At 67.2% G+C, this 57,671-nt stretch carries 46 protein-coding genes (2 of these 46 cut by a window edge); 9 read left to right on the top strand and 37 right to left on the bottom strand.

The window, feature by feature from the left end; all coding sequences use genetic code 11:
- From C9412_RS11275 to C9412_RS11260, 3 genes are all read right to left on the bottom strand, one after another.
- On the bottom strand, positions 1-1,353 hold the 5' portion of the coding sequence (locus C9412_RS11275; RefSeq protein ID WP_107231700.1) for a TonB-dependent copper receptor. Its footprint begins 717 nt before the window's first position; the window shows 1,353 of its 2,070 coding nt (coding positions 1-1,353); the start codon lies at positions 1,351-1,353; the stop codon falls past the left edge of the window.
- 71 nt (positions 1,354-1,424) lie between these two features.
- A complete protein-coding gene (locus C9412_RS11270) occupies positions 1,425-1,832 on the bottom strand; it encodes a DUF2946 domain-containing protein (RefSeq protein WP_107231699.1) in 408 nt (135 codons plus the stop codon).
- Positions 1,833-2,506: 674 nt separating this feature from the next.
- Positions 2,507-3,490, bottom strand: coding sequence for a LysR family transcriptional regulator (locus tag C9412_RS11260; protein WP_107231697.1), 984 nt, complete (start codon positions 3,488-3,490; stop codon positions 2,507-2,509).
- A gap of 209 nt (positions 3,491-3,699) precedes the next feature.
- Between C9412_RS11260 and cysK the strand changes: the two genes are divergently transcribed.
- Together cysK and C9412_RS11250 are read left to right on the top strand one after the other, a co-directional pair.
- Complete coding sequence (cysK, locus tag C9412_RS11255) at positions 3,700-4,659, top strand: cysteine synthase A (RefSeq protein ID WP_107231696.1); 960 nt, start codon at positions 3,700-3,702, stop codon at positions 4,657-4,659.
- A gap of 263 nt (positions 4,660-4,922) precedes the next feature.
- Positions 4,923-5,522, top strand: a complete 600-nt coding sequence (locus tag C9412_RS11250; protein WP_107231695.1) for an O-acetyl-ADP-ribose deacetylase — start codon at positions 4,923-4,925, stop codon at positions 5,520-5,522.
- Between the two features lie 90 nt (positions 5,523-5,612).
- On the opposite strand, the gene C9412_RS11245 is transcribed toward C9412_RS11250, so the two are convergent.
- The 8 genes from C9412_RS11245 to gap form a co-directional block, all read right to left on the bottom strand.
- Positions 5,613-6,716 carry an ABC transporter substrate-binding protein gene (locus C9412_RS11245; RefSeq protein WP_107231694.1) on the bottom strand — a complete coding sequence of 368 codons (1,104 nt, stop codon included), beginning with the start codon at positions 6,714-6,716 and terminating at the stop codon, positions 5,613-5,615.
- A 129-nt stretch (positions 6,717-6,845) separates the two neighbouring features.
- Positions 6,846-7,850 (bottom strand): class I fructose-bisphosphate aldolase, encoded by a 1,005-nt coding sequence (locus tag C9412_RS11240; RefSeq protein WP_107231693.1) that lies wholly within the window; start codon positions 7,848-7,850, stop codon positions 6,846-6,848.
- A 196-nt stretch (positions 7,851-8,046) separates the two neighbouring features.
- A complete protein-coding gene (gene pyk / locus C9412_RS11235) occupies positions 8,047-9,513 on the bottom strand; it encodes a pyruvate kinase (protein ID WP_107231692.1) in 1,467 nt (488 codons plus the stop codon).
- A 215-nt stretch (positions 9,514-9,728) separates the two neighbouring features.
- Entirely contained in the window at positions 9,729-10,382 is a 654-nt protein-coding gene (locus tag C9412_RS11230; protein ID WP_107231691.1) for an HAD hydrolase-like protein, read from the bottom strand.
- Positions 10,379-11,554 carry a phosphoglycerate kinase gene (locus tag C9412_RS11225; protein ID WP_107231690.1) on the bottom strand — a complete coding sequence of 392 codons (1,176 nt, stop codon included), beginning with the start codon at positions 11,552-11,554 and terminating at the stop codon, positions 10,379-10,381. Before C9412_RS11225 ends, C9412_RS11230 begins: the two co-directional genes overlap by 4 nt.
- A 632-nt stretch (positions 11,555-12,186) precedes the next feature.
- Positions 12,187-13,563 carry a DUF3999 domain-containing protein gene (locus C9412_RS11220; protein WP_107231689.1) on the bottom strand — a complete coding sequence of 459 codons (1,377 nt, stop codon included), beginning with the start codon at positions 13,561-13,563 and terminating at the stop codon, positions 12,187-12,189.
- Entirely contained in the window at positions 13,560-16,235 is a 2,676-nt protein-coding gene (locus tag C9412_RS11215; RefSeq protein WP_107231688.1) for a DUF2339 domain-containing protein, read from the bottom strand. Before C9412_RS11215 ends, C9412_RS11220 begins: the two co-directional genes overlap by 4 nt.
- Before the next feature lie 126 nt (positions 16,236-16,361).
- Positions 16,362-17,366, bottom strand: coding sequence for a type I glyceraldehyde-3-phosphate dehydrogenase (gap, locus tag C9412_RS11210; RefSeq protein ID WP_032127866.1), 1,005 nt, complete (start codon positions 17,364-17,366; stop codon positions 16,362-16,364).
- Between the two features lie 192 nt (positions 17,367-17,558).
- Between gap and C9412_RS11205 the strand changes: the two genes are divergently transcribed.
- On the top strand, positions 17,559-18,188 hold the full coding sequence (locus C9412_RS11205) for an OmpW family outer membrane protein (protein ID WP_107231687.1): 630 nt from the start codon (positions 17,559-17,561) through the stop codon (positions 18,186-18,188).
- Positions 18,189-18,368: 180 nt separating this feature from the next.
- On the opposite strand, the gene C9412_RS11200 is transcribed toward C9412_RS11205, so the two are convergent.
- Positions 18,369-19,496: a GGDEF domain-containing protein gene (locus C9412_RS11200; protein WP_107231686.1), complete on the bottom strand. Its 1,128-nt coding sequence runs from the start codon at positions 19,494-19,496 to the stop codon at positions 18,369-18,371.
- A gap of 116 nt (positions 19,497-19,612) precedes the next feature.
- Here C9412_RS11200 and C9412_RS11195 point away from each other — a divergent pair, with 116 nt between their 5' ends.
- On the top strand, positions 19,613-20,431 hold the full coding sequence (locus C9412_RS11195; protein ID WP_107231685.1) for a S1/P1 nuclease: 819 nt from the start codon (positions 19,613-19,615) through the stop codon (positions 20,429-20,431).
- 11 nt (positions 20,432-20,442) lie between these two features.
- Positions 20,443-21,243 carry an MBL fold metallo-hydrolase gene (locus C9412_RS11190; protein ID WP_107231684.1) on the top strand — a complete coding sequence of 267 codons (801 nt, stop codon included), beginning with the start codon at positions 20,443-20,445 and terminating at the stop codon, positions 21,241-21,243.
- A 35-nt stretch (positions 21,244-21,278) separates the two neighbouring features.
- On the opposite strand, the gene C9412_RS11185 is transcribed toward C9412_RS11190, so the two are convergent.
- Genes C9412_RS11185 through C9412_RS11175 form a run of 3 tightly spaced genes read right to left on the bottom strand, consistent with a single transcriptional unit; the run spans position 21,279 to position 23,438 of the window.
- Positions 21,279-21,842 (bottom strand): hypothetical protein, encoded by a 564-nt coding sequence (locus C9412_RS11185; RefSeq protein WP_107231683.1) that lies wholly within the window; start codon positions 21,840-21,842, stop codon positions 21,279-21,281.
- Positions 21,839-23,080: a TonB family protein gene (locus tag C9412_RS11180; RefSeq protein WP_107231682.1), complete on the bottom strand. Its 1,242-nt coding sequence runs from the start codon at positions 23,078-23,080 to the stop codon at positions 21,839-21,841. Before C9412_RS11180 ends, C9412_RS11185 begins: the two co-directional genes overlap by 4 nt.
- Positions 23,073-23,438: a BlaI/MecI/CopY family transcriptional regulator gene (locus C9412_RS11175; RefSeq protein WP_107231681.1), complete on the bottom strand. Its 366-nt coding sequence runs from the start codon at positions 23,436-23,438 to the stop codon at positions 23,073-23,075. Before C9412_RS11175 ends, C9412_RS11180 begins: the two co-directional genes overlap by 8 nt.
- Positions 23,439-23,556: 118 nt before the next feature.
- Here C9412_RS11175 and C9412_RS11170 point away from each other — a divergent pair, with 118 nt between their 5' ends.
- Together C9412_RS11170 and C9412_RS11165 are read left to right on the top strand one after the other, a co-directional pair.
- Positions 23,557-24,114: a flavin reductase family protein gene (locus C9412_RS11170; RefSeq protein WP_107231680.1), complete on the top strand. Its 558-nt coding sequence runs from the start codon at positions 23,557-23,559 to the stop codon at positions 24,112-24,114.
- A 34-nt stretch (positions 24,115-24,148) separates the two neighbouring features.
- Positions 24,149-26,101 carry an acetyl-CoA hydrolase/transferase C-terminal domain-containing protein gene (locus C9412_RS11165; protein WP_107231679.1) on the top strand — a complete coding sequence of 651 codons (1,953 nt, stop codon included), beginning with the start codon at positions 24,149-24,151 and terminating at the stop codon, positions 26,099-26,101.
- An 86-nt stretch (positions 26,102-26,187) separates the two neighbouring features.
- On the opposite strand, the gene C9412_RS11160 is transcribed toward C9412_RS11165, so the two are convergent.
- The 15 genes from C9412_RS11160 to C9412_RS11090 all read right to left on the bottom strand — a co-directional run bounded on the left by C9412_RS11160 (position 26,188) and on the right by C9412_RS11090 (position 42,825).
- Positions 26,188-26,493, bottom strand: coding sequence for a HigA family addiction module antitoxin (locus tag C9412_RS11160; protein ID WP_107231678.1), 306 nt, complete (start codon positions 26,491-26,493; stop codon positions 26,188-26,190).
- An 11-nt stretch (positions 26,494-26,504) separates the two neighbouring features.
- Positions 26,505-26,687, bottom strand: a complete 183-nt coding sequence (locus tag C9412_RS11155) for a type II toxin-antitoxin system RelE/ParE family toxin (RefSeq protein WP_258190181.1) — start codon at positions 26,685-26,687, stop codon at positions 26,505-26,507.
- Positions 26,688-26,913: 226 nt separating this feature from the next.
- Positions 26,914-28,911 carry a transketolase gene (gene tkt / locus C9412_RS11150; protein ID WP_107231677.1) on the bottom strand — a complete coding sequence of 666 codons (1,998 nt, stop codon included), beginning with the start codon at positions 28,909-28,911 and terminating at the stop codon, positions 26,914-26,916.
- A 161-nt stretch (positions 28,912-29,072) separates the two neighbouring features.
- On the bottom strand, positions 29,073-30,392 hold the full coding sequence (locus C9412_RS11145) for a dicarboxylate/amino acid:cation symporter (RefSeq protein WP_107231676.1): 1,320 nt from the start codon (positions 30,390-30,392) through the stop codon (positions 29,073-29,075).
- 57 nt (positions 30,393-30,449) lie between these two features.
- The gene (locus C9412_RS11140) at positions 30,450-32,165 is read right to left on the bottom strand and encodes a BatD family protein (protein WP_107231675.1); all 1,716 of its coding nucleotides are present in this window, start codon (positions 32,163-32,165) and stop codon (positions 30,450-30,452) included.
- Positions 32,162-33,970 (bottom strand): tetratricopeptide repeat protein, encoded by a 1,809-nt coding sequence (locus C9412_RS11135; RefSeq protein WP_107231674.1) that lies wholly within the window; start codon positions 33,968-33,970, stop codon positions 32,162-32,164. Before C9412_RS11135 ends, C9412_RS11140 begins: the two co-directional genes overlap by 4 nt.
- Positions 33,967-34,971 (bottom strand): VWA domain-containing protein, encoded by a 1,005-nt coding sequence (locus tag C9412_RS11130; protein ID WP_107231673.1) that lies wholly within the window; start codon positions 34,969-34,971, stop codon positions 33,967-33,969. Before C9412_RS11130 ends, C9412_RS11135 begins: the two co-directional genes overlap by 4 nt.
- On the bottom strand, positions 34,968-35,417 hold the full coding sequence (locus tag C9412_RS11125) for a DUF4381 family protein (RefSeq protein ID WP_107231672.1): 450 nt from the start codon (positions 35,415-35,417) through the stop codon (positions 34,968-34,970). Before C9412_RS11125 ends, C9412_RS11130 begins: the two co-directional genes overlap by 4 nt.
- A complete protein-coding gene (locus C9412_RS11120) occupies positions 35,414-36,343 on the bottom strand; it encodes a DUF58 domain-containing protein (RefSeq protein ID WP_107231671.1) in 930 nt (309 codons plus the stop codon). Before C9412_RS11120 ends, C9412_RS11125 begins: the two co-directional genes overlap by 4 nt.
- Before the next feature lie 8 nt (positions 36,344-36,351).
- Positions 36,352-37,377 carry a MoxR family ATPase gene (locus C9412_RS11115; RefSeq protein WP_107231670.1) on the bottom strand — a complete coding sequence of 342 codons (1,026 nt, stop codon included), beginning with the start codon at positions 37,375-37,377 and terminating at the stop codon, positions 36,352-36,354.
- A 327-nt stretch (positions 37,378-37,704) separates the two neighbouring features.
- Positions 37,705-39,675: a type IV pilus secretin PilQ family protein gene (locus C9412_RS11110; RefSeq protein WP_057496787.1), complete on the bottom strand. Its 1,971-nt coding sequence runs from the start codon at positions 39,673-39,675 to the stop codon at positions 37,705-37,707.
- Positions 39,676-39,696: 21 nt separating this feature from the next.
- On the bottom strand, positions 39,697-40,230 hold the full coding sequence (locus C9412_RS11105) for a pilus assembly protein PilP (protein WP_107231669.1): 534 nt from the start codon (positions 40,228-40,230) through the stop codon (positions 39,697-39,699).
- Positions 40,230-40,886, bottom strand: a complete 657-nt coding sequence (gene pilO / locus C9412_RS11100; RefSeq protein WP_107231668.1) for a type 4a pilus biogenesis protein PilO — start codon at positions 40,884-40,886, stop codon at positions 40,230-40,232. Before pilO ends, C9412_RS11105 begins: the two co-directional genes overlap by 1 nt.
- Positions 40,883-41,767: a PilN domain-containing protein gene (locus C9412_RS11095; RefSeq protein ID WP_107231667.1), complete on the bottom strand. Its 885-nt coding sequence runs from the start codon at positions 41,765-41,767 to the stop codon at positions 40,883-40,885. The genes pilO and C9412_RS11095 overlap by 4 nt, the downstream gene beginning before the upstream one ends.
- A complete protein-coding gene (locus tag C9412_RS11090) occupies positions 41,767-42,825 on the bottom strand; it encodes a pilus assembly protein PilM (protein WP_057496791.1) in 1,059 nt (352 codons plus the stop codon). The genes C9412_RS11095 and C9412_RS11090 overlap by 1 nt, the downstream gene beginning before the upstream one ends.
- 219 nt (positions 42,826-43,044) lie before the next feature.
- On the opposite strand from C9412_RS11090, the gene C9412_RS11085 reads away from it, so the two are divergent.
- Complete coding sequence (locus tag C9412_RS11085; RefSeq protein ID WP_107231666.1) at positions 43,045-45,468, top strand: penicillin-binding protein 1A; 2,424 nt, start codon at positions 43,045-43,047, stop codon at positions 45,466-45,468.
- Between the two features lie 245 nt (positions 45,469-45,713).
- Positions 45,714-46,358 (top strand): hypothetical protein, encoded by a 645-nt coding sequence (locus tag C9412_RS11080; RefSeq protein WP_107231665.1) that lies wholly within the window; start codon positions 45,714-45,716, stop codon positions 46,356-46,358.
- Positions 46,359-46,394: 36 nt separating this feature from the next.
- On the opposite strand, the gene C9412_RS11075 is transcribed toward C9412_RS11080, so the two are convergent.
- The 7 genes from C9412_RS11075 to C9412_RS11045 all read right to left on the bottom strand — a co-directional run.
- The gene (locus C9412_RS11075; protein ID WP_107231664.1) at positions 46,395-47,138 is read right to left on the bottom strand and encodes a hypothetical protein; all 744 of its coding nucleotides are present in this window, start codon (positions 47,136-47,138) and stop codon (positions 46,395-46,397) included.
- A 69-nt stretch (positions 47,139-47,207) separates the two neighbouring features.
- Positions 47,208-51,719: an ESPR-type extended signal peptide-containing protein gene (locus tag C9412_RS11070; protein ID WP_107231663.1), complete on the bottom strand. Its 4,512-nt coding sequence runs from the start codon at positions 51,717-51,719 to the stop codon at positions 47,208-47,210.
- Between the two features lie 68 nt (positions 51,720-51,787).
- The gene (locus C9412_RS11065) at positions 51,788-52,486 is read right to left on the bottom strand and encodes a pilus assembly protein (RefSeq protein WP_107231662.1); all 699 of its coding nucleotides are present in this window, start codon (positions 52,484-52,486) and stop codon (positions 51,788-51,790) included.
- Positions 52,487-52,503: 17 nt separating this feature from the next.
- Positions 52,504-53,493, bottom strand: a complete 990-nt coding sequence (locus C9412_RS21000) for a CfaE/CblD family pilus tip adhesin (protein ID WP_308811180.1) — start codon at positions 53,491-53,493, stop codon at positions 52,504-52,506.
- A gap of 137 nt (positions 53,494-53,630) precedes the next feature.
- On the bottom strand, positions 53,631-56,351 hold the full coding sequence (locus C9412_RS11055) for a TcfC E-set like domain-containing protein (protein WP_107231660.1): 2,721 nt from the start codon (positions 56,349-56,351) through the stop codon (positions 53,631-53,633).
- 53 nt (positions 56,352-56,404) lie between these two features.
- Positions 56,405-56,908 carry a CS1 type fimbrial major subunit gene (locus C9412_RS11050; RefSeq protein WP_107231659.1) on the bottom strand — a complete coding sequence of 168 codons (504 nt, stop codon included), beginning with the start codon at positions 56,906-56,908 and terminating at the stop codon, positions 56,405-56,407.
- A 276-nt stretch (positions 56,909-57,184) separates the two neighbouring features.
- Positions 57,185-57,671, bottom strand: partial view of an FRG domain-containing protein gene (locus C9412_RS11045; protein WP_107231658.1) — the 3' end only. It continues 995 nt past the right edge of the window; 487 of the gene's 1,482 nt are visible here — the last part of the coding sequence; its start codon lies off the right edge, out of view; its stop codon occupies positions 57,185-57,187.

The following is a 57,671-nucleotide window of genomic DNA, read 5'->3' as shown; positions in this document are numbered from 1 at the left end:
GCCGGCGTACCAGGTCAGGCCGTCGGCCAGGTCCTGCTCGTAGCGCAGGAAGCCGCTGCCCAGCCATTCCTTGCGACGCTGGCCCGTGGTCGGATTGGGCATGCTGCCCATCATGCCGCGGATCGACTGCCGCTCATCGCGCACGCTGGCGCGATCGATGCGCAGACCGCTGATCCAGCGCTGGTCGCTGCCAGCGCCCAGCGTCAGTTCGGTGAACACGCCATAGCGACGGAAGTTGGCATCGGTCTGCCAGTCGGCCTGCCTGTAGGTGTCACGGCCCATGCCCATGCGGCCACGATGACGGCTGTCCTCGCCGTCCACACCGGCCACCAGCTGCACGTCCTGCCAGCGCCACTCGGAACTGACGCGGCCACCCTGGGTACGGCGGTCCACGTTCGATGCCATCGGCATCGGCATCATGCTGTGCGGATTCGGCGTGCGCAGCGTGTAGTTGTCCATCACATGGTCGGCTTCGTTGTAGTACACATTGGCCTGCACCGTGTCCCAGGCACCGGGCAGGTTGCGCTTCTCGAAACGCGCCGCGTAGCTGGTGCGCTCGAACGCGGCACCGTCCATGCCGCGCCCGGCATAACGCGCGATCGCATCGCCGGCACCGGCGGAGACTTCCAGCAGCGTGTCCGCATCCGGCGTCCAGCCGACGGCCACGTCGCCATTCCACTTGCGCCACTTCGACGGCACCACCTCACCGTGGCCATCCTTGTAGTCATCGGCCTCGGAACGGTTGCCGCTGGCGCGCACATAACCGGTCGGGTTGCCCACGGTCAGGTCCAGCACCTGGTCATTGCGGTTGCGCGAACCGACCAGGGCACTGGCGTCGGCGCGCAGGCCCGGTTCCTCGAAGCGCGGCGTATCGCGTTCGAAGCGCACGGTGCCGGCCGAGGCACCGGCGCCCCAGCGCACGCTCTGCGGCCCCTTGATGATGATCAGCCGGTCGAAGCTTTCCGGTGCGATGTAGGACAGCGGATTGTCCATGCGCGAGGGGCAGGCACCGATCAGGTTGCCGTCATTGCTGAGGATGTTCAGGCGCGAACCGAACATGCCGCGCAGCATCGGGTCGCCATTGGTGCCGCCATTGCGGATGGCGGAGAAGCCGGGAACGGTTTTCAGGTAGTCGGCGCCGTCACTGGCCGGTACCGGCTGCCGGGGCAGGCGCGGATCGGTCTCCCAGTGCAGCGGCGACGACGGCGCGGCGGCGGTGACCACTACGGTATCGAGGGTGCGCGCCTGCTCGGCGGGTGTGGCGTGGGCCAGCGACGCGGTCGCGGCCACGGCCAGGCCAAGGGCAACCGGCAGGCGCGCGCAGGCGCCCGCGGGGCGGGAAGTCATTTTCATCGGAACAGCTCCAGGGTACGCACGCGCGCACGGCGTCCGTGCGGACGTCGTGCGGCAGATTCATGGGGACATCAGCGGACGATGGAGCGGCGCGGTGGTCCACGCGCGGCATGTGCCGGCCAGCGCAGCGCCGGCAGCACCTGCTGCGTCCACGCAAAGGTCAGCCGCGGACGCCACAGCAGCGGCAACAGCAGCACCAGCACCGCCAGCCAGGGCAGCAGGCGCATGGCCAGCACGCAGTATTCGCAGGCTTCGCCGTGCATGGCGTGGGGATCGGCCGGCCGACTGGGCGCTGTCGTCGCAGCGTTGTGCTGCTCATGCCCGGCCATGGCCATGTCGTGCATGTCATGCCCCATGGCGGCGTGGTCCATCGGCGGCGCCTGCAGCGCGCGGCTGACCAGCGGCGCAAGCACCATCAGCAGCGTCGCCAGGACGGCGAGCTGGAGCAGAAAGCGTTGCGGGCGGGACAGGCAGGGCACCGCGCTAGTGTAGAGCCGGCTGCCGGGATGCCCGTGCGACGAACCGTCGCAGGAGGGGGTGTTGGCAGGGCTGCGCCCTGCACCTGCAGAGACCACGGCAAGAGCCGAAGCAACAACAAAAGCAAAAGCGGCTTCCTGTGGGTTGGCGGGGTGGGTCCGGTTGCGGGAGACGCCGTAAACCCATCCATGGGGGCTTGGCCGCGGCATCCATGCCGCGGACACTCCCGCAACCGGACCCACCCCGCCTTCGACAGTTTTCTGCGAGCTGTCGGAATGGCATGGGGTCAGATCCGTTTTCCGCAGGAAAACGGATCTGACCCCAGATGTATTTCGATATCTGACAGATGTGTCGACCAAGGTCGACACCTACCCACAGCCGCCGGAATCTGTCAGAGGTGGGGCGGTGTCGGAGTGCGGGGTGTCAGCCGCATGGATGCGGCTGCCAAGCCTACAGGGGTGAGGGCGCTTTGCTTGCGAAGCACTGCTTCGCAAGCGCCCGAACGCACAGCCGCCGGCGGCTGGGCCGGGCCCCGGAGGGGTACTTGCGGCGTCCCCGCACTCCGACACCGCCCCGCCATCCCACGGAATGCCAGCTTCTGCTGTTGCTGTTGAGGTTGCCGGCCAGCGGCCGGCACTACAGCAGGTGCAGGGCTGCAAGCCCTGCTCGACCAACTTCACACCGTGATGGTCTGGGTCAGCGATTCCCAGGTCGGCGGCACTGGCCACGCGGCGGCCTGGTTGCCATCCAGCACCCTTCGCAGATCGCGCGGGTCAATCTGCGGGGCCAGCACATGCACCAGCTCCAGCGCGTAATCGCGCAGCACCCGGTCGCGCGGCAGCACCGCCCAGGCGATGCACTCGCTGATCGGATCCGGCGCCGGCCATGCCTTCAGGTCTTCATCATTGGCACTGACCGCCATCTCGGCCAGCAGGCCCACGCCCAGCCCGGTGCGTACGTAGGTCTTGATCAGATCGGCATCCAGTGCGGTCAGCGCCAGATCGGGCACCAGGCCATGTGCGGCGAAGGCACGCTGCAGCGACGAGTTCGGGCGCGTGGAGGATTCATAGCTGATCAGCGGTTGCCGGGCCAACGCGGCCAGGTCCGGCACGCGCCCGGCGCGGTCCAGCGGGTGGCCCTTGGGCACCACCACCAACCGCCGCCAGCGGAACAGCGGCACCGCGATGCCATCGGTCGGTTCACTGCCGGCCGTACTGATGATGGCGATATCGGCATCACCCTGCTTCAACCGGTCCAGCGCGTCGGCTTCGGCCGCCTGCTGCAGATGCACGCTGACCTGCGGGTAGGCCTGCTTGATCGCCGCCACCGCCGGCGGCAGCACGAAACGCGCCTGGGTGTGGGTGGTGGTCAGGATCAGCTGGCCCTGGCTTTCACGGCGTTGGTTGGCGGCATAGGTGCGGATGTTGTTGGCTTCGGCCAGCACCGCACGGGCACGCGAAATGACCTCGGTGCCGGCCGGAGTGACCGATTCCAGACTGCGCCCCTTGCGCACGAACAACAGGAAACCGAGCTCGTCCTCCAGCTGCTTGAGCTGCTTGGACAGGCCGGGCTGGGTGGCGTGCACGCGCGAGGCGGCCAGCGTGATGTTCAGCTCGGCGTCGGCGATGGCAACCAGGTAGCGCAGCTGGGTCAGCGTCATGGGCAGGCGGGCGGCATGGGGCGGAGGTCCACTCTAGGGTCAATTGCCGTCACCAGCTTATAACCAAAGGTTGTTTAAGAAAGGTATCTGGTCATTTCCGGGCGTCATATGCCGGCGCTACGGTCAGCCGGCAGCCGCTGGCCTGAACAGCCAGCCCTCCCCCCTTTGCCCGCCGATGCCCGGCGCGGCCCCGTTTCCGGAGTGCATCCATGGCCCTGTACGACTCCATCCTCGATACCGTCGGCAACACCCCCATCGTCAGACTGCAGCGCCTAGCGCCGCCACAGGTCAGCGTCTACGCCAAGGTCGAGTCGTTCAACCCCGGCGGCTCGGTGAAGGACCGGCTGGCGCTGGCGATCATCCTCGACGCCGAAGCGCGTGGCCTGCTCAAGCCCGGCGACACCATCGTCGAGGCCACCTCGGGCAACACCGGCGTGGCGCTGGCGATGGTCGCCGCCGCACGTGGTTACAAGTTCGTGGCCACCATGGTCGAGACGTTCTCGGTGGAACGCCGCAAGCTGATGCGCGCCTACGGTGCCAAGGTGATCCTGACCCCAGCCGCCGAGCGTGGCAGCGGCATGGTACGCAAGGCGCGTGAACTGGCCGAGCAGCATGGCTGGTTCCTGGCCAGCCAGTTCGCCAACCCGGCCAATCCGGCCTATCACCGCAACACCACCGCCGCGGAAATCCTGCGCGACTTCGCCGGCAAGCGGCTGGACTACTTCGTCAGCGGCTGGGGCACCGGCGGCACGCTCACCGGCGTCGGTGAAGTGCTGAAGGTCGCGCGCCCGCAGACCCGCATCATCGCCACCGAACCTGCCGGCGCCGCACTGCTGAAGGGCGATGACTGGAAGCCGCACAAGATCCAGGGCTGGACACCGGACTTCGTGCCCGACGTGCTCAACCGCGATGTGGTGGACGAACTGGTGTCGGTCGACGACGACCGTGCCATTGCCACCGCACGCCGCCTGGCGGCCGAGGAAGGCATTTTCGTCGGCATCTCCGCCGGTGCCACCGTGGCCAGTGCGCTGGACGTGGCCGCGCGTGCTGAACCGGGCGCAGTGATCCTGGCCATGCTGCCGGACACCGGCGAGCGCTACTTCTCCACCCCGCTGTTCGCCGATGTGAATGAAGGCTCCGACGACGAGTGGCTGGCCGGTCTGCCGTGACACCCGGGGTCAGAGCCTTTTCCATCCGGAAAAGGATCTGACCCCATGCTGCATGCCCGGGGTCGGATCCCTTTCCGCAGGGAAAGGGCTCCGACCCCGTTCTGCTTCAGCCTGCGTGAAGGCGCCGCCCTCCATCGTGCGCGAAGGCCGTCGGATCGCAGCGCGTGAGACGGTCATGACGCAGTATCGATGCCCTGTCCCCTACCGTGGGAACAGCCGGCGCAGATGCTGCGCGGATCACCTCACAGGCAGGAGACGGACGCATGAAGATCGAAGTTTGGCAGGGCGACATCACGACCCTGGCGGTGGATGCGATCGTCAACGCGGCCAATGAAACACTGCTCGGTGGCGGCGGCGTCGACGGCGCGATCCATCGCGCGGCCGGCGCCGCATTGCTGACCGAATGTGCGCAGTTGCCGGAGCTGCGCCCGGGCGTACGCTGCCCGACCGGCGAAGTACGCGCCACCGGTGCCTATGCGTTGCCGGCGCGACATGTACTGCACACGGTGGGCCCGGTCTGGCACGACGGCCAGCGCGACGAACCGGCACTGCTGGCCAACTGCTACTGGAAATCGCTGCAGCTGGCCGAGTCGTTGGGCGTGCAGTCGATCGCGTTCCCGGCTATCAGTTGCGGTGTGTACGGCTATCCGCTGTACCAGGCCGCGCAGGTCGCGGTGACCGAAACGCTGGCGTGGCAGCGCAGCCATGCGCAGCCGATGCGCATCGTGCTGGTCGCGTTCAATACGGCCACGGCCAAGGCCTATCAGCAGGCATTGGCTGCGGCGGGTCAGAGCCCGGAAAGCGAGCCGCGCGGCGCGATGTTGCCGCCGCTGGGCGATGCAGGCCTGGCCGCCGCGCATTGAGCGACGGGTTGGGAGAACGAAGAAGGCCGGGCATTGCCCGGCCTTTTCCGTTGTGCGGTCAGTGTCATCCACGCATGGTGTGGATCTGCCTCAGGGGCTGGCGGCTTCCACGGCGGCGTCCTCGGCCACGGCGGCCGCACCCGTGCTGGCGCCCTCCACCTGCACGCGCACTTCCACCAGGCCGGCAGCGTCGTTCAGGCTGGACACGTCCACTGTGTAGTGACCGGCCGGCAGCGTTTCCTGCAGGCGCGCATTGGTGCCATTGCCACCATCGTCGTCACTCAGCTCGACGTCGCCACCAACCACGCGCAGCACGGTGTCGACCTGGCTGGAGATCGCATCCAGACGCACGTCGGCCGGGCGATCCAGGGTCAGCAGGAAGCGGCGGCGGCCCTCATTGTCGAGCATGGTGTAGACGCTGCCCGAGCTCGGCAGCGCGCTGCCATCGCGCTCGACCAGATTGCCCGGCAGCTCGATGCGCGTGGCGGTCAGGGTGAACATGCCATTGACGCCGCTGCCGAGGCCACGCGCGGTCAGGGTGTACTTGCCCGGCTTCAGCGACAGACTCAGGCGCGAGTTGGTGCTGTCACCGCCATCGTCGTTCTCGGCATCCACGCCCTGGCCGGACAGCTTCAGCACCGGATCGAACACGTCCGACACCAGGCGGATCTCGTACAGGCCTTCCTTCTCCACCTGCAGCGTGTAGTCCTGCGAATCGCTGGCGAGCATGTCGACCACCTCGCCACTGCCCAGCAGCGGCTTGCCGTCATACGGCTTCAGCTTCTCGGCGCGCAGGCGATACGGGCCAAAGGCGGTCGCGCCATCGGCGTTGACCGCCACCTGGTAGGTGCCGCCACCGTTGGCGCGGAAAGCCAGCGAAACGTCACCTTCGCGCTCGTAGCCGGTGTTGCTGGTGGACACCAGGCTGCCGTTGCTGAACACGGCGATCGAGCCGCTCAGTGCACCGGTCAGCTTCAGGCCGACCAGGTCCTTGTCGGCCAGCGTGATCTGGTAGAGCTGGTGATGGCTGCCGTCGTTGAAGTTGATGCCGCTGCGCGAGGTGATCTCGCCGGACACCGGCTTGTCGAATTCCAGCGATGCGGCCTTGCCCGCATCCGCGCTGCCACCGATGCGGTTGCAACCGCCGGCGACCAGGGCCGTGGCAACGGCCAGTGTGAGTGCTGCCAAACGCATGTTGTTTCTCCTTGGCCTTCCATGTAGTTCCCGCATGCCGGCCGGGCACGCGGGGGCGGAAACGATACCCGCAAAAGCAAACGCCGGCGTGATGCCGGCGTTGCCCTGTTCATCCTGCGATGGAACGGATCAACCGTTCCACTTGCCCAGCGCGGCCAGGCCGTTGTCCTTGGCGCGCTCGAACACGGTCTTCTGCGCCGCAGCGTAGTTGCCCTTCATGTCCTTGGCCCACAGCTTCAGCGCGGCCTGCTGCATGGCACGGCCGTAGGAGAAGCTCAGCGGCCACGGCAGGTTGCCCAGCTGGTTCATCGCGTTCAGGTGTGCGGTGGACTGCTCGTCGGTCTGGCCGCCGGACAGGAACACCACGCCCGGCAGGATCGCCGGCACGGTGCTCTTGAGGCACATGACGGTCGATTCGGCCACTTCCTCGACGTCGGCCTGCTCATCGCAGCCCTTGCCGGAGATGACCATCGAGGCCTTCAGGATGGTGCCTTCCAGCAGCACGTTCTGCTGGTACAGCGCATCGAACAGCGAACGCAGGGTCGCTTCGGTCACTTCGTAGCAGGTCTCGATGTCGTGGTCGCCGTCCATGATCACTTCCGGCTCGACCATCGGCACCAGGCCGCATTCCTGGCACAACGCCGCATAGCGGGCCAGCGCGTGGGCGTTGGACTCGATGCAGGTGCCCGACGGAATGCTCTCGCCGATGTTGATCACCGCACGCCACTTGGCAAAGCGCGCGCCCAGCTTGTAGTACTCCTGCAGGCGCTCGCGCAGGCCGTCCAGGCCTTCGGTCACCAGCTCACCCGGGCAGCCGGCCAGCGGGTGCGCACCCTTGTCCACCTTGATGCCCGGAATCATGCCGTGGTCGGCCATGTACTTGGCGAACGGCACGCCGTCCTTGGTCGACTGGCGGATGGTTTCGTCGTACAGGATGGCGCCGGAAATGTGCTCGTTGAGCTTCGGCGTGGTCAGCAACAGTTCGCGGTAGGCGCGACGGTTCTCCTCGGTGTTCTCGATGCCGACGCCAGCAAAACGCTTGGCGATGGTAGCGGTGGATTCGTCGATCGCGATGATGCCCTTGCCCGGGGCAACCATGGCCTGGGCGGTTTCAGCCAGCTGTTCGATGCTCATGTACTTCCTGTGGCGGGTGCGGGAAAAACGTAAGTATAGCCCCGCCACCCGTTGCCTCGCCGTCGAGGCCAGGTTGGAAACGATTCCAATGTCCGCACCGGACACGCCATGTCCTGCCGTTGGGGGTCAGAGCCCCTTCGGGGATCTGACCCCGGGTCGGATCCGCACAGCGGCTCCGACCCGATACCGCCAGGGCTTACAGGTCGCCCAGGCCGCTGGCGCGGCCGTCCTCGCCCACTTCCAGCAGGCGCAGGGTGTTGGTCGCGCCCAGCGTCTCCATGTGCTCGCCGCTGGTGAATACGACGCGGTCACCGGCCTGCAGCAGTTCCGATTCCACCAGCAGGCGGATGCTGCCACGTGCGGCTTCGCGCGGGGTCAGCCCGCGGCTGTCGAAGTTGATCGGATAGACATCGCGCATCAGCGCCATCTGCCGGCGTGCGCCGTCATGGCGGGTCACCGCGAACACCGGCGCCTTGGCGCGGAAACGCGACAGGTAACGGGCGGTGCCACCGGATTCGGTCATGGCCACGATCGCGCGCACGCCCACGTGCTGCGACAGGAACATGGTGGCCATGGCGATGGCCTGGTCGGCACGCTCCAGGTTGCGCGGCGAGGCGTTGAAATCGGTCTCGGTCTGGAACTGGCGCTCGGCGCCCAGGCAGATGCGTGCCATCGCTTCCACGGCCTTGACCGGGTAGGCGCCAGCGGCGGTTTCGGCCGACAGCATCACCGCGTCGGTACCGTCGATGACCGAATTGGCCACGTCCAGCACTTCGGCGCGGGTCGGGATCGGGCTTTCCACCATCGACTGCAGCATCTGCGTGGCGGTGATCACCACCTTGTTCTGCGCCAGCGAGGCCTTGATGATCTTCTTCTGCAGGCCCGGCAGTTCGGCGTCGCCGATTTCCACGCCGAGGTCACCGCGGGCCACCATCACCACGTCGCTGGCCTCGACGATTTCTTCCAGGTTCTCGATCGCCTCGGTGCGCTCGATCTTCGAGACCAGCGCGGCGTCGCAACCGTGCGAGCGGGCGATCTCGCGCGCATCGTTCATGTCCTGCGCGTTGCGGCAGAACGACACGGCGATGAAGTCGACGCCGATCTTGGCGACGATGCCGATCAGTTCCTTGTCACGCTCGGTCAGCGCGCCCAGCGACAGGCCGCCGCCCTGCTTGTTCAGGCCCTTGCGGTCGGACAGCACGCCATCGTTGAGCACGGTGTTGACGATGCGGTCGCCCTGCACTTCCACCACCTGCAGCTGCATCAGGCCATCGTCGAGCAGCAGCACATCACCGGGGCCGACGTCCTGCGGCAGGCCGAGGTAGCTGACGCCGACCTGGCTGGCGTTGCCCGGGCCGGCGTTCTCGCTGGCGATCAGGTCGAAGCGGTCGCCGGCCTTCAGCTGCACCTTGCCTTCGGCGAAACGCTCAATGCGGATTTTCGGGCCCGGCAGGTCGGCCAGGATGCCGACTTCCACGCCCACGCGGGCTGCGGCGGCACGCACTTCCGCGGCACGCTTGGCCTGGCCGGACGGGTCACCGTGGCTGAAGTTCAGGCGCACCACGTTGACGCCGGCGCGGAACAGATCCTCCAGCACGCCCGGCGGATCAGTGGCCGGACCGAGGGTGGCAAGGATCTTGGTGCGACGCTGACGCTCGAACATGATGAAGGGGCCTCTCCCGTTAAAGGACGGAAATTAGCACATCCTTCACGCCCCATGTATACGGTTACAGCCTTGCGCCACCTGACTTCACGGGTCATGCAACGGACATGCTCCGGACATACGCTGGCGCAGGGAGCGGTTGCGTAGAGCCCAGCCCATGCTCGGCTGGGCCGTGGGCCGCAATCAGCCGAGCGTGGGCTCGGCTCTACAGGAAGTTAGGCCAGCAGCGTCGTCAGCTGCGCCGGCTCGCGTGCCAGCTGGCCGGCACCGGCTTCGGTGAGTTCGGCCTCGCCACCAAAGCCCCACAGCACACCGACACTGCGCAGGCCGTGGTGACGTGCGCCTTCGATGTCCATGCGACGGTCGCCGATCATCCAGCACTGTGCCGGCTGCACCCGCAGGCGGCGCAGCGCCTCGCCGACCAGTTCCGGCTTGTGGCTGCGTGAGCCGTCCAGGGTGGAACCGACGATCTCCTCGAACAGCCCGCCAAACGGCAGGTGGGCGAGGATACGGCGCGCATGCGGCTCGTTCTTGGCCGTGACCACCGCCAGGCGGTGGCCGCGACCATGCAGCGTGCGCAGGGTGTCTTCGATCTGCGGATACACGGTGTGCTCGCGCCAACCTTCGGCGTCGAAACGCTCGCGGTAATAGCCCACCGCCTGCTCCACACGCGCCGGTTCACCGAACAGCGGCGCGAAGGTGGTGCGCAGCGACGGACCGATCCAGCCCAGCAGCGTGTCCTGCGCCGGCACCGGATGGTCCATCTTCTGCAACGCATAGGCGATGCAGGCGGTGATGCCTACCTGCGAATCGATCAGCGTGCCGTCCAGGTCGAAGAACAGGACATCCCTGCGCGGGTCGGCACTCATGCGCCGCGCGCGTCCAGTGCCGCCACTGCCGGCAGGGTCTTGCCTTCCAGGAACTCCAGGAACGCGCCACCACCGGTGGAGATGTAGCTGACGTCCTTGGCGATGTCGAACTTGTCGACCGCCGCCAGGGTGTCGCCACCGCCGGCGATGGAAAATGCCGGCGAGCTGGCGATGGCGCGGGCCAACGCTTCGGTGCCCTTGCTGAAGGCTTCGAACTCGAACACGCCGACCGGGCCGTTCCAGACCACGGTGCCGGCCTTTTCGATCAGCTGCGCGTACTGCGCGGCGGTCTGCGGACCGATGTCCAGGATCAGGTCGTCTTCGGCAACGGCGTCAACCGCCTTCACTTCGGCAGCGGCATCGGGCAGGAACTGCTTGGCGGTGACCACGTCCACCGGCAGCGGGATGTCCGCGCCGCGCGCCTTGGCATCGGCCACGATCTTCCTGGCGGTATCCAGCAGGTCCGGTTCGTACAGCGACTTGCCGACGTTGTAGCCGGCGGCGGCGATGAAGGTGTTGGCGATGCCGCCGCCGACGATCAGCTGGTCGACCTTGCCAACCAGATTGGCCAGCAGTTCCAGCTTGGTGCTGACCTTGCTGCCGGCCACGATGGCCAGCAACGGCTTGGCCGGCGCGTCCAGTGCCTGTGCCAGCGCATCCAGCTCGGCCATCAGCAGCGGGCCGCCGGCGGCCACCGGGGCGAAGCGGATGACGCCGTGGGTGGAGGCCTGGGCGCGGTGCGCGGTACCAAAGGCATCCATCACGAACACATCGCACAGTGCGGCGTACTGCTTCGACAGGGCTTCATCATCCTTGCCCTCGCCCACGTTCATGCGGCAGTTTTCCAGCAGCACCAGCTGGCCCGGCTGGACGTCCACGCCGTCAACCCAGTCACGCACCAGCGGGACCTCGCGGCCGAGCAGTTCGGACAGGCGGGCGGCGACCGGGGCCAGCGAATCGGCTTCGCTCCACACGCCTTCCTTCGGGCGCCCCAGGTGCGAGGTGACCATCACCGCCGCGCCCTGCTCCAGTGCGCGCTTGAGCGTCGGCAGCGAAGCGGTGATGCGCTGTTCGGAAGTGATGCGGCCATTCTCGATCGGCACGTTCAGATCCTGGCGGATCAGCACGCGCTTGCCGGAGAGGTCGAGGTCGGTCATGCGGACGATGGACATGGGCAACTCTTTGGCTCAGGGACGGGATGCCGGGATGCGGCAGACGGCCATTGTATCGGGTGCGGGTGGTGGGAGGGCCGATGCCTGCGGCAGGCAGAGGCGCAGGGCAACAGCAACAGCCGAAGCAAAATCACTGGCGCTTCGTGGTGCTGTGGGTGGGCCGGGGCGGTGTGGGGCCGCGGGGGACGCCGTGAATCCATCCATGGAGGCTCGGGCGCGCCATCCATGGCGCTTACGCCCCCGCGACCCCACACCACCCCGGCCTCGACAGGTTCCTGCAGTGGAGCGGATGGCAAAGGCAAGAGCAGTTGGTGGTATCGGATGAAGAAGGAAGGGGTCAGATCCGTTTTCCTACGGAAAACGGATCTGACCCCGATGGCCGTCGAGCGAAGCGACCCGCTTCCGCTCTTGCTCTTCTTTCTTCTGTCCCGTGGGGGGAAGCAACCGGAAATTGTCAGAGGCCGGGCGGGGCGGGTTCGCGGGGGTGTCCGCCGCATGGATGCGGCGGCCAAGCCTACAAGGACGTACTTGCGGCGTCCCCCGCGAACCCACCCCGCCCGGCCAAGCGCAGCTTTTGCTTCTGCTTTACACGACCAACCCCACCCATGAGGGGCTGCGCCGTTCGCCGGAACCTACGCCGAAGGCGTCGGCTTCTGCTTCAGCAGGCTGAGTGCCAGGCCACCCACCACCAGCACGCCCAGGCCCAGCAGCGCCCATAGCAGCCACGCCTTCCAGTCATGCTGCGACTTCAGCGCGGCATCGCCGGCCAGCGGCTCCGGGCTGCCCTCCAGCCGTGCCAGTGTCGGTTGCCACGACGGATCATTGCGCTGCCGCAGCTCCTCGATCAGTACCCCGATCGGGGCTTCGGCGCGGCGCGCGGTCGAACTGCCCACCGCCAACGCGTAGGGCGCGGCACCCTGGCTCAGGAACACCAGCACTTCCGGCTGGTAACCCAGGCGCAGGGTCGGCGCGGTCGCGGACTCCGCCGGGTTTGCCACCAGTTTCCAGTAGCGGTCGCGGTACACGCCGCCCAGCGGCTGCGCGGCCGACTGCTGGCGCTGGCCCTGCGTTCCCTGCTGCACCTGGTAGGCAATCCACGGTGCGCTGCGACGCTGCCATTCCGCGCCCGGGTCATCGCGGCTGAACAACGTCCACTGCACCAGGCTGTTGTCGGTGCTGGCCACGTCGGCACGTGCCACCGGGAAGCGCCCGTCCATCTCGAAGGTGTACTCGCCCTTGCCGGCCGCGGCCGGCTCCAGCGACAGCCATTCCCACGGAATCGTGGCCGGTGCCGGTGGCAGTTCAACCAGTACGCTGCGCAGGACCGGCAGGCGTGCGTCGCCCTGTGCCAGCACGCGCAGGTAGCGCGCTTCACCGTCCACCTGCAGGCGGCGCTGCAGCAGGCGCTTGCCGGCGCGCTGCAGATCCACCAGCGGAATGTCGCGGCCCAACGGACGCCAGTGCTGCAGGTCGTCGCTGGCGTCAAGCTGCACCTGCGCCTGCAGAGGCTGGCCACTGTCGGCCCAGTCCAGCACCAGCGCTGCCATCGGCTGCTTGTCCAGCACGCTGGCGTCGATCAGCCAGCCGCCCTGCGCGTTGGCGGCCACGCCGGCACCCACGCGCGCCTCGACGCGGCGCACGCGGCCGTCGGTATCACGTTCGGTCAGCAACTGCAGATCGTTGCGCTGCGCTTCGGCCAACGGCGGCAGCGCGAACCAGGGCAGTTCACGCTGCACCGGTGGCTGCGCCAGCGGCTGGTCCGGCGCCAGCAGCGCCGAAGGCAGTGACTGGCCAGCCGCGTTGAACACCTGCAGATCGCCGAGGTCGGCGGCACCGGAACGGCGGTAGATCGCCGGTTCCAGCACGATACGGTAGGCACCGGATTGTGCGCTGGACAGGGTCAGCGGCCATTGTTCGGCGTACTGCGTTCGATACTCGGCGGCCTGCGCAGCGACAGCGGCCAGCAGGCCGAACATTGCCGGCAGCAGTGCCCTGCTCCACGTTTTCATTGTTTTTCCTCCACGGTCGGCGCCGCGCTGGGCGGTGCCGGTGCCAGATAGCCCACGACCGTGCACAGCAGGCCGTAGGCGATGAACGATGCGATGCCCAGCAGGTTGCCCAGGTGCTGACGATCGACGAGCACCAGCTTGGCCAGCACCACGCCCATCAGCACCGCGCCGACCATCCACAGCACACGCTGGCCGCGGCGCGAGCCCCACACCCAGGCGATCACGCCCAGCACGCTCCACAGCACGGTCAGGCTGGTCTGCGCCAGGCTGAAGCGCAGCATCGACGCGCTCCACGACAGGCCACCCCACTGATGCACGCCATGCAGCACCAGGCTGGTCAGCGCGACGAAGGCCGACAGTGCCAGCAGCGGCGTGCGGAGGTTCAGCAGGGCCTGCGGTGCCTGCCCGCTGTACAGCCAACGCGCCAGCAGCAGCAGGCTCAGCCACTGGCCGATCTCGGCCGGGTTCAGCACCGGCAGCCACAGCAGCGGAGCGGCATCGCCCGGCAACAGCTGGCCGAACAACCAGCCGATCGACAGCAGCCCGAACAGCACGCACTGCAGCGGCGTACGCGCGCGGTCGAACGCTTCACCCAGCGGCCAACGCAGTACGCTCCAGCGCCACAGCGACAGCGCAGCCATCAGCAGCCACGGCAGGGTGATCAGCAGCGTCGTCCAGCCGTGCGCCAGGCCAGCCTCGCCACCGCCCCACAACGCCAGCAGCGAAAGCAGCGACGGCCACAGCAGCCACCACAGGAACTGCGCAATGCGCGCCACGGCGTCGCCGCCCTGGCGCAGGCACAGCAGCGTGCGCACGCCCAGCAGTGCGAACACGGCCCAGGCCAGCGCGCCGTAACCTGCGAACGGCTGCTGGTGCGCATCGCTCTGCATCAGGGCCAGCGGGAAGCCCAGCGCCAGCATCGCCAGCGCTGTCACGCCCAGCGCACGCGCCGGCTGGCGGCGCTGCACCTCGGCGGCCAGCCACGCGGTGATGGCCACCAGCACCAGCAGCGCATCGGCTTCGGTACGGTGCGGGAAGAAGCGGAAGATCTCGTGGACAAGCCCTCCCAGCCACCACAGCAGCCCCCACAGGTAGTAGACCAGTGCGACCTCATGGCGTGGCCTGCGCTGGTAGCTCCACGCCGAGGCGAACCCGGCCACGGCCAGCAACAGTGCTCCGATGGCCGTTGGGTTGAGCAGGAAGCGCGCGTCTTCAAGCCAGTGGTCGGCGCCTGCAACAAAGGCGAACGCCGCGCCGATCTGCAGCAGCGCACCGGCCACCTGCGGCAGCCAGCGCTTCTGACGCAGCCCCAGCCAGGCCAGGCCGGCACCTTCCAGCGCAAACACCGCGCCAGTGGCCCGCGCCGACAACGCCAGCGGCACCGCCAACGTGGCAAAGCCCACCGCCAGCACCGCATGCGACTGCGCCAGCACGGTATACGACGCGCGTGCGATCAATGCCCGTGCCAGCACCGCGTAGATCGCCGCCAGGCCCAGCGCGCACAGCGCCAGCGTCATCGGCTGCTCATGCAGCATTCCCGCCTGCAGCGAGAACGCCACCAGCGGCGTGCCGAACACCAGGCTGCCATCGACCAGATCGCGCCGCCCGGCCGGCTGCCGGCGCGCGTACAACAGCGGGATCAGCAGGTAGAACGCGAAGAACAGCAGCAGGAACGGTTCGGTGCTGGCGAACTTGTCCGGCGCGTACTGCAGCACGCCCCAGAACGTGCCGATGCCGAAGGTGAAGGCGAAGCCCAGCAGGTTCAGCGCGCGCCACGGGCGGAACCAGGCGATGGCGAAGATGCCGGCGTTGAGCACGGCGTAATAGCTGAACAATCCCACGTGGTTGCCACTGCCGGTAGACAACCACAACGGCGCCATGAAACCGGCCAGGATGCCCAGCACCGCCAGCGTGCGCGAGTTCTGCACCACCGCCAGCACGCACAGCCCGGCCACCAGTGCGATTGAACTGGCAAAGGCGAACCCCGGCGCGAGCAGTTCGAACCGCTTGAACGCGGCAAAGATGGTCAACAGCAGTACGCCGATGGCCCCGCCCTGCAGGGCCAGCGCGAACAGGCGCCGGCGCTCGCGCTGATGCCAGCCGAATGCCAGCAGTCCCAGCGCACCCACGGTGATGCCGGCCAGGCGCAACTCGATCGGCAGCACCAGCCAGCCCTGGTCGCTGACGTACTTCAGCAGCGCGGCGACGCCGGCCAGCAGCACCAGCATGCCGATCTTGACCGGCACGTTGCCTTCGGTGAACCAGCGCTTGACCGCGCCGATGCCACGCTCGATGAAATTCGGCAGCGCCGGCTCGGCCGGCAACGGCGGTGCGACGGGGGCCGATGGCACCGGCGGCGGCGCAACCGGGCGCGGCGCGGGCACGTCGGCGGCAGGCGCTGCGGGCAGCGGCGGCTGCGCTGGCGGTGGCGCTGCGGTCGGTGCCGGCCGCAGGAAAGGCGGATCAGCGCTGGCCACAGGCGTCACCACCGGCCGTGCAGGCGCAGCCTCGGCGGCGGCAACCGGGGCCGGTCGGGAAGCCGGTGCGGCGGCCAGCGCGCCTTCCAGCGCGGCAACACGCCGGCGCAGGCCGGCGATCATCACCAGCGCCACCACCAGCAACAGGGGAATGGCCAGCAGAACCAGGACAACCAGGGCGATCAGTGCTTCCATTGCATGCCTTCCAATGCGATCCCGCGCCCCAGCGGCGGCGGTCGACCGGCCCATGCTACGACAGGCCCGGCCCCATGAACGACGAACCCCGGCCAGGCCGGGGTTCGTTTGCGATCCTGGCCGGCCTTACTTGGCGGCGACGACCTTGGCCATTTCCAGGCACTTGTTCGAGTAGCCCCACTCGTTGTCGTACCAGGTCACCAGCTTGACGAAGGTGCCGTCCAGCGCGATACCGGCTTCGGCGTCGAACACCGAGGTGCAGGTCTCACCGCGGAAATCGGTGGCCACCACCTTGTCTTCGGTATAGCCCAGGATGCCCTTCAGCGGGCCTTCGCTCTGTGCCTTCACTTCGGCGCAGATCTCGGCGTAGGTGGCTTCCTTTTCCAGCTCGACGGTCAGGTCGACCACCGACACGTCCGAGGTCGGGACGCGGAAGCTCATGCCGGTCAGCTTCTTGTTCAGTTCCGGGATGACCACGCCGACGGCCTTGGCCGCACCGGTGGAGGAGGGAATGATGTTTTCCAGGATGCCACGGCCGCCGCGCCAGTCCTTGTTGGACGGGCCATCGACGGTCTTCTGGGTGGCGGTGGCCGCGTGCACGGTGGTCATCAGGCCGCGCTTGATGCCCCACTTGTCATTGATGACCTTGGCCAGCGGGGCCAGGCAGTTGGTGGTGCACGAAGCATTGGAGACGATGGCCTGGCCGGCGTAGGTCTTGTCGTTCACGCCGTAGACGAACATCGGGGTGTCGTCCTTCGACGGCGCCGACATGATGACCTTCTTCGCGCCGGCATCGATGTGCTTCTGCGCGGTTTCCTTGGTCAGGAACAGGCCGGTGGATTCGATCACCACGTCCACGTCCACCTCGTTCCACTTCAGGTTGGCCGGGTCGCGCTCCTGGGTCAGGCGGATCTTCTTGCCGTTGACCAGCAGGTCGTTGCCCTGCACCGCCACGTCGGCCTTGAAACGGCCGTGCACGGAGTCGTACTTGAGCATGTACGCCAGGTAATCCGGCTCGAGCAGATCGTTGATGGCCACGATTTCGATGTCGTCGCCGAAGTTCAGCACCGCCGAGCGCAGGACGTTACGCCCGATGCGACCGAAACCGTTGATACCAACCTTGATTGCCATTTCTCAAGCTCCTGCGGCCGCGACGGGTGCGGCGGGATGGATAGGGCCCACAAGTCTAGCAAACCGGGGCTGGCCACCGTGGGCCAGCCCCCCGGCGCGGCGGGTCGGCGGACAGGAATTGATCCGGATCAAAGCGTTAGCGCGGCGTGAGGCCGAGACTGTCGCCATCCACCCCGCAACGAGATCACCCCCATGCGCAAGACCTCTTCCCTGATCGTGGCCAGCCTGTCCGCCGCCCTGTCGCTCGCCGCCGCCCCGGCCATGGCCCAGTCCAAGGGCGACTGGACCATCTCGGCCGGCGTGCACCAGGTGGCTCCGAAGTCGAACAATGGCTGGCTGGCCGGCCACACCCTGAAGGTCGATGTCGACAACGACGTCAAGCCGACCATCACCGGCGAGTACTTCATCGCCGACAACCTGGGCATCGAAGTGCTGGCGGCGCTGCCGTTCAAGCACGACATCAACATCAACGGCCTGGGCCGCGTTGGCAGCACCAAGCAGCTGCCGCCGGTGGTGACCGTGCAGTACCACTTCAACAGCAAGGGCAAGGTGTCGCCGTTCATCGGCGCAGGCGTGAACTACACGACCTTCTTCAGCGAAGACACCACCGGCGCGCTGAAGGACAGCCGCCTGAAGCTGCAGGATTCGTGGGGCCTGGCCGCGCATGCAGGCGTGGACTTCGCGATCGGCGAGAAGGGCGCGCTGCGCGTGGACATGCGCTGGATCGACATCGACAGCAAGGTGAAGTTGAACGGCGAGAAGATCGGCACGGTCAACATCGATCCGCTGGTCTACGGCGCGTCCTACGTCTTCAAGTTCTAAGCGGTGTGTTGAACGCGGGGGCCTCGCCCCCCGCTTCACCGCTACAGGCAAAACCCTCGCAGCATGTTGCCCCGGCGTTTGCCGGGGCTTTTTTCTGCGGATGCAAGGGTTCATCCACGCGCGGCGTGGATCTACCGACGGGCACGATGCCGCGACGACACGAATCGGGTTGATGGCCGGTCATTGATCCGGCGCCACTTCCACCCGGTTGCGGCCACTTTCCTTGGCCCGGTACAGCGCTGCATCGGCCCGTGCCAACGCCTGTTCCAGCGTGTCGCCGCCATCATCGTGCCAGCGCGCGACGCCGATGCTCACGCTCACCACCGGCGCTGCATCCGAATCGGCATGGGCGATCGCCAGCGCCTGCACCTGCTGCCGCAGCTGTTCGAAGGGCGCTGTTTCCGGCTCGCCCGGTGCCCAGTGGCCGAGCGCCACGAACTCCTCGCCGCCGTAACGCGCCACCACCGAATCGACACCACGCAGCTGCGCGGCCAGGGTGACCGCCACCGCATGCAGCACGGTGTCGCCTGCGGGATGGCCGTGGTGGTCGTTGTAACGCTTGAAGTAGTCGATGTCGATCATCGCGATGCGCAGTGCGCCGCGTGCGTGCGGACGACGCAGATAGCGCTGGAAGATCTGCTGGGCGCGGCGGTCGAATGCACGCCGGTTGAGCAGGCCGGTCAGGCCATCATGATTGGCCAGTGCATCCAGTCGCTGCTCGGCGCGCCAGGTCGCACGTGCCTGGCGTTCGGAGATATAGCTGCCGACGATGCCGGCCAGGTTGCTGGCCAGCACGAACATCACGCTCTGCAGCATCTGCGGCCAGTGCCGCCCAGCCTGCAGTTCGGCCAGCACGAAGCCCAGCGCGATCAGCGTTCCGGAAAGCGTGGCGACACCGAAACGCAGGCCGCACAGGAAGTAGTTCAGCAGCAGGAACAGGCTGATGCCTTCATAGGGATAGTTCACGCCGGCACGGTGCGCGGTCCAGATCATGCTCACCAGCGCCAGACCACTGACCAGCACCACGCTGCCGCCCAGCCACTGCAGGTGGCGACGGAACACCGGTACGAAGGTCAGTGCCACGCCCAGCAGCAGGGTCGGCAACAGCACGCCCAGCCGCCAGCGCAGTACCGGCGCATGCACCTCCGGTGGCAACCAGTAGGAATCGAGTACGGCAAAGCCCAGCGAGAAGGCACCGGCCACGGCGCAGGCCCAGCGCATGCGCCAGACGACCTGGGCATTGAACGCGGCGGCGAACCCATCGTCTTCGGGGTGGCCTGCCTGGATCCGTCTGTCCGTGATGATCATCACCCTCTCCCACTCCCCATGGCCGGGCTACCGTAGCGGCCGCAGCATCAAGGCGACGTGGCGACCGACCGGGCTCCATCAAGCCGCCAGTGCCCGGCCGCCGCTAGAATGTGCGCATGAAAGCCCTGCACTCCCTGTTCCTCGCCGCCGCCCTGGCGCCGGCCCTGCTGTCCGCTTCCGCCCCGGCCCATGCCTGGGGCGCACAAGGCCACCGCCTTGTCGCCGAAGTTGCCGACGCCCGCCTCAACCCCACCGCCCGCGCCGAAGTGGACCGCCTGCTGGCCACCGAGCCCGACGCTACCCTGGCCAGCATCGCGCCCTGGGCCGATCAGCTGCGCGCCAAGGACCCCGGCCTGGGCCGTCGCTCAGCCGGTTGGCACTACGTCAACATCGCCGAAGACAACTGTCATTACCAAGCCCCCAAGCACTGCAGGAACGGCAACTGCATCGTCGAGGCACTGAAGGCACAGAGCGCCATCCTCGGCGACCGCAGCCTGACCGACGGCGAGCGCCTGCAGGCGCTGAAGTTCGTCGTGCACCTGGTCGGCGACATCCACCAGCCGATGCATGCCGGCTACGCCCATGACAAGGGCGGCAACGATTTCCAGCTGCAGTTCGGCAACCGCGGCACCAACCTGCACTCGCTGTGGGACAGCGGCATGCTCAACACCCGCAAGCTGGACGACACCGGCTATCTGCCGGTACTGCAGGGCCTGCGCGCACCGAAGCTGGCACGCCAGTCCAATCCGCAGCGCGATCCGCAGACCTGGGCCGAGGCCAGCTGCCGCATCTCCATGCAGGCTGGCGTTTATCCGGCCACGCGTAAGATCGGTGACGAGTACACCGAGCGCTACCGGCCGCTGGCCGAAGCGCAGCTGCGACTGGCCGGCGAGAACCTGGCGCAGTTGCTGAACCGCGTGCTCGGCACGCGTTGAGGAGCGTTCCCATGCCAGTCCAGGTGCAGTCGTTCTTCCACCGTGACAGCAACACTTTCAGCTACCTGGTCAGCGACACGGCCAGCGGCGAGGCGGCGCTGATCGACCCGGTCCTGGACTACGACCCGGACACCGACGCCAGCAGCGAGTCACCGCTGCGTGACGTGCTGCAGGCCATCGAACAGCAGGGCCTTCAGCTGCGCTGGCTGCTGGAAACCCACGCCCACGCCGACCATGTGTCGGCGGGGCGTCGACTCAAGCAGCGCTTCCCACAGGCTACGCTGGCCATCGGCGAAGGCATCCGCGCGGTGCAGGCCACCTTTGCACCGCGCTACGGCCTGCAGATTCCTGCGGCCGATGACATCTTCGACCGCCTGTTCGCCGACGGCGAGACCTTCGCCCTCGGCGAGCTGCAGGCGCGCGTGATTGCCGTGCCCGGGCATACCAGCGACAGCGTTGCCTACCTGATCGGCGACGCCCTGTTCAGCGGCGACTCGCTGTTCATGCCTGACGGTGGCACCGCCCGCTGCGACTTCCCGGGCGGTGACGCCGCGCAGCTGTATCGCTCGATCCAGCGCTTGCTGGCCCTGCCCGATGCGACCCGCGTGTTCGTCTGCCACGACTACGGCCCGGGTGGGCGCGCGTTCGCCAACGAAACCACCATCGGCGAACAGCGCGCGCACAACATCCACGTGCATGACGGCGTGGCCGAGGCGGAGTTTGTCAGCGTACGCCAGGCCCGCGATGCGACGCTGGCCGAGCCGGCGCTGATGCAGCCGGCGGTGAAGGCCAACATCCAGGGCGGGGCCTGACACGCGCCGTTGCACGCGCCGGGCATGGCGCGGCGCTACCCGCCCTGTGTGCGCACCACATGCTGGCCCTTCACGATCTCGAAGGTGAAGGCGTACTGCAGGGTGACGGCGACCGGCTCAACCCGCTCGGCGCTGCGGCAGTCGCCGCGATCGGCCGGCACCTTGCCCGCTGCGAAGTGACAGACCGCGGCGGACGAGTACTTCCACATCGCAACCGCCTCCTGCGCGGCCTGCAGCAAGGGCGCATTCTCCGGCCTCGCGCCCGCACGGCATTCGCTGCGTTCGTTCAGCGGCATGCTGCGTTCAACGTCGCCCTGCGCATCCACCACCACCTGCAGGCAGACCGTGGTCGGCGGCAGTGCCGTGCGTGGGTCGCGCTCACCCACCACCGGATCGGGTGCCGTATGCAACTGCGGCATCCGGTAGCCCTCGCTGTCGGCCAGCGCGTAGGGCTGGATCTGGCCGGCGGCGCCTGCGGCATCGGGCCGCAGACGCTGGTGACCAACATTCTCGCTGCGGGTATCGACCGTGGTCAGGCCTTGCTGGCTTGCGCACCCGACCAGCAGCGCCGCCATCATCCACAGCGGCGCCCGCCTCACTTCGTTTCCTCGGTCTCATCCATGGCGTAGGTGATCGGAATGCGGACGGCACCGGCCACCGGCCTGCCGTTCTTCCGCGCCGGTCGGTAGGTCCAGCTGCGCGCGGCGGCGACGGAGACGGCATCGAACACCCCCGGATTGGTCGCGCTGAGCACCTGCACATCGGTGGGATGGCCCTGTGCGTCCACCTCGATGCGCAGGTTGACCACGCCCACCTGGCGCTGCTCGAAGGCGGACTTCGGATAGGACGGCGGCGGCATCTTGTCGACCTGGATCGGACTGTCCAGCCCCGCCTTGGCCGCATCCTCTGCAGCGTATTCGAACGGCTCGACACCGATCCGGGTACCTGCCGCCGCACCGCCCTGGCTGGCCCACGCCACCGCCGCCATTCCCGCGCACAACCCGACCACCAGCACCTGACCCGACACCCACGGCAATGCCTTCCGCTTGGACTGCTTCAACATGGCGATACGCTCCTTCAACACGGGTTGGCTGCGCCAATGGCAGACCGCGGGCGCAACCGGATGGACCAGCTGCGCCTTCAGCAGCGTGCTGGCATAGAGGCCGCGCAGCGCAGGCTGCGGGGCAATGGTGCGGGCATCACAGGCCAGTTCCTGGTCGCGCAGGAAACGGCGTGCAGCCCATGGCAGAAGCGGGTGGAACCAGAACACTGCGCGCACCAGCAGCAGGGCGCCGTTGGCCCAGTGGTCGCCATTGCGGCGATGGCTGCGCTCGTGCTGCAGGATCAGGTTCTGCTCCTGTGCGGTGAACTGCTGATCGAATTGCGGACCGACCACGATGCGTGGCCGCCACAGGCCGACCAGCGCGGGCAGGCCCGGATCAGCGCTGGCCTGCCAACTACCGTCGGCGCGCGCGTGCAGCAGACCCAGGCAGCGTTCGAAGCGGCGCTGCGCACGCAGGTCGCGCAACAGGCTGATGCCCACGCCCAACGCCCATGCCAGCAACAGCAGCCGAGCCCACGGCAGCGACTCCCCGCTGAGGCCACCGGCAGCGCCCGGCACCACCGTCAGCGGCAGCGTCGGCACCTGCTGCAGCAGCGCCACCTCGGGCAGCGGCAGCAACAGCGCCGCCAACAGCAACGGCAGCAGCCACCAGCTGCGGTAGGCCAGCGCGGCGCCGCCCAGGCTCACCAGCAGCGGTCGCAGCGCCGCCAGCAGCAGCACGCCCACCGCCAGCCACAGGCTGGCCCGCCACAGTCCGTCGAGCAGCTCAGTCATGGTCCAGCTCCTGGATCAGTTTCTTCAGTTCGGCAATGTCCTGCGCGCTCAGCTGCCCACGTTCGCTGAAGTGCGCCACCAGCGGCGCCACCCTGCCCTCGAAGACACGACCGATGAAGTCCTGGCTCTGCGCCTCCACCCAGGCCTGGCGCTGCAGCAGGGGCCGGTACAGATAGCGACGGCCATCGCGCTCGGCAGCGATCGCGCCCTTGGTCAGCAGGCGGTTGAGCAGGGTCTTGATGGTCGGCTCGGCCCAGTCGCGGTGGGCCAGCGCGGCCACCACCTCTTCGGCGCTACGCGGTGCCTGCTGCCACAGCACCTCCATCACAACGGCTTCGGCTTCGCTGATCGGGGTCATGGTTTACATCCGTAATCGACAAGCCGATTACGCGCGTAATCGAATCCCGTGTCAAGCCCCTCGACTCCGGGTTCATCGCAGCTGCGCCAGCATCGGTTCCTCCCGCCCCAGGCCCCGGATGAAAGCGCTGCCCAAGAAGGAATTCCCGGTCGAGCAGGCCCGCCGCTTCCTCGAACCCGGCCCGATCGTGCTGGTCAGTACCGCGTGGCAGGGCCAGCGCAATCTGATGACGATGGGCTGGCACATGGTGATGGGCTTCTCGCCGTCGCTGGTCGCCACCTACCTGTGGCACGAGAACCACAGCTTCACACTGGCCCGGGGCAGCGGCGAGTGCGTGATCAATGTGCCCGGCGTGGAACTGCTCGATACCGTGGTGGACATCGGCAACTGCAGCGGCCGTGAGGTCGACAAGTTCGCCCGCTTCGGGCTCGACGCCGTGCCTGCGCGGGAGGTCGGCGCGGCGCTGGTGGGCCAGTGCCATGCCTGTTTCGAGTGCCGCCTGTACGACGACAGCCAGGTCGAGGCGAGCAACCTGTTCATCTGGGAAATCGTGCATGCGCACGTCGCGCCGCGGCCGAAACTGCCGCGCACGGTGCATTACCGAGGCGATGGGCAGTTCATGGTGTCCGGCGCGGAAGTCTCGCGTCGACGGCGGTTCAAGCCCGACATGCTGTAATGCCCGCACTCCCCCACACGCAGGACCGCCGCGCATGACCGAACACCTCACCGACCTGGACGCCGCCGTCGACTGGTTGTTTGCGCGCGTGGACGGGCCGTTGCGGATCGGGGCACCGCTTGCGCTGGGCAAACCGCATCGGCTGCTCAATGCGCTGTATGCACGCGTCGAAAAGGACCCGTCACGACCGCTGCAGCTGTACACCGCGCTGTCGTTGAATCCTCCCAAGGCACGCGGCGATGGCCTGGAGGCGCGCTTCATGGCGCCGTTCGCGCAGCGCCATTTCGGCGACGACTTCCCGCGCCTGGCCTATGCCGATGCGATCGCGCGCGACGCGCTGCCGGCGCATGTGCAGGTGGAAGAGTTCTACATGCAGTCCGGTGCCCTGCTCGGCTCGCGCCAGGCGCAGTCCAGCTACACCAGCCTGAACTACACCCACGCCGCCGATGCGGTCGCCCAGCGCGCGCCGCAGGTGATCGTGCAGAAGGTGGCGATGCGCGCCGGTGACCGCCGGCTGTCGCTGTCATGCAACAACGACATCACCCAGGACACCCTGGACGCCATCGCCGCGCGCGGTCTGCCACGGCCCCTGCTGATCGCCGAGATCGATCCGCAGCTGCCCTACCTGGGCGGCTCGGCCACGGTGGATGTGTCGTTCTTCGATCTGGTGATCACCCCGCCGCCGCCGTACCCGGCGCTGTTCGGCCTGCCGCGGCAGCCGGTGGGCGATGCCGACTATGCCATCGGGCTGTACGCCAGCACGCTGGTGCGCGACGGCGGCACGCTGCAGATTGGTATCGGCACCCTGGCCGATGCGCTGAGCCATGCGCTGGTGCTGCGCCACACCGACAACGCGCGCTACCGCCGCGTGCTGCACGCGCTGGACCCGCAACTGGCCAGCCACCCACTGGTGCAGGAAATTGGCGGGCTGGATCCGTTCGAGGTTGGCCTGTACGGCTGCAGCGAAATGCTCAACGAGGGCTTCCGCCGGCTGGTGCAGACCGGGGTGATCAAGCGCAAGGTGCACGACGATCTGGCGTTGATGCAGCGCATCGAGAACGGCAGCACGTTGTCCATCGACCACGCCACGCTGGCGGCCGAAGGTGAGTACCTGCACGGTGCGTTCTACCTGGGTTCGCCGGAATTCTATGAGTGGCTGCGTACGCTGCCGGACGACGAGTGTCGCGCGATCGGCATGCGCCGCATCAGCGAGATCAACCAGCTGTATGGCGGCAACGAGACACTGGAACGCCTGCAACGCCGCCATGCCCGCCTCTTCAATTCCTGCATGATGGCCACCGCACTGGGTGCAGCCGTCTCCGATGCGTTGGACGATGGACGCGTGGTGTCGGGCGTGGGTGGGCAGTACAACTTCGTGGCAATGGCGCACGCGCTGCCGGAAGCGCGCAGCGTGCTGATGTTCCGCGCCGCGCGCGATGACAAGGGCCGGCGCGAATCCAATGTGCGCTGGAATTACGGGCACACCACCATCCCCCGCCACCTGCGCGACATCTACCTCAACGAGTACGGCATTGCCGATCTGCGCGGCCTGACCGATGAGGACTGCGTGCAGGCGATGGCGGCGATCACCGAGGCGCCGTTCCAGGGTGACCTGCTGCAGCAGGCGCAGGTTGCGCGCAAGCTGTTGAAGAGCACGCAGCCGGATCCCGAGCGCCTGCAGCGCAACACGCCGCAGGCGTTGTCCGCTGCATTGGCACCGTTCCGCGCTGATGGCAGCCTGCCGGACTATCCGCTCGGCAGCGATTTCAACGAGATCGAACAGGTACTGGTGAAGGCACTGGGCTGGTTGAAGGCCAACACGCAGACGCGCAGCAGCAAGCTGCGCACCGTGTGGGCCGCGCTGTGGCAACCGGCCGGTGATGGCGATGCGGCGTACCTGCAGCGCATGGGCCTGCAGGCACCGAAGGATTTCAGCGAGCGCTTGAACGCACGCCTGCTGCGCCTGGCGTTGGCGCGTACCGCCTGAAAAAGGGGACGGAAGGGATCAAGTCGTTTGTGCACAAACGACTTGATCCCCTCCGTCCCCATTTCACATCCACGCATGGCGTGGATCTACCGCTCCATCCTCGCTGCGTCCTCAAGGTACAAGCGAGCAATAGGTGGATGCGCTCGATGCTCGACTTGCCACAGATCGTATGCCGCCTGCATCGCCAGCCACATGCGGGCATTGCCCAGACCCGCAAGCTCGAGACGGAATGCGAGTTCTGCGGAGATGCCGGCATGCCCGTTGATGATGGTCGACAGCTGTCCGCGGGAGTAGCCAAGATGTTGCGCCAGCGCACTGATCGACATGCTGATCGCCGGCAGGATGTCTTCGCGCAGCGATTCTCCGGGATGAGGCGGATCATGCAACGGCATCGAACAGTCTCCTAGTGGTAATCAAGGTAATCGACCAGTTCAATGTCCAGCCCGCGAAAGCGGAACACCAACCTCCAACTCGCCGAGACACTTACAGCCCAGTAGCCGCTGTAGCTTCCGCGCAGGGGATGCAGGCGATTTCCGGGCAGCCCCATGTCTCCAGGCAGCCGGGCTTGATCCAACTGCAGAAGCAGACGCCGTAAGGCAACACCTTACACCCCGCAAATCCAGCATAGGTTCCTGCGCTGCTCTTGCTGTCCATGCCCACTTCCAGGGGTACCTCGGCAGGCCCTCCTTTTCGCAGAGAACGCAGGTCAGATGAAGAGGCCAACACGACAGCAGCGGCATCGGGCCGAACATTCTGGACAAAGGAAAAGGCCGGCTTGCGCCGGCCTTTCCTTCATCACGCTGCGATGCTGCTTACAGCGCCTTGGCCGCTTCCACCACGTGCGCGGTGGTGATGCCGAAGTGCTTGTACAGCTGGTCGGCCGGGGCCGAGGCACCGAAGGTGTCGATGCCGATCACCGCACCGTCCAGGCCGACGAACTGGCGCCAGAAACCGGTGACGCCGGCTTCCACCGCCACGCGCTTGCGCACGGCGTTGGGCAGCACCGATTCACGGTAGGCCGCATCCTGGCGCAGGAACACGTCGGTGGACGGCATCGAGACCACGCGGGTCTTCAGGCCGGCCGCGTCCAGCTGGGCCTTGGCTTCGGTGGCCAGCGAGACTTCCGAACCGGTGGCAATCAGGATCACGTCCGGGGTACCGGCGGCATCGGCCAGCACGTAACCACCGCGCTCGATCTGGGCGATCTGTTCGGCGTTGCGCGGCTGGTGCGGCAGGTTCTGGCGGCTGAACACCAGGCAGCTCGGGCCGTCCTGGCGGGTGATCGCGGCCTTCCAGCTCACTGCCGATTCAACGGCATCGCACGGGCGCCACACGTCGTTGTTCGGGATGTAGCGCAGCGAGGCCAGGTGCTCCACCGGCTGGTGGGTCGGGCCGTCTTCGCCCAGGCCGATCGAGTCGTGGGTGTAGACGTGGATGGCGTGGGCCGGGATCAGCGCGCTCATGCGCACGCCGTTGCGGGCGTAATCGCTGAACACCAGGAAGGTGGCGTCGAACGGAATGAATCCACCATGCAGGGCCAGGCCGTTGGCAATGGCGGTCATGCCGAACTCGCGCACGCCGTAATACACGTAGTTGGCGTTGGCGTCGTCGCTGGCGACCGATTTGCTGCCCTTCCACAAGGTCAGGTTGGAGTGCGCCAGATCGGCCGAGCCGCCGACGATTTCCGGCAGCAGCGGCGCATAGGCTTCGATGGCCAGCTGCGAGGCCTTGCGCGAGGCGATCGTCGGGCCTTCAGCGGCCACCTGGGCGATGTAGGCATCGGCCTTGGCAACGAAGTCGGCCGGCAGCTCGCCATGCGAACGACGGGTCAGTTCGGCCGCTTCGCCCGGGTACTGGCGGGCGTACTTGTCGAACAGCTGTTCCCACTCGGCCTGGCGCAGGGTGCCGGCGCCATTGGCGCGCCAGCCGTCGTAGATCGCCTGCGGGATCTCGAACGGGCCGTATTCCCAGCCCAGCTGCTTGCGGGTGGCTTCCAGCTCATCCTTGCCCAGCGGCGCGCCGTGGCTGGATTCCTTGCCCGCCTTGTTCGGCGAACCAAAACCAATGGTGGTGCGGCAGCAGATCAGGGTCGGCTTGTCGCTCTGCGACAGCGCAGCCTCGATGCCGGCCTTGATGCTTTCCGGGTCGTGGCCATCGACATCGCGCACCACGTTCCAGCCGTAGGCCTCGAAACGCTCCGGCGTGTTGTCGGTGAACCAGCCCTCGACGTTGCCGTCGATGGAGATGTGGTTGTTGTCCCAGAAGCAGACCAGCTTGTGCAGGCCCCAGGTGCCGGCCAGCGAAGCGGCTTCATGCGACACGCCTTCCATCAGGCAGCCATCGCCCATGAACACCCAGGTGCGGTGGTCGACCACTTCCAGTTCCGGGCGGTTGAAGCGCTGTGCCAGCAGCTTCTCGGCCAGGGCGAAGCCCACGGCGTTGGCGAAACCCTGGCCCAGCGGGCCGGTGGTGGTTTCCACGCCCGGAGTCTCGTGGCGTTCCGGGTGGCCGGCGGTGTGGCTGCCCAGCTGGCGGAACAGCTTGAGCTGCTCGATCGGCAGGTCGTAACCGCTCAGGTGCAGCAGCGCGTACTGCAGCATCGAACCGTGGCCGTTGGACAGCACGAAACGGTCACGGTTGAACCAGTGCGGGTTGCTCGGGTTGTGGCGGAGGTAGTCGTTCCAGAGGACTTCGGCGATGTCGGCCATGCCCATGGGCATGCCGGGGTGGCCGGACTTTGCGGTTTCAACCGCATCGGCGGCAAGGAAGCGGATGGCGTTGGCCAACTGGCGACGGGTAGGCTGCGTCATGGTTCTGTCGGAATCGGGAGGCGGCCGCGGACGTGCGGGCGGCCTATTGTCCCATAGTCGCCGGGCGGGGTCAGGTCGGACCGGAAAACGAAAGGGGTCGGATCCCTCTCCTTGGGGAAAGGGATCCGACCCCGATCAGGTCGCCAACAGTGGGGCCGGGCTCAGTCCTGGCGCGGGGTCAGCGCCGGGCCGTCGTGCGGCTCACCCTTGGCCACCAGGGTGGTCAGGGCCAGGTCACCGGTCACGTTCAGTGCGGTACGGCACATGTCCAGGAAGTGGTTCACGCCCAGGATCAGGCCGATGCCCAGCGGGTTCACGCCCACCATCGCGCAGATCATCGCCACCACCGGCAGCGAGCCGGACGGCACACCGGCGGTACCGATGCCGCCGAGGATGCACACCGCCATCACCATGAACTGCTGGCCGATGCTCAGGTCCACGCCGAAGAACTGGGCCAGGAAGATCACCGTCACGCCCTCGAACAGCGCGGTGCCGTTCTGGTTGGCGGTGGCGCCCACGGTCAGCACGAAGCGCGACACGCGCTGCGGCAGGCCCATCTGGTCGGCCACGCGCAGCGCGGTCGGCAGGGTGGCATTGCTGGACGCAGTGGAGAACGCCATCACCGTCGCTTCCTGGGTATCGCGGAAGAACGACAGCGGCGAACGGCCGGACAGCCACACCGCGGTGCCGTAGGTCACGATCATATGCAGGCCCAGTGCCAGCACCACCACGCCCACATAGGCGCCCAGGCGGATGATCAGCTCGAAGCCGAACAGTGCGGCCAGGTTGAACATGAAGCAGGCCACCGCATACGGGGCCAGGCGGATGACCAGGTTGATCAGGGTCATCGAGATCTCGAACACGCCTTCGATGGCGCGGCGCAGCGGGGCGACCTTCTCATTGTCGGTCAGCACCATGCCGATGCCGAACATCAGCGCGAAGAACATCAGCGACAGGATCGCGCCGTTGTCCGATGCCGCCTGCAGCACGTTGCTCGGCACGATCGACAACAGCATGTCCATGCCCTTCGGCGTGCCATGGATACCGGCCACGATCTCCTTGCTGCGCTCGGCATTCTCCGACAGCATCAGCGCCGCCGTCTGCGGGTCGACGCCCGCGCCCGGCTTGAGCACGTTCACCAGCACCAGGCCGATGCCCACCGCGATACCGGACAGCAGCACGGTGAACGCCAGCGTCTTCCAGCCGATGCGGCCGAGGGCGCGGATGTCGCCCATCTCCGATACGCCCATGATCAGCGCCGAGAAGATCAGCGGCACGATCAGCATGAAGATCAGATTGAGGAACAGGCCCGAAGCCGGGGTGGTGACGTAGTCCATGACCCACTTGGCACCGGCCTGCAGGCCATCGACGCTGCCGCCCAGGGCGTGCACGATCAGTCCCAGGACCAGGCCGATCGCAAAGCCGATGCCCATCTTCCAATGCAGGGGCAACTTCTTCCTGTCGGCAGCAGCTGCTGTCATACGCGGGTTTCCTCGAAAAATGAATGCACTCTAACAAAGCCCGCAAGCGGCGCCGGTTCAGGTTCGCCGCGGTGGATACAGCGGCGCCAGGCCAGTTTCAGCGGTACCGGTCGCTGCCGACCAGTGCGGTCCGTCACGGAAGACCGCACGCAGGCGCGCACGCAGTGCGGCCGGATCGCCCTGCCCGCCCCAACGCGCCTGCTGCAGCGCCTGCAGCACTTCTCGCTGGGCCGGATCGCCGAGACGGGCGATGACCTGCTCGATGCGTTCGACACCGGCCATCGCGCACAGCTGTGCTTCAACCTGTTCAAAACCTTCCGCGTCCAGCGCGCGGCGCAGTTCGGCCACACCGGTACGTCCACTCGCTACCGTCGGCACCGCTGGCGTGCCCGCCACGGACGCCGGCGCACGCGGACGCCGCCCGCGTTGCCAGCCCCACAGCAGGGTCAGCAGCCACAGCACCGCCAGGCCGATGGCCGCGCCCATCCACGGCCACGGTCGCTCGGACAGGCCACTGGCCTGCGGGTCGGTTGCGGCGATGCGGCTGTCGCGGCCATCGGTACCCGGCAACGCGGCATCGGTGTCGATCGGCGGCAGTGCCGCCGGCGCGGTGTTGGCAGCGCCGGAGCCGGCGGCAACAGCCAAGGTCAGGTCCGGCAGGTTCGCCTCCTGGGCCTTGCCCGTGCGCACGTCCCACCACGGCAGGCGCGGCCCCGGCACCACCAGCGAACCGGGCTGGCGCGGCACGATCGAATAGCGGCGAGTGATCTTCAACCGCGGCGTGCTGCCGTTGAAGGTTTCCTCGTACTGCGCCGGTTCGGCGAACACCTGCGCGCTGCTGCCGAGATCGGGCACCGGCAGGTCGGTGAACTGCGCACGGGTGGCACCCTCGGCGATGGCTTCGACCACTACGTTGGCCGCCTCGCCGGCGCGGCCACGGGTCGGCGCGCTGGTGTAGCGCAGCTGCAGCGCCTGCAGCGGCAGCCAGGGCTGCGGTGCCTGCGCCGGCTGTGCCTGCACCTGCAGGGTGCGGTCGGCGCCGGTGGCGTTCATGCGCCCGTCGCCACCGCCGAAGAAATCGTCGAAGAAGCCACCGGCACTGCGTCCGCTGAAACGCGCACCGGCCAGCCGCAGCGCGCCGCTGCGCTCGGGAATCAGCAGAAAGCGCCGCTCGACCACGTTGTAGCGCCGGCCATTGACCTGGCGCACATCGGTGCGATCGTCACCCACGCGCTGCAACGAGGCGCCGGCCGGGGTATCGAGCACCAGCTCGCCGGAGGCCAGCTGCGAGGCGAAGTACAGCCGCACCACCACGCCCACGCTCTGCTGCACATATGGCGTCTGGTCATCGACAACGGTCTCGATGAAGGCCATCGCGTTGCTGTCCGGGCCGGCCACGCTCGCCGCCTCCACCTGCAGCGTCAGCGGCGCGGTACGCACGCTGCCCACCTGCAGGCCGGGAACCACCAGCGCGCCGCTGCGCCGGGGCGTCAACGCCACGCCGTACAGGTTGCGCTGCTGCATGCTGCCATTGCTCCACTCCACCTGCCGGCTGCTGGTCTGCCCGCTCAGGTCGAAGTCGGTGCGCAGCGGAGTGAAGTCCGGTGCGCCCTGGTCACTCTCGACATTGAGCGTGACCGTGTCACCCATCGCGATGCGGTCGCGGTCGAGCCAGGCGCGCGGCTGCGCCCACCCCAGCAGCGGCAGCCACAGCAGCAGCGCCGCCCACAGCGGCCGCGACCACGGCCTGTGCATGTTGATCGCGCGCGTCATCGCCCTTCCCTCTTCCTGCGTTCGTTTTCCAGCTGGAACTTGGCCCGCAGCAATGCGCCCGGATCATCCGGCACCCGCCGCATCCAGGCGTCCACCGCCTGCCGTTCTTCGCGTTGGCCCGCAGTGCGGGCGTCGCCGGTAGAGACCGGCTTGCCGTCCTTGTCCGTCTTGCCCTCGCCTGCCTGTTGCATGGCCTGCTGCATGCGCTGGCGTTGCTGCTCATCGGCCTGTGCCTGCGCCTTGGCATCCTCGGCCTGCGGCGGCGCCTGCTGGCCATCGCGGCCGCGCTGGCCGGTCTGCGGAGTGGAGGATGCCTTGTCATCGCCGGACTTGGGTTGGCCCTGCTGGCCCGACGAAGGCTGGCCCTGCCCCGGATCCTTCTGGCCCGGTTGCGGTGGTTGGCCCTGTGGAGGCTGCTGTTGCTTCTGCTGCCCGTCCTGCGACTTCGGTTGATCCTGTCCCTTGTCGCCGGCCTGCCTGCGCTTGCGTGCGGCAACGACCACCGCGCGGTTGGCCACCGCATCGGCCATGCCGGGATGCAGCGTCAGCGCACGGTCGTAGGCGGCGATGGCTTCGTCGTAGTTGCCTTCGCGCGCCAGCGTGTTGCCCAGGTTGTACCAGCCGGCATCGTTGTCGATGCCCTCGAACTGCTTGCGCGCCGCGGCGAAGTCACCACTGCGGTAGGCCTGCACGCCCTCGGCCAGGCGCTGGTGCTGCAGCTGGTCGCTGCGTTTCCACAGGGTGCCCTGCGGCGGCGACGTTGCGGACGCCTGCGCGTGCACCTCGCCCATCCAGGGCAACAGGCCCACCGCCAGCACCGCAGCGAGCGCCGCGCGGCGGCGGAAGGCCAGCAGCGCCAGCAGCATCAGCGGGGGCAACAGCCAGAAGCCTTCGTCGCGCCATTGTCTGCCTTCACCCGGTCTCTGCGCCGCCGTGCCCTCGCGCGCGTCGAGTACGCCCAGCGCGCGCAGGTCGGTGTCATCAGCGGCGATGCGCACATAGCGACCTCCGCCAGCGGAGGCCACCGCGCGCAGACTGCCTTCGTCCAGCGCGGCCTGGCGGATCTGGCCGCTGCCGTCGCGGTAGGCGGCACCGGCCGGTGTCCCCAGCCCCAACACCGAGACCTGCAGGCCGAGACTGCGTGCCTGTGCGGCGGCCAGCGCCGCCTCGGCGTCGGCTTGATCGCTGACCAGCAGGACCTGCCCCTGCGTCGCACCAATCTGCCGCATCAGGCGCGTTGCCCAGTCAATGCCGCGGTCCGCGCGCTGGCCATCGCGCGGCATCACTTCGGGCGACAACGCGTCCAGATACAGCGCAACGTTGCTGCCGTCGTCGGTGAGGGGCGCCACGGTGTAGGCATCATCGGCATACACCACCAGCCCGACCTGCCCGCCCTGGCGCGCGCGCAGCAGCTCGCCCAGCTTCGCCCGCGCCTGCAGCAGGCGCGACGGCGGCAGATCGGCGGCGGCGATCCGGCTGGACAGGTCCAGCACCACCACCAGCGGGGCGCTCGGCTGGAACATCGGTTGCGCCTGCTGGCGCCAGCTGGGCCCGGCCATGGCCAGCGATGCCAGCGTCCAGCCCAGCAGCAGCGCCCATGGCATGCGGGTGCGGCGGCGTGTGCCGGTCGCCAGCAGATGCGGCAGCAGGTGCGCATCCACGGACTGCCGCCACGCATCATTGCGGCGCTGACGGTACAGCACCGCCGCGATGATCACAGGCAGCGCCAGCAAGGCCCACAGCCATTGCGGGCGCAGGAAATGCAGCGCGTTCCAGTCGGGAAGACTCGCGGCCAGGGCGATCATCGGCGCCGCTCCGGCCACAGCCAGGCCAAGGCGCCCAGCAACACTGCCAGGCCCAGCGGCCACGCATAGCGTTCTTCGCGCGGGCGCAGGCTCGGTCCCTTCGCAGCGATCGGCTCCAGCCGGTCCAGCTCGGCATAGATGCCGGCCAGCTGCGCGGTATCGCGTGCACGGAAGAACTCGCCACCGGTCAGGCTGGCGATCTTCTTCAACGTGGCCTCATCAACCGGGTCCTGATCGGCGGAAACGGGAATGCCGAGAAAGCGCATGCTGCCATCCCCTCCGAAGGCGACGGTGTGGATACGCACGCCTTCGGCGCGCGCGAGTTCGGCTGCGCGCAGCGGCTCCAGCACGCCCGCGTTGCTGACGCCGTCGGTGAGCAGGATCAGCACGCGCTGGCCTTCGGGCTGGCTGCGCAGGCGCTTCACCGCCAGGCCGATGGCATCGCCGATGGCGGTTTCGCGGCCCGCCAGGCCCACCACACTGTCGCGCAGCTGGTCACGCACGCTGGCCAGGTCGGCGGTGATCGGCGTGAGCGTGTAGGCACGGTCGCCGAAGATCAGCAGGCCGATGCGGTCACCGGCACGGCGATCAAGGAAGTCGGCCAGCACCGCCTTCGCTGCGGTCAAGCGGTCCACCGCCTGCCCGCCCAGCACCATGTCGCCCTCGCTCATGCTGCCGGACACATCCATTGCCAGCATCATCTGCCGGCCCTGCTGCGGCGGCGTAATGGCTTCGCCCAGCTGCTGCGGGCGCGCCAGCGCGACGCACAGCGCGCACCAGCCCAGCCACAACAGCAGCATGCGCAGCCACGACACGTCGACGCGACCGCCCGCGGACAGCGCTTCCAGTTCACTCGCTGCATAGGGCACACGCAGTGCCGCGCCCGGGTCGGCGCGACGCTTCCACCAACGCATCAGCAACGGCAGCGGCAGCGCCAGCAGCACCAGCGGCCATGCCAGCTGCAGGTCCGGCCACGGCCAGTAACTTGCCAGCAGGTTCATCGGCGGCGTTCCAGCAGCATTGCCAAATAACGCTCGCGGGCCCAGCTGCGCACCGCTGCCACGTCACCGGCGTCGACGCGGGGGCGATAGGCGCCTTCGGCCAACAGGCGACGGCGCGCGTCGGGCAACGTGCCGGCGGGATCCACGCGCTGCCACCAGGCATCGTCGCGCAGCGATTCGCTGCCCGGCTGTGCGTGCCGCGCGGCACGGCGCAGCAGGCCGGCGATCACCGCCAGTTGCGCCGTGGCATCGGTGGCGATGGCCAGCTCCTGATCGAACACCTGCAACCAGCGCTGGCGACGACGGCGGCGTTGCCACCACCGCAGGGCCAGCACCGCCACCACCAGCAGCAGCACGCCGCCGATCATCAGATAGCCCGGCGCCGGCGGCCACCACGGCGGTGCCGGCGGCAGCTGCACATCGCGCAGCGGCAGGTTGGCACTCATGCCGGCACCTCGGTCGGCGACGCAGCCAGCCAGGCATCACTGGGCGCATCGGTGGACAACACCTGCACATCGACGCGGCGGGCACCGAGCTGGCGCCGCAGTTCCTGCAGTGGTTCGACGAAGTGTGCCTGCCAGTGCGCCTGCACTTCATTACGGCGCAGATCCAGACCGATGCGCTGCTGTGCGGTCTGGAACTGCAGGGCCGCCGAGGGCGGTTGCAGTTCCAGCGGATCGACCAGCAGCACCAGGCTGAGGTCGTGATGCTGGGCCAGCGCACTCCAGCGCGCCGGCGCAATCCGGATGGCCTGCTGCGGGTCTGCCAGCACCAGCATGCGCGCACCGGGGCGCAGTACGCGCGCCGCGTGGTCCAGTGCCCGCTCCAGCCCCAGATCGTCGGCGGGCGGTTGCGCATACCAGCGGGCCAGCGCGTCGAGCACACGCAGCACACCGCGTGGCCCACCGGCGGGTGCGATCGGGGCCTCGCGGTCACTGCCGCGCAGGGCGCCAACGCGATCGCCGCGGCGCTGCGCCGACCATGCCGCGACCGCGCCAGCGCGTGCAGCCTGCACCGACTTGAAGCGCACACGGGTACCGAAGTAGAGCGCTGGCGAAGTATCGGCCACGATCAGGCTGACCCGCTCGCGCTCGGCCTGGAACAGCTTGGTGTGGGCGCGACCGGTGCGCGCAGTGACGCGCCAGTCGATGTGGCGCGCGTCATCACCGGCCACGTACTCGCGCGACTCGGCGTACTCCATGCCACGTCCACGCAGCGGCGATGGTGCCTGCCCGGCGTTGCCGGCACGGCCCCGCCGCGGCGGCGGTGGACGTTGCGCGAGGCGACGCAGGGCCACCAGCTCGGACAGCTGGGGGCGCAGCCCATCACCATCGCTGACGGTGGGTACCTGCTGCGGGGATCGGTCGGTCATGCGCAGGCTCAGGGGGCCGGCACCCGGGCCAGCAGTTCCTGCACCAGACGTTCGCCGTCCCAGCCCTCGGCGGTGGCTTCATAACTGGGCAACACGCGATGCCTCAGCACGTCGGCGGCGACGGCGCGCACGTCGTCGGGGGTGACGAAATCGCGGCCGCCCAGCCAGGCGCGCGCGCGCGCGCAGCGTTCCAGCGCGATGGATCCACGCGGGCTGGCGCCCCAGGCGATGCGGCGGCCCAGTCCGGCGTCATAGCGCGATGGATCGCGCGAGGCCAGCACCAGTTCGATCAGATAGCGCTCCAGCGCCGGTGCCATGTGCAGGTCCAGCACTTCGCGGCGGGCATCGAACACGTCCTGCATCGGCAGCTTCTGCCGCGCCGCTGCGGCCTCGCCCAGCGCACCACGGGCGCGCTCGCGGGCCAGCCGCAGGATTTCCGATTCGGCCGTCTGGTCGGGATAGCCGATGCGCACGTGCATCAGGAACCGGTCCAGCTGCGCTTCCGGCAGCGGGAACGTGCCTTCCTGCTCGATCGGGTTCTGCGTGGCCATCACCAGGAACAACGGCGGCAACGCATAGGTGTGGCGCCCGACGGTCACCTGGCGTTCGCCCATGGCTTCCAGCAGTGCCGACTGCACCTTGGCCGGGGCGCGGTTGATTTCGTCGGCCAGCAGGATCGGGTGGAAGATCGGACCGGGCACGAACTCGAATCGGCCTTCCTGCGGGCGCCAGATCTCGGTACCGGTCAGGTCGGCCGGAAGCAGGTCGGGAGTGAACTGCACACGGGCGAAATCGGTCTCCAGGCGTGCGGCAAGCGCGCGGATCGCGGTGGTCTTGGCCAGGCCCGGCGCACCTTCCACCAGCAGGTGGCCATCGGCCAGCAGCGCGATCAACAGGCGCTCGACCAGCGCCGACTGGCCGACAATTTCGGCCGACAATGCGTCGCGCAGCTGGCTGAAGGCCGCATGCAGGCGGCTGGCGCCCGGCGTGGACGGCGCGGGGACGGTTTCGGGCATCGGCGGAGGCAGGTTCATGGGGGCCTTTGACCGGCGCAGGACGGCACGGGTTCCCGACATCATCGCAGGGTGCCCTGCGATTGGCATCAAGAACGGCTGAACGGCATCCACGCATGGCGTGGATCTACCAGGGCATCCACGCATGGCGTGGATCTACCAGGGCATCCACGCATGGCGTGGATCTACCAGGGCATCCACGCATGGCGTGGATCTACCAGGGCATCCACGCATGGCGTGGATCTACCAAGGCCTCCGCGCATGGCGTGGATCTACCCACATCAGACGGCGCAGAACAAAGAAGGGCCGCACTGGGCGGCCCTTCTTGGTTTTGCCGGTGCGGGTGGCTCAGTTCTGCTTGGCCACGCGCAGCACCTTCGGGGTGACGAACACCAGCAGCTCGGCCTTGTCCTTGTTGCGGCCGCGCTTCTTGAACAGGTTGCCCAGGAACGGCACATCGCCCAGGAACGGCACCTTGCTGATGCTGCTGCGGTCGGTGAACTCATAGACACCACCGATCACCACGGTCTGGCCATCTTCCACCAGCACGGCGGTGTTGACTTCGCGACGGTTGATCGACGGCACGGTGCCGTAGCCCTGCAGTTCAATCAGGCGATCAACCTCATCCTTCTTCACCTGCATGTTGAGGAACACGCGGTTGTCATTGGTGATGGTCGGGGTGACGCGCAGTTCCAGCACCACTTCCTTGAACTGCACGTTCGGGGTGGAACCGGCGCCGCCGGCAGCACCGGTGCCGCTGATGGTGACGTAGCCGATTTCCTTGCCCTGCTTGATCATCGCCTCGCGCTGGTTGGTGGTGACCACGCGCGGGTTGGAGATCACCTCACCACGCGATTCCTCCTGCATGGCCGACAGCTCCACGTCCAGCAGGTAACCCGCATTGAGGATCGACAGCGCCAGCGAACCGGGATTGTTGGCTGCGGCCACCGGCAGGTTCCAGTTCAGCCCACGCTTGATGGTCGAGCCGCTGGGCACCGGTGCCGGGCCCACGCTGCCGCCGGCTTCCCATTCACGCACGGCCTTGGCATTGGCCAGCGCAGTATCGACCTGCGACTTGCGGGTCTCGGCGTTGGCATCCAGGCTGCCGCTGAAGTAGACATTGTCACGGCTGCCGCTGATGCCGAACTTCGCACCCAGTTCGCGGGCGAAGGTATCGGTGGCAATGACGATGCGGCTCTCGATCAGTACCTGATCAACCGGACGATCGATCACCCCGATCAGTTCACGCATGCGCGCGATCTTCTTCGGAATGTCGCTGATCATCAGCGTGTTGGTGCGTTCGTCAGCCACGATGCGGCCACGCGAGGACAGGAACCCGCTGTCTTCCTGCGACGAGCTGCCACCATTTCCGCCGCTGCCGCCACCACCACCGATGCCCTTGGCCTCGGTCAGCGCCTTGAAGATCTGCGTGGCGCTGTGGTAGTTGATCTGCACGTAGTCGGTGACCAGGTCTTCGCGGTTCTCGATGGCGATGCGCGCGTCTTCCTTCTCCTGCTCGAACTTGGCCAGCTCGGCCTGCGGAGCGACCCAGATCACGCTGCCGTCGCGGCGCTTGTCCAGGCCCTTGGCACGCAGCACGATGTCCAGCGCCTGGTCCCACGGCACGTTGACCAGGCGCAGGGTCACATTGCCCTGCACTGAATCGGATGCCACCACGTTGAGGTTGGATTCTTCGGCGATCAACTGCAGCACGGTGCGCACCGGCACGTCCTGGAAGTTGAAGGTCACCGGCTTGCCGGTGAAGCCACGCTGGCCGACAGCCTTGGCCGCCTGGGTGACACTGCCGGCCGTGACCGCACCGACCGCAGCCGGTGCCTGGCGCGGGCTGATCTCGACCACGTACTCGTTGCCACTCTGGTAGGCCAGCGATTCCACCGCACCGCCGGTGCTCAGCACCAGCTGCGTGCCGGCCCCGGAGGGCTTGGCATCAATGCGCTGCACCGGCGTGGCGAAGTCGGTGACGTTCATCGGCTTCTGCAGGTTGGCCGGCAGGCGGGCGTTGCCCACGTCGACCACCACGCTGTTGCCCTGCGTGCGCAGGTCGGGGATCGCCCCCTGGCCGTCGAACTGCACGATCAGGCGCCCGGCGCCGTCATCGCCACGCTTGAAATCGATCTTGGCCACCGACAGGCCGGCCGGCGCGGTGGCCGCTGCCACGGTGGTGCCTGCCGGTTTCTCTGCCGGTGCGGCGGCCAGCGCCGGAGCGCTGGCCAGCATCAGCGCGACTCCCAGCGCGCTGATGCGGTTCAAGGTAGAGCGCCGGATGGGACGCAGCCCCTTGGCTTGGTGAAAGGTCATCGTGCTATCCCCAGTAAACGATCATTGATCTTCAAGCGAGAGCGTTGCAGGCCGTTCCAGCCAGCCGCCCGCGCCATCCGGCACCAGTTCGATCAGCTCCACGCGGTCTTCAAAGACCGCCGTGACCCGCCCGTCGCTCTGCCCCAGGTAACCGCCCGGGCGCACCCGGTAGGTCACCTTGTCCGGCCCCATCACCAGCGCCACGGTACCGCCACCGGTACCGATGGTACCCACCATGTCCAGTGCATCCAGCGGGAAGCCTTCCAGAGGCTCCTTGCGCCGGTTCGGATCCGGCCGCAATCCGCCATTCCCCTGCTGCGGATTGGTCCAGGCATCGGTGAACGGATCGCGCATGCCCTGCGCGGAGTATTCAAAGGTTTCGAACTGCTGCATCACCGGCAGCGGCTCCAGCGGCTGCGCCGGTCGCGCACGCTCGCCTTCCACCCACTTTTCCAGGTTCGGTGCATCACCGGGCGTGCTGGTCACGCCGCGGCCGCAAGCGGCCAGCAGCAACACAGCCAGCACCGTCGCACCCCGTAGGATCTGTGCGCGCATCACGGGGTCCCCTCCTTGCCCGCCTCAGCCGCCTGCTGCGCCTGCACCTCGGTCTCGTCCAGGTAGCGGTAGGTCTTGACCGTACCGGACAGTTCCAGGGCGCCGCTGCGGATGTTGCCGCCGGTCTTTTCCTTGGGCTTGAGGTTGATGTCATGCATGGTCAGGATCACCACCCGCGGCAACGAAGCCACGCCACTGACGAACGCGCCGAACTGGTGGTAACTGCCCACCATGCGCAGCTTGATCGGCTTCTCGGCGTAGAACTCCTTGATCTGCTCCTGCTCGGGCTCGAACAGCTCGTTGGTCAGGCCGCTGGACAACGCGGTCTGCGAGATGTCGATGATCAGGTCGGGCATTTCGGTCTTGCTGGGCAGCTGCCGCAGCATCTGCTGCAGCACCTGCTCCATCTGCGCCAGCTGCTGCTTCAGCGGCTCCAGGTTCACCGCGCGCTCCTGCTGCTTGGTGAACTCGCCGCGCAGCTCCACTTCGGTCGATTCCAGGCTGGCCAGCTCCTCGCGCTTGCCGCTGATCAGCAGCATCCACGCCACGAACATGATCACCAGCGCCAGCAACGAGCAGAAGACGATCTTGGCCTTCTGCGGCCAGTTGCCGATGTCGTTGAAATCCAGGTTCTTCAGATCGATCTTCTGGCTCATGCGCGGTCCCCCGTCAGCGGGGCGTTGAAGGCCTGCGGCGGCTGCGCCAGGCGGCTGCCCTCGGGCTTCGGCGCCGGGGCGGTGGGCGGGTTCGGCTTGGCCGCAGCAGGCGCCGGATTCGCAGCAGGCGCCGGATTCGCAGCCGGTGCCGGTGCAGCCGGTGCAGGCTGGGCAGCGGCCGGTGCGGCCGGCGTTGCAGCGTCCGGGCCGGCGGCGAGCGGCGCCACCGGAGCCGGTGCAGGTGCAGGTGCCGCCACCGAGCCATCGGCGTTCAGGCCCGGCGTGGCCGAGGCCTCTTCACTCTGCGCCGGCAGCTTCACCTTGACCACGAACACGTAGGGCAGCGCCTTGATATCGGCAACCGGGCCGGTCTTGCCGTCCTTGTCCTTCTCCGGATCACGCGCCTCGATGATCGACAGCTCCGGGTTGGTCATCCAGCCGGAGGTCTCCAGGTTGCGCATGTAGGCCGACACCCGCGCATTGGACTGGGTGCGCCCTTCCAGGGTCAGCACGTCGCCTTCCTGCTTCAATGCGGTCAGCACCACACCGTCGGGAATCGTGCGCACCAGCGCGTCGAACAGGTGGACCATCTGCGAGCGCTTGGCCTGCAGTTCCTCGATCACCTTCTTGCGCGCCAGCAGGCGTTCCTTCTGCGCGTCGAGGCGGTCGATCTCCTTGTTCTGCTCCTTGACCTTCTCGATCTCGGCCTGCAGGTAGGCATTGCGGTCCATCTGTCCGCTGACCTGGCGGTCGTAGTAGAACCAGATCATCAGCGACAGCAGCAGGCCACCAACAGCGGCCATGCCCAGCATTGCGTAGAACTCGCGCTGGCGTTGCTTGCGCCGTTCGGCGCGCCAGGGCAATAGATTGATGCGTGCCATCAGTCGAAGCTCCTCAGCGCCAGACCGGTGGCGATCATCAGCGCGGGGGCATCCTGGGCCAGCGCATGCGCGTTCACCTTCGGCCCCAGGGTCATCTGCGCCAGCGGGTTGGCGACCACGGTCGGCACGCCCAGCTGTTCTTCGACCATCTCCGGCAGGCCCCCCAGCACGGCGCAGCCGCCGGCCAGCACGATGTGATCGACGCGGTTGAATTCGCTGCCGGCATAGAAGAACTGCAGCAGGCGGCTGATCTGCTGGACCGTGGCCTCCTTGAACGGCTCCAGCACTTCCATCTCGTAGCTTTCCGGCAGACCGCCCTGGCGCTTGGCCAGGCCGGCTTCCTCGTAGCTCAGGCCGTAGCGGCGCATGATCTCGTCGGTCAGCTGCTTGCCACCGAACACCTGTTCGCGGCTGTACAGGCTGCGGCCGCCACGCAGGACGTTGAGCGTGGTCATGGTGGCGCCGATATCGACCAGCGCAACCACGCCGTCGATGGACACCGGCAGTTCACTGGCGACCAGGGCGTAGGCGTTCTCGACCGCGAAGGCCTCCACGTCCATCACCTTGGCCTGCAGGCCGCCCAGTTCCAGTGCCGACTGGCGCAGCTCCACGTTCTCCGAACGCGATGCGGCCAGCAGCACCTGGACCATTTCCGGGTTGTTCGGGATCGCCCCGATCACCTCGAAGTCCAGGTTCACTTCCTCGATCGGATACGGAATGTAGTTGACCGCTTCCAGCTCGATCTGGGCTTCCATGTCGTTTTCGTCCAGGTCGGCCGGCATCGGGATCACCTTGGTGATCACCGCCGAGCCGGCCACGGCAGCAGCAGCCAGCTTGGCCTTGCTGCCTGAACGGTTCATCGCGCGGCGGATGGCCTCACCCACGGCCTCCACTTCGACGATGTTCTTCTCCACCACCGCATTCGGCGGAAGAGGTTCCACAGCATAATGTTCCACACGGAAACGATTGCCGCTGCGGGACAGCTGCAAAAGCTTTACCGCAGTCGAACTGATGTCGACGCCAACGAGCGGCGACTGACTTTTTGGGATGAGCCCCACGGTTTCTCCCCTGCCGACGGGCACTTGGACGCAAGAGCTGCGTCCGCGCATTAATAACGTATTCTTAGCAAATGACAACCGCCCTGCTGTGAAATCCCTCACGGATTCACGATGCAGCCCCTGGCAATTCCCCTTGCGTTCCCCGGTGCCGACCCCAGCCGCCACCTTGCGTAATCTATACTCTGCGACCACGAAATTCGCAATCGGAATCTGAACCCGATGACTCGACTCCGCCGCTGGCTGCGCTGGATCTTCCTGATTGTCCTGGTCCTGGCGCTGATCGGCGCGGCCGCTGTGGGCGGTCTGTATTACGCCGTGTCCTCCAAGCTTCCCGACGTGCAGACCCTGCGTGACGTGGAAATGCAGGAGCCGATGTACGTCTATGCCGCCGACGGCAAGCTGATGGCGGTGTTCGGCGAGACCCGGCGCACCCCGATCACCATGAAGGACGTGCCGGAGAAGCTGAAGCAGGCCTTCCTGGCCACCGAGGACGCCCGCTTCTACGAGCATGGCGGCGTGGACTACAAGGGCATTGCCCGCGCGGTGTGGCTGCTGGCCACCACCAACGACAAGCGCGTGCCCGGCGGCTCCACCATCACCCAGCAGGTGGCCCGCCAGTTCTTCCTCAGCTCCGAGTACAGCTATACCCGCAAGCTGGCCGAGATCCTGCTGGCGCGCAAGATCGAGTCCGAGCTGAGCAAGGACGAGATCTTCGAGCTGTACCTGAACAAGAGCTTCTTCGGCAACCGCGCCTATGGCGTGGCGGCCGCCGCCGAGTTCTATTACGGCAAGAAGCTGGGCGAACTGAACCTGGACGAGATGGCCTCGCTGGCCGGCATCCCGAAGTTCCCCTCCTCGGGCAACCCGATCTCCAACCCGGAACGTGCCCGCCAGCGCCGCGACAACTATGTGCTGCAGCGCATGGCCGACCTGAAGTTCGTCACCCAGGCCGAGGCCGATGCGGCCAAGGCCGTGCCGATGCATGCCAGTGCGCATGAACCGCCGGTGCAGGTGGAGGCCCCCTACGTGGCCGAGCTGGTGCGCCAGGAAATGATCGCCCGCTTCGGCGGCGACGTGGTCAACAAGGGTTACCACGTCACCACCACCATCGATTCCACCCTGCAGACCGCGGCCAATCTGGCCGTGCGCGACGGCCTGCTGCTGTACGACCACCGCCACGGCTGGCATGGCGTGGAAAAGCAGGTGCCGCTGGGCGCTGGCGACGATGCCGCCGCCCTGGCCGAGCACCTGCGCGGCCTGTCCAGCCAGGCCGGGCTGTTGCCGGCGATCGTCGCCGGCACCGGTGCCGACGGCAGCGCCACGGTGGTGCTGGCCAACCGCAGCGAAGTGGTGCTGCCGGCCGGTGCCGCCAAGTGGACCAACAAGACCCCGGGCAAGCTGGTGCAGCGCGGTGACATCGTGCGCGTGCGCGCCGGCGCCAAGGAAGGCGAGTGGCTGCTGGACCAGATTCCGCGCGGCCAGTCCGCGCTGGTCTCGCTGGATGCCCACAGCGGCGCGCTGAAGGCGCTGGTGGGTGGCTTCAGCTTCTCCGGCAACAAGTTCAACCGTGCCACCCAGGCCCGTCGTCAGCCGGGCTCGAGCTTCAAGCCGTTCGTCTATGCGGCGGCCTTCGACAAGGGCTACAACCCGGCCTCGATCGTGCTCGACGCCCCGGTCGTGTTCCGCGACCGCCGCGGCAAGACCTGGGCTCCGCAGAACGACGGCGGCGGTTTCCGCGGCCCGATGCGCCTGCGCGAGGCGCTGGTGCAGTCGCGCAACCTGGTCTCGGTACGCCTGCTCGATGGCATGGGTGTGGACTACGCGCGCAAGTACATCAGCGAGTTTGGTTTTGCCGAATCGGAACTGCCGCCGAACCTGTCGATGTCGCTGGGCACCGCCTCGCTGACCCCGCTGTCGGTGGCGCGTGGCTATGCCGTGTTCGCCAACGGCGGCTCGCGCGTGGACAGCTGGCTGATCGACCAGGTAGACGACCGCGACGGCAACCTGGTGTTCAAGGAAAACCCGGCGCTGGCCTGCCGCGAGTGCGCCGGCAGCAGCGACCAGCCGGTGAACCAGGTGGTGGACGGCTTCAACTTCGGCGCCCCGGCGCCGAAGGTGGACCCGGCCGCGGTGGCCAAGGCCGAAGCCAAGCCTGAAACCCCGGCGGCGCCGGCCAACCCGGATGCCCGCACCGCCCCGCGCGCGATCGACGCCCGCACCGCCTACCAGCTGGTGTCGATGATGCGCGACGTGGTCCAGCGCGGTACTGGCGTGCAGGCCAAGGTGCTCGGCCGCGAGGACGTGGGCGGCAAGACCGGCTCCACCAACGACCACCGCGACGCCTGGTTCTCCGGTTTCGGGGGCCCGTATGTGACCACCGTGTGGGTGGGCCGCGACGACTTCCGCTCGCTGGGCTACCGCGAATACGGTGGCAAGGCCGCCCTGCCGATCTGGATCGACTACATGCGCACGGCGCTGAAGGACACCCCGATCGCGCAGAACGACCCGCCCAGCGGCATGGTCCAGGCCACCCTCAATGGCGCCACCGAGTGGGTGAAGGTGGAAGACATGGACCGCCTGACCGACTACGACCTGAACCTCAACACCCCGCAGGCCGACGCCGCCGCGTTCGATATCTTCTAAGGGGCAGGTATGGGGAGTGCCAACCTGGGTTGGCGCTGCCTTTGTAGAGCCGAGCCATGCTCGGCTGCTCTACCGCGGGCCCGCGGAGCCGAGCATGGGCTCGGCTCTACAGCATCAACGGCCCGCCTTGCCCCGGTAGCGGCCAACCTTGGTCGGCACCTGCCAGAGCCGCAACATCCGTCATACCCACGCAGATGTCACATCCTTGCGCTAGTCTGTCGCCAGGTCGCAACAGGAGTCATCGCATGCATCGCGCACGCCAGCATGCTGCCAGCCAGACCCGCGAGCGGCGCCACCGCCTCGCACATGAAGCCGCCCGCCTGATGGCCGAAGGCGGCATCCGCGACTACCACCAGGCCAAGTTGAAGGCCGCCAGCCGGCTCGGCATCCACGATGATGCCTCCCTGCCGCGCAACACCGAGATCGAAGACGCGCTGCGCGAGTACCAGCGGCTGTTCTCCGGGCCGCAGCACGGTAATGAGCTGCAGCGTCGCCGCGAGGCCGCGCTGCGGGCGCTGGAGTTCCTGCATGGCTTCACCCCGCGCCTGGCCGGCCCGGTACTGGACGGCACCGCCGACGCCAACAGCCCTGTGCAGCTGCACCTGCACAGCGATGACCCGGAAGCCGTGCACCGCTTCCTGGACGAGCATGGCATCCCTGCCGAATCGCGGGTGCGGCGGCTGCGCATGGACCGCGAGCGCAGTCTCGACGTACCGGTGTGGGTGTTCAGTGCCGAAGAGCTGACCTTCGATCTGGCGGTGCTGCCGTATGACGCCCTGCGCCAGGCGCCCCTGTCGCCGGTGGACGAGAAGCCGATGCGCCGCGCGTCGGCCGCGCAGTTGCGGCAGGTGTTGGCCGACGCCGAGATCACCGCGTACATCGGGGGATGACATCGCGCCGGGCCGTGCCCGGCGCTACTCCCTGCGTTACCAGAGCAGATGCGGGTCCACTGCGTCGCCGTGCAGAACACGCGCCATCCATGGCGCCGCTGCGCGATGCGGATACTCCAGCATCATCCGCGCGTGCATCCTTTGCAGCTCGCCCAGCAGCCAGAGCTGGTCATGAGTGTCACCGAAGCCATCGGACCATGCACTGCGCACGCGTACCCGTTCACCACCGCTGAGGTCGGGCATCCGGTCCAGCGGCACCTCCAGGATCGCCTGCAGGCCGAGGGTGATCGCCCTGTTCTCCGCCTCGGCCCGGCGCAGCAGTTCCAAATGGCGCAGCACCTGGTTGCAGTCATATGGGAAGCAGCCGTCCGTCGCATCGATGTACTCGGCGACATCCGCGAGCAGGTTGGACTTCAGCCTCCATAGCATCTCGCTCTGCAGCACCTGGCGTACACGCATCGTGCGCAGCGTGCCATCGCGCACCGCTTCCGGCGTCGCGAACGGATCGCCGCCGCTGCCATCGCCATGGCGGACCAGCACGATGCGATGGATCGCCTCGCGCGAGACGCTCTCCACACGCACGGCCACCACGTCCGGATGCACCCGCGGCGGCGGCAGGCCAACCACCCGTGCGTAGTACCAGAGCACCAGCACTACGCCGGCCAGGCACGACGCGCTCAACAGCGACCATCGATCCAGATGCCGGGTGTAGTAGCGATAGCGCGCACGCCACAGGTAATAGCTGCGGTAGCTGATAAAGCGGCTCATGAACCGGTACATTGCCATCTCCTCGGCCAGGGCCCCGGCGCGGCGGGGCTTGTTACGCGCACCACGCCGGGGCGTCATGGCTTACCAGCCGATGCCCACACCCACGCCCACGGTGCGTTCGCCACTGTTGGTGAAGGCGCCATTGAGGCTGAAGGTGGCCGAGCCTTTTTCGTTGAGGACACGCTGGTAGCCCACCGCCATGGCCGATTCGCCATCGCTGTAGCCCACGCCCGCGCCCAGGCGGTTGTAGGTGTTCAGGCCCGCGGTGTTCATCGCCATTGCGCTCTGCGCGCTGCTCATCGCCGCCATGCGGTTGAAGCGCTTGTCCATCTTGTCCAGGCGCGCATCCACCTCGCGGGAGATGCCATCGCTGTACTCGTTGGCGCGGGCCAGCATCTTCTCCAGTTCTGCCGTGTCGACCTGCGGGGTGGGCTCCTTCGGCGTATCCGGGGTGGTGTTGGGGGCCTTGCCGGTGTCGGCCACGGTCGGCGTTTCGGTTGGCGGCTGCGGGGCATCGGGCGTGCTGGCGACGCGCGACTGCGGCTGGCCGTCGACGCGCTGCTCCAGGCCATCCATGCGGCCGTTGAGCTGCTGCTGCACGTCGTGCAGCTGGCCACCATTGACCGCATCGCGGCTACCAGCAGCCACCAGACCGTTGGCCACGTTGGAAATGACCATGCCCTGCGCACCGGCCAGCGTGAGCTGGTTCAGGCCATCGCTGCGGGTGGTGGTGTCCTGGAAGACCGAGCGGATCTGGGTCTCCACCTTGTCCACGCGCGAGCTCTGGGTGGTGACAGCGCCATCGAGCGATTGCAGGGCACCGCTGAGGGTGGACTGCTGCTGGCCCTGGACGGTGAAGTGCGGGCCGATGATGTTGCCGTTGCTGTCGATGTGGGCGCCTCCGCCGAGGGTGGCCAGGGTGGCGTTGAGCTGTGCGACGGTGGTGGCGTCCTGGGCGTTGCGGCCGTTGGCTACGTTTACCATGCGGCGGTGATAATCCCCGCTACCAACAGAAACGGTGTCCGCCTCCTGAGCAACAGAGGCATACCCAAGTGCAACGCTGTTGCGAGCGCCATCCACAACAACCGAGCGAGCGCCAAGTGCGACACCCCCGCTTGCATTCACGGTCGAACTCGCGCCCAAAGAGAAGCCTTCTATCGCAGACTCCGTAACAAATGCTGCGCGACCTAGCGCGACAGAATTTCGTCCGAGAGCCTTCGAGAAGCTACCAACCGCTGTGCCACCCTCACCTGTCGGCGAAGATTCCGCGGAATCACCAATAGCCACCCCCAGCCAACCCGCCGATGCATCAATGCTCAGATCGTCGTAGCCGACCTTCACGAAACGGCTTCCCTGCTCAAGACCATCCATGCGCTGGTTGGTGGCATACAGCTGCCGGCCATTCACAACATCCTTGCTCCCTGCCGACAGCTCGCCATCCGCCACACCGGTCAGTGTCGCGCCGCCGAAGTCGATTACGCTCCCCGTCTCAGTCGCAGACAAGCGTGCGAGATCATTGCCCGTCACCTGAGAATCGCGCAGTGCATCCAGATCGCTGCGATTGCGGGCGATCTCCTGCTTGGCGTCGTGCAACTGGCTACCCGTCACTGCATCGCGACTGCCGGCCGCGATTCGGCCATCAGCCAGGTTGGTCAGCACCGCACCTTGTGCGCCAGACAGCGTGAGTTGATTCAAGCCGTCAGCACGGGTCGTGGTGTCCTGGAATGCCGAGCGCAGCTTGCCTTCCAGCGAGCCGACCCGCGCATCGGTCACAACCACCGCACCATCCAGCGCGGTCAGCGCATCGCCGACGGTGTTGTGGTTGCTTCCCTGAATCGCGTAGGTAGGCGCGATGATGTTGCCGTTGGCGTCGAGGCTGGCACCGCCGCCAAGGGTGGCAAGCGACTCACGCAGCTGGGCAAACGAAACGGCATCACTTTCGCTAGATCCTCGTTCAATATTGACAAGACGACGCTTAAAGCCGTCATGACCAAACGAGACTACACCTGACTCATTAGCAAATGAACCATCGCCAATAGCAACAGAACGCTCTGCAAGCTCAGAAACCCGGCTATAGGCGCCAACTGCAATGCCATCACGTGCTTCTACGTTTGCACCGACACCGAGCGCGAAGCCAGATTCTGCCCCACTAGAGACATTGGCTCCTCGCCCCAACGCGACGGAATTCTTGCCGTCAGCCGATGTGAAGCTTCCAATTGCCGTTCCTCCTTCACTCGCCGAAGAAGCGCGCGCGCCGTCACCGATTGCCACGCCCAACCACCCGGCCGACGCATCCTCGCTGAACTCGTCGTAGCCAACCTGCAGGAAGCGACTGCCCTGCTCCATCTGCTCAATCCGGGCATTGGTAGCAAACAACTGCCCACCGTTCACCGCATCCGTACTGGCAGCCGAGCTGATATCCCCCGGACCAACACCCTTCACCACGGCACCTTCGAGGTCAACCAGGGTCCGCTCCGCGTTGAACTTCACCACGCCTTCCAGATCCGGTTCGAAGCCATCGAGGTCGGCGCGCAGTCGGTCCAGATCCACGCGATGATCAGCCAGACGATCAGCGTGATCCACCAACTGCAGATCCTGGGCCTCGTTCCGCGCCTCGGCTGCGCCCACGCGCTCGTTGGTGGCAAACAGCTGCTGACCGGTCACCGCATCGGTGCTCGATGCGCCCAGGATGCCGTTGGCGATGTTCTGGATGCGGCGGCGCGCGCCGCTCTTGTTGGACACGTCCAGTACGGTGCCGGTGTTCTCGGCGCCCAGGCGAACCTGTCCGCTGGCCGACACCTGCCCGATCAGCCCCGCCACGGCACCCACCTGGCTGACAGCACTGTCGGCAGCCGTCTTCGCGGCGGTTGCCGTGGACTGCGCGGCGGTAACCGCCATGTTGGTGGCATGCAACTGCTGGCCGGTCACGGCGTCGGTGCTCGAAACATTGAGGGTGGCGTTGGCCACATTGCTGATACGGCGAGCGGCCCCATTCTTGTTTGCCACATCCAACACGGTGCCGGTGTTCTGCGCGCCCAAGCGCACATTGCCAGTGGCCGACACCTGCCCGACCAGACCGGCCACGGTGGTCACCTGACCCAGGGCATTGTCTGCGGTCGTCTTCGCGGCGGTTGCCGTGGACTGTGCGGTGGTCACCGCCGTGTTGGTGGCATGCAGCTGCTGGCCGGTCACGGCGTCGGTGCTCGAAGCACTGAGGGTGGCGTTGGCCACATTGCTGATACGGCGAACGACCCCATTCTTGTTGGCCACATCCAACACGGTACCGGTGTTCTGCGCACCCAAACGCACATTGCCGCTGGCCGAGACCTGCCCGACAAGACCGGCCACGGTGGTCACCTGGCCCAGCGCGCTGTCCGCTGCGGTCTTTGCCGCCGTGGCGGTGGTCTGCGCGGTGGTCACTGCGGTGTTGGTGGCATGCAGCTGCTTGCCAGCTACCGCTTCGGTGCTGGTGGTGCTGAGCGTGGCATCGGCCACGCCGGTCAGCTTGCGGTTGGTGTTGGACCTATTGCGGATGTCCAGTTGGGTGCCGGTGTTGTCACCGCCCACGCGCACGGTACTGCTGGACGAGGTCTGCGTAACCAAGCGGGTGTTTACCAGTGCCTGGTCGGCAGCGGACTTCGCTGCGTTTGCCGTATTGGTGGCCGTAGTGATGTTCTGGTTGGTAGCGTAAAGCTGCTTGCCGGTTACCGCATCGGTACTGCTGCTGGACAGGCGGGCGTCTGCCACGTTCACAACCCGGCGCTTCGTGCTGCTGCTCCCCACGGACACCGAGTTCGACTCGGTCGCCTCAGCGTTGATGCCCAGTGCGACAGATCCGGTGGCCAGCGCCTTGGCATGGTGCCCCAATGCAACGCCGTTGTATTCAGCACGTGCATTTCCACCCAGGGCCACTGCACCCGAGTATCCAGCTGAACCTGCAAAAGCATTCCCGCCAATGGCTACGCGCGAGACGCCGGAGTAGCTGTCTACCGTTCGCGAGCCGCTGCCAATGGCGATGGAATTCTCGGAATAGGCTCGCGCATCGTTGCCAAGCACCGTGGTTCCTACACCACTGGCAATGGCATGGCCGCCCACGGCCGTTGCGTAGCCGCCCCGCGTGATCTGCACGCCGTAGCCAATGGCCGTATTGCTGTCGCCATTGGCGGTAATGACGCTACCGTAGGCGACCGATCGACTGCCCGTGAGGGATGACCGCGACCCCAGCATCAACAGTAGATCTCCGTTGATGGTGGAATCCCGGTAGGAGTTGTCTGACGTAAGTGCCAACTGCCTGACGATCGAGGTAGCCGATATCCCCATTGCGTCATCCCTTCGCATACCAATCGCGAACGGAATCGCGCCGATGTGATCGAACGCCTGCGCGAATGGATAGGCTGCGGGCTCGGCACTCTTTTCCTCTTCAACGGCTTCGTTCTCGGCCGCAGCCGAAAATGCAATCAAGGCCGATGCGGCAAGGGGCAGCACGATTGCGCGGGATGAGGAGGAGCGTTTGCCGCGTGCGGCGGCCAACTCACTGGCCACCACCCAGCACTGCCGCGCAGTGCACCAGATACGACGGTAGATCTTGTTCATGGTCATTCCTTAACAAGGAAGGGAAAAGAAGCCCGTCGCGACCGTTCTGCCGCGACGGGTCGAACACTTCAGAGAGACAGGGCCTGCACGTGTTCGCGATAGCCATCGCGGGTCAGCCGGTAGCGCAGCTGCAGGCGATGGCCGGGCTTCGGGGTAAAGGGAAGTTGCAGCGACGCGCCCGGGTACAGGCTGCGCGAGACGTCATGGGCGGTGCAGGCACCGGTTGCATCGCAATCGGCCACGCTGGTCAGGCCCACGCGCAGCGTTCCGGCGTTGATCAGGCTGTCACCCTGCACGCGCACGTCCACGCGTCCATTGGCCGGAACCACGTTTACCAGCGCGCCCCAGACCAGGCTCATGCCCACCGCGGCGCGGGTGGCCGGGTCGTCCGGCTCGGCATCGTCGGGGCCCCGTACACCTTCGAAGTACACGCGGTAAGCGGTCTCCTTCTCCACCGGCTGCAGTGGGATGACCCGGATCAGGCGATTGGCGCCGCCCGCCAAGGCGAACTTGGCAGGTGTGATCGTGATCGCCGCGTCGGCGGGCTCGATCTCGACTTCCTGCTCGTCAGTGCTGGCCGGATCATCAATGCGACGGATCGAGGCCTGCACGTACTGCGCGGTGGTGGACTGTGAGTACACGCGGATCTGCGTGCCCTTGCGGGCCTCGACCGAGGTACGCATGGGATGCACGGTCAGGTTGGCGTGGGCGGGCACCGCTGCAAGCAGCAACGCGCAAGCGAACAGGCAGGGCAGAACGGGATTCATGGGAAGCTCCATCAACATCAAGGGCGGGAAGTGGGCAGGCGCAGTTCGACCTTCAGATCGCCCTGGTAGGCACCAGAGCGCTTTTCATCGATCGGAACGCGCGGGGTATCGAGGGTGAGTGGCGTGGGTACGCAGAACACTGGCTGGGTCATGCCCGGCAGCATCACCAGGCGCAGGCGCGCGGTATCAATGTTGCGCAGTTGTTCTTCCACGCCGTTGCGCATGGGAATGCGCGCGCCGTTGTGGTCGAGGGTGATGGTGTAGTCCACACGCTGGCCCTCGTCGCCACCGCCGTCGGTGTGCCAGACCGAATAGCCGGTGGGCCCAGGCGGGCGCGTGCCACTGTCGCGCACGGTGACGCCCAGATACTCACTCTGCGAGCCGAGGCCGTCATACAGGCACATGTCCAGGTGCGCACGGCCACCGACCGTTCGGGCAATGGGATCGTAGCTGAGGTTGAGGCCTACGGTGGGTGTGGCTTCCTGGAATTCAGGCAGGTAGATGGAGACCGCGTCGTAGTCGGTGATAGTCAGATCAAACGAGAACTTCTTTTCAGCAATTGAGCCTCCTCCGATCTCAGATCGCAGGTCCATCAGCAATGTGGCGTCCCAAGTTCCAGCGACCAATCTTTCCAACTCGTGGCCAGGCAAGGTCAAGCTGATACCAGTTCCAACAGGCCACTCGGACGCACACATCCAGACTGCGCCAGACCACGGATTCAGCTGTTCGTTTGACCAATAATCAGTACTACAGCGCCTTCCTGGAAACGCACGGTTGAGATATCCGTGCAGACTTAGATCCGTGACGAGTCCTGATCTACGCTCAACAAACCGCAACGAGATTGATCCCGGCCCGAGTCCAACTTCTATCCCATCCGTCGGACATCTCCCAGATTCGGTGCTTACTGAGGAACGGCATGTGGCATGTAGCCCACCAAAGTTGGAGTCTTCGTCAAGGCTGAAGCCGAGCACCGTGCGCGGAGACCACAACACAATGTCCCCCGGCATCGCAGACCGATCCCACGTCATCACGATGTCGCGATGCTCATCCGTCGGGTGCGTTTCCGGCGGCCGTTGCGCCATCGCACGCGGCACCATCACCACCAGCGCGCAGAGCAGCACCAGCCACCACCACAGCCGCCGGCTCATCGCACACCTCCCGCTGCCGCCTGCTGGCTGCTGGCCATCAGCGCCTTTTCCTGCAGCAGCCGCGTCACCCGCGCCTGCTGGCGGATCTCTGCGGGCAGCTGTGCCACGTTCAGCGGTTCGCACTGCACGGCGCCGACCAGCAGCACCACCTGGCGGCGCTCGCGTATCTGCAGCGGGCATTGCAGCAGGCGGTCGTCCTGCAGCAGGTACAGCACCGTCTCGCGGCGCGGGAAGTCGGCCACGAAGCCGCCGTTGCTGCCGGTGCCCGGCACCGGTGCGTTGAGGATGCGGGCACCGCGCAGCGGCGTGCCGGCCAGGTCCTGCGCGTTGCCGATGAAGGTGTAGGTCACCTCAATAGGCACCGGCATGCGCATCAGCTTGCCGGGCGGCAGGAACAGCGGGCGCGCGCCGCCCACGCCGCTTACGCGGATGGAGGCGATGCTGTCCAGCGCGCTGGCGTCCTGCACTTCGGCGCGGTGCGATTGGTAGGCCGGCAGTGGTAGCAGGCGGCGTTCGCCCAGCTGCAGGCGCTGGCGGCGCAGGCCACCCACCTGCAGCTCGGCGGCCACCCCGGTCAGTTCCAGATCGTCGGTGCCATCGACCTGCACGGCCAGGCCCGCATCGGCGCCCAGGCCACCGCCCCAGTACAGCCCGCGCGAGCCCAGCGCGACGCCGGAACTGTGGGTGGCGCTGTAGGCCATCTCGTCGCGGCCGCGCTGCTGGTAACGCGAGACGGTGGCACCGGTGTGGCCGATGCGGTTCTGCACCTGCGCACTCAGCGTGGCGCTGTAGCGGTCGCTGTTGTTGCCGCGCAGTTCGGCCGACAGTTCGCGGAACTGGTCGTCGAGGTCCTGGCGCAGGCTCTGCGCCACGCTGTAGGTCAGGTCGGGGCGCTGGTGCTGCGGCTGGCGCAGATCCAGCCCGTAGCGGCGCTGCGCGTTGCCGCGCTCGCCCTGCTGCAGGCGCGTAAGGGTCAGGGTGAGGAACACGCCGCGGTCGCGGCTGCTGCGCAGGCTGCCGTCGTTGTGCTGCTGCCACACGCCCACGCGGGTGGACGCACTGAAATCGCCCCAGCGCTCGCTGCGGTTATAGCTGGCCTGCCAGGTGCGGCTGAGCTGCGGTTCGCGGCTGGGCTGCGGCGCCCACGGCGGCAGCAGCGGGTCCAGGCCATACAGCGGATCGTCGATATCGCCGGGCACGCCCACGCCCTGCCGCCAGGTCTGGCGCCGGGTATAGGCCAGGTAGGCATTGCCACCGGCCACCGGCAGCGCTACCGAGGCACTGAGCGAATCGACGCAGCCCAACTGGTCGCGCGCATCGTCGCGGAATTCGCATGCCTTGCCGCGCATGCGCTGCTGGTACAGATTCCACGACGCACGGCGGCGGTAGGACAACTGATACTGCTGCCCACTGCTGCCGTCGCTGCCGTGCATCCCGCTGAAGCTGGCGCGGATTTCCTGCGTGGCAAACAGCCGGCGCAGGTCCACGCGCAGTTCGCCATAGCTGAAGCCGCCCAGATCGGCCACGCCGGCGGTGACGGTGGCGCTGCGCCCCAGCGGCACGCGCACGCCGCCCATCGCCGACATCTCGCCGTCGAACTGGTCGCTGCGGCGCTCGCTGCGGCGGCCACCCTGCAGGAACCACTGCACGCTGCTGTCGGCCCAGTCGCCGCCCTTGTCGAAGGGCGCGTCTTCGCTGCGCACCAGCACGCCGTCTTCGTAGATGCGCAGGGTGACGGTGTAGTTGCCGAACGGGAAGCGGCGCGTATCGATCTGGTTGATGCCGGCCTGCAGATAATAGGTCTGCAGCAGGCGCTGGCCATCGAAGGCATCCACGCGTGCATCGCGCGCCAGCAGCACGGTCAGCGGCGTGGCCTGCACCGCCGCTTCGCTGTCCACGTAGGCCTGGGTGGTGCCCACGCGCAGGCCCTGGAAGCGGTCCAGCGGCAGCATGCTGAAACTGAAGGTGCCGCCCTGCGGGCTGGACAGGTTGCGGCGGTCCATGCGCCCGGCCTGCAGGTAGTGCTCCGGGCCGATGTCATGCCGGTAATAGGCGTTGTCCAGCTGGAAGTCGTGCCGGGTGCGCTGGTTGCGGTAGCGCTGGTGGCTGAAGGTCCAGTTGGCCGAGACGTGGCCGCGCTCGAACAGGCCCAGCACCCCGGTGCCCTGTGCGGCCAGCGATTGATGATCGCGACCGCCACTCAGGTTCACCGTCTGCTGGTGCAGGAAGGCATTTTCGGCGTTGGCGCTGACCTGGTGGTGGCGCTGCGCGGCGGGTTCGCCGGGAATCCATTGGCGGGCGACAAACAGGCGCACCGCGCCCTCGCCCTCGTCATACAGTGCGCGCACGGCGGTGGGGTCCTCCGGGGGATCGAGATAGCCGCAACCGGCGGCGGCACCGCCGTAGCGGCAGGCCAGGTGGCTGTTGCGCGGCAGCGGCTGTGACAGCGCTGGCAGCAGTGCGGCCTGCGCTTCGGCGGGCAGCTGCAACGCCTGCAGCGCCTCGGCGGGCGCTTCCAGCTGCACGTGGTCCAGGGTGACGCGCACGGGCATCAGCCCGGTCGAACGGCCAAACAGGCGCACATCCAGCTGCTCGGTCTGGCCTTCAACCAGATCCTCGAAGCCGGCGGGAACGCCGCGCGCGGCGACCATCGGCGCAGCCAGCGAAAGGGCAAGCGCGAACGCCAGCCGGGTAACGGCGGGGGCGGGAACGTTCATGGGGGGCAACCAGAAGCGGCCGGCCCGGTAAGCGGGCCGGCGCGGGGCGGAACTTACGGGCTGGCGGTCTTCTGCTTCATGGCGATGCTGACCATGCCCTGGAAGCTGTCAGCCACGTCGATGGCACCCGGGGTCTTCTGTGCGATCTGCAGCGGCATGGCCACCGAAGCGCCCGGCAGCGCGCCATCGAACAGATCGGCGGCCAGGTAGTCGGTGGCGGCCAGGCCCAGCTCACGGCTGTTGAGGCTGACCGACAGCGGCACCGACGGAGTACCCGGGGCATTACCGATCAGCACCGGCTCGTTGATCAGGCGCACTTCGATGTCCTTGTCGATGTCGTTGGAATAGATGCGCACCTGCTGCGACCACGGAATCAGGCCACGGCCCGGGGCGTGGTCCAGCTTGACGGCATCCGGCAGCGGGCTGCCATCGGCCTGCAACAGGGCCAGGGTCGGATCGACATCGGCCAGGACGGTGATGTGGGTTTCGGCGGCATTCGCCGACAGCGAAGCGGTGACCAGCGCTGCAGCCAGCGCGGCCTTCTTGAAGATCTGCATGGGTGTCTCTCTCGGACAGGGGGAACAGGAAGGCTCCCCTCCGCAATCCAGTGGGAGGGAAGCGCCACCCGCGGGAATGAATGCGGGCGACGGAGAGAATGTTAGGAAGGCAATGGCATGCAGACCATTCAAGCATTCCTAAAATGTCGAACGTTAAGGAGGATCCTTGAGGCCGTTCAATGTTTCGCGATTATGCAATTTTCCTCATCCAGCGATTGCAACTTTCCTCATTGAGCAGGAAAGGTCAGTCCTGGCCTTTCGCACGAGGAACTCGCATCAGCTGGCAGCCACGTACGTCAGCGGATAGGTACTTCCCCGCGGTGCAGGATTCAACGACCTGAGCAGGGAAAGCGCCTGATCTTCCTGCTCGTCCGGGAACAGGTGGGACGCAGGGAACGGATTGTCCAGGCGGAAGTCAGGATGCAGCCGCAGTTTCAACCCGACGTAGCGTGCGCAGTAGTTCCTGGCGAGGTTGCCCGCACCACCCAGCAGTCCGCACGACTGTCGATGCGGGCGAAGCGCGGTCTTGTCCGAAAGCATCGATGACAGGTCCAGGAAGGGATGCTCTCCTTCGACCAGGGGAAACACGAAAATCGTTGGCCAGGTGTGGGAACCGTCGCCATCCCAGCGCTTGGCGGTGTAAGTCAACCTGCCATCATCACCGGCGGTACAATCGTGGGTAGCAAACCAGGCAGCGATCCGCACATCGCGCGTGATGTCCAGGTAGGACGTCGGAGCGCCGTACTGCTGCAGCATCAATCCG

Origin of the sequence: Stenotrophomonas sp. Nf1 (assembly GCF_003028475.1) — a bacterium.
Lineage (GTDB): Bacteria > Pseudomonadota > Gammaproteobacteria > Xanthomonadales > Xanthomonadaceae > Stenotrophomonas.
This window is presented reverse-complemented; position numbering and strand designations above follow the sequence as displayed.

Bases quoted from the DNA above. Each gene is read 5' to 3' on its own strand.
- C9412_RS11260 (WP_107231697.1), bottom strand. From the start codon at position 3,490: ATGACGCTGACCCAGCTGCGCTACCTGGTTGCCATCGCCGACGCCGAG.
- cysK (WP_107231696.1), top strand. From the start codon at position 3,700: ATGGCCCTGTACGACTCCATCCTCGATACCGTCGGCAACACCCCCATC.
- C9412_RS11250 (WP_107231695.1), top strand. From the start codon at position 4,923: ATGAAGATCGAAGTTTGGCAGGGCGACATCACGACCCTGGCGGTGGAT.
- C9412_RS11245 (WP_107231694.1), bottom strand. From the start codon at position 6,716: ATGCGTTTGGCAGCACTCACACTGGCCGTTGCCACGGCCCTGGTCGCC.
- C9412_RS11240 (WP_107231693.1), bottom strand. From the start codon at position 7,850: ATGAGCATCGAACAGCTGGCTGAAACCGCCCAGGCCATGGTTGCCCCG.
- pyk (WP_107231692.1), bottom strand. From the start codon at position 9,513: ATGTTCGAGCGTCAGCGTCGCACCAAGATCCTTGCCACCCTCGGTCCG.
- C9412_RS11230 (WP_107231691.1), bottom strand. From the start codon at position 10,382: ATGAGTGCCGACCCGCGCAGGGATGTCCTGTTCTTCGACCTGGACGGC.
- C9412_RS11225 (WP_107231690.1), bottom strand. From the start codon at position 11,554: ATGTCCATCGTCCGCATGACCGACCTCGACCTCTCCGGCAAGCGCGTG.
- C9412_RS11220 (WP_107231689.1), bottom strand. From the start codon at position 13,563: ATGAAAACGTGGAGCAGGGCACTGCTGCCGGCAATGTTCGGCCTGCTG.
- C9412_RS11215 (WP_107231688.1), bottom strand. From the start codon at position 16,235: ATGGAAGCACTGATCGCCCTGGTTGTCCTGGTTCTGCTGGCCATTCCC.
- gap (WP_032127866.1), bottom strand. From the start codon at position 17,366: ATGGCAATCAAGGTTGGTATCAACGGTTTCGGTCGCATCGGGCGTAAC.
- C9412_RS11205 (WP_107231687.1), top strand. From the start codon at position 17,559: ATGCGCAAGACCTCTTCCCTGATCGTGGCCAGCCTGTCCGCCGCCCTG.
- C9412_RS11200 (WP_107231686.1), bottom strand. From the start codon at position 19,496: ATGATCATCACGGACAGACGGATCCAGGCAGGCCACCCCGAAGACGAT.
- C9412_RS11195 (WP_107231685.1), top strand. From the start codon at position 19,613: ATGAAAGCCCTGCACTCCCTGTTCCTCGCCGCCGCCCTGGCGCCGGCC.
- C9412_RS11190 (WP_107231684.1), top strand. From the start codon at position 20,443: ATGCCAGTCCAGGTGCAGTCGTTCTTCCACCGTGACAGCAACACTTTC.
- C9412_RS11180 (WP_107231682.1), bottom strand. From the start codon at position 23,080: ATGACTGAGCTGCTCGACGGACTGTGGCGGGCCAGCCTGTGGCTGGCG.
- C9412_RS11175 (WP_107231681.1), bottom strand. From the start codon at position 23,438: ATGACCCCGATCAGCGAAGCCGAAGCCGTTGTGATGGAGGTGCTGTGG.
- C9412_RS11170 (WP_107231680.1), top strand. From the start codon at position 23,557: ATGAAAGCGCTGCCCAAGAAGGAATTCCCGGTCGAGCAGGCCCGCCGC.
- C9412_RS11165 (WP_107231679.1), top strand. From the start codon at position 24,149: ATGACCGAACACCTCACCGACCTGGACGCCGCCGTCGACTGGTTGTTT.
- C9412_RS11160 (WP_107231678.1), bottom strand. From the start codon at position 26,493: ATGCCGTTGCATGATCCGCCTCATCCCGGAGAATCGCTGCGCGAAGAC.
- tkt (WP_107231677.1), bottom strand. From the start codon at position 28,911: ATGACGCAGCCTACCCGTCGCCAGTTGGCCAACGCCATCCGCTTCCTT.
- C9412_RS11145 (WP_107231676.1), bottom strand. From the start codon at position 30,392: ATGACAGCAGCTGCTGCCGACAGGAAGAAGTTGCCCCTGCATTGGAAG.
- C9412_RS11140 (WP_107231675.1), bottom strand. From the start codon at position 32,165: ATGACGCGCGCGATCAACATGCACAGGCCGTGGTCGCGGCCGCTGTGG.
- C9412_RS11135 (WP_107231674.1), bottom strand. From the start codon at position 33,970: ATGATCGCCCTGGCCGCGAGTCTTCCCGACTGGAACGCGCTGCATTTC.
- C9412_RS11130 (WP_107231673.1), bottom strand. From the start codon at position 34,971: ATGAACCTGCTGGCAAGTTACTGGCCGTGGCCGGACCTGCAGCTGGCA.
- C9412_RS11125 (WP_107231672.1), bottom strand. From the start codon at position 35,417: ATGAGTGCCAACCTGCCGCTGCGCGATGTGCAGCTGCCGCCGGCACCG.
- C9412_RS11120 (WP_107231671.1), bottom strand. From the start codon at position 36,343: ATGACCGACCGATCCCCGCAGCAGGTACCCACCGTCAGCGATGGTGAT.
- C9412_RS11115 (WP_107231670.1), bottom strand. From the start codon at position 37,377: ATGAACCTGCCTCCGCCGATGCCCGAAACCGTCCCCGCGCCGTCCACG.
- C9412_RS11110 (WP_057496787.1), bottom strand. From the start codon at position 39,675: ATGACCTTTCACCAAGCCAAGGGGCTGCGTCCCATCCGGCGCTCTACC.
- C9412_RS11105 (WP_107231669.1), bottom strand. From the start codon at position 40,230: ATGCGCGCACAGATCCTACGGGGTGCGACGGTGCTGGCTGTGTTGCTG.
- pilO (WP_107231668.1), bottom strand. From the start codon at position 40,886: ATGAGCCAGAAGATCGATCTGAAGAACCTGGATTTCAACGACATCGGC.
- C9412_RS11095 (WP_107231667.1), bottom strand. From the start codon at position 41,767: ATGGCACGCATCAATCTATTGCCCTGGCGCGCCGAACGGCGCAAGCAA.
- C9412_RS11085 (WP_107231666.1), top strand. From the start codon at position 43,045: ATGACTCGACTCCGCCGCTGGCTGCGCTGGATCTTCCTGATTGTCCTG.
- C9412_RS11080 (WP_107231665.1), top strand. From the start codon at position 45,714: ATGCATCGCGCACGCCAGCATGCTGCCAGCCAGACCCGCGAGCGGCGC.
- C9412_RS11075 (WP_107231664.1), bottom strand. From the start codon at position 47,138: ATGTACCGGTTCATGAGCCGCTTTATCAGCTACCGCAGCTATTACCTG.
- C9412_RS11070 (WP_107231663.1), bottom strand. From the start codon at position 51,719: ATGAACAAGATCTACCGTCGTATCTGGTGCACTGCGCGGCAGTGCTGG.
- C9412_RS11065 (WP_107231662.1), bottom strand. From the start codon at position 52,486: ATGAATCCCGTTCTGCCCTGCCTGTTCGCTTGCGCGTTGCTGCTTGCA.
- C9412_RS21000 (WP_308811180.1), bottom strand. From the start codon at position 53,493: ATGCCGGGGGACATTGTGTTGTGGTCTCCGCGCACGGTGCTCGGCTTC.
- C9412_RS11055 (WP_107231660.1), bottom strand. From the start codon at position 56,351: ATGAACGTTCCCGCCCCCGCCGTTACCCGGCTGGCGTTCGCGCTTGCC.
- C9412_RS11050 (WP_107231659.1), bottom strand. From the start codon at position 56,908: ATGCAGATCTTCAAGAAGGCCGCGCTGGCTGCAGCGCTGGTCACCGCT.